This window comes from Streptomyces cupreus (assembly GCF_014257025.1).
Classification (GTDB): domain Bacteria; phylum Actinomycetota; class Actinomycetes; order Streptomycetales; family Streptomycetaceae; genus Streptomyces; species Streptomyces cupreus.
On sequence record NZ_JACMSF010000059.1, the window covers coordinates 1 to 48,542 of the forward strand.

Annotated in this window: 48 protein-coding genes and 1 pseudogene; 28 read left to right on the plus strand and 21 right to left on the minus strand. The window is 69.3% G+C overall.

Annotation, left to right across the window (positions count from 1 at the left end; translation table 11 throughout):
• The 5 genes from H4N64_RS35750 to H4N64_RS35770 form a co-directional block, all read right to left on the minus strand.
• Positions 1-673: GntT/GntP/DsdX family permease (locus tag H4N64_RS35750; protein WP_260860175.1), on the minus strand; the 673-nt coding region annotated here is incomplete at its 3' end.
• Positions 670-1,587, minus strand: a complete 918-nt coding sequence (locus H4N64_RS35755) for an NAD(P)-dependent oxidoreductase (RefSeq protein ID WP_186286726.1) — start codon at positions 1,585-1,587, stop codon at positions 670-672. The genes H4N64_RS35755 and H4N64_RS35750, both read right to left, overlap by 4 nt.
• A gap of 241 nt (positions 1,588-1,828) precedes the next feature.
• A complete protein-coding gene (locus H4N64_RS35760) occupies positions 1,829-2,680 on the minus strand; it encodes a class II fructose-bisphosphate aldolase (RefSeq protein WP_186286727.1) in 852 nt (283 codons plus the stop codon).
• On the minus strand, positions 2,680-4,128 hold the full coding sequence (locus H4N64_RS35765) for a four-carbon acid sugar kinase family protein (RefSeq protein WP_222109795.1): 1,449 nt from the start codon (positions 4,126-4,128) through the stop codon (positions 2,680-2,682). The genes H4N64_RS35760 and H4N64_RS35765 overlap by 1 nt, the downstream gene beginning before the upstream one ends.
• Positions 4,129-4,167: 39 nt before the next feature.
• Entirely contained in the window at positions 4,168-4,866 is a 699-nt protein-coding gene (locus tag H4N64_RS35770) for a FadR/GntR family transcriptional regulator (protein WP_186286729.1), read from the minus strand.
• 601 nt (positions 4,867-5,467) lie between these two features.
• Here H4N64_RS35770 and H4N64_RS35775 point away from each other — a divergent pair.
• Positions 5,468-5,950 carry a hypothetical protein gene (locus H4N64_RS35775; RefSeq protein ID WP_186286731.1) on the plus strand — a complete coding sequence of 161 codons (483 nt, stop codon included), beginning with the start codon at positions 5,468-5,470 and terminating at the stop codon, positions 5,948-5,950.
• Between the two features lie 225 nt (positions 5,951-6,175).
• On the opposite strand, the gene H4N64_RS35780 is transcribed toward H4N64_RS35775, so the two are convergent.
• A complete protein-coding gene (locus tag H4N64_RS35780; RefSeq protein WP_186286733.1) occupies positions 6,176-6,316 on the minus strand; it encodes an erythromycin esterase family protein in 141 nt (46 codons plus the stop codon).
• Between the two features lie 115 nt (positions 6,317-6,431).
• Positions 6,432-7,112: a type III effector protein gene (locus tag H4N64_RS35785; RefSeq protein ID WP_186286734.1), complete on the minus strand. Its 681-nt coding sequence runs from the start codon at positions 7,110-7,112 to the stop codon at positions 6,432-6,434.
• A gap of 131 nt (positions 7,113-7,243) precedes the next feature.
• Here H4N64_RS35785 and H4N64_RS35790 point away from each other — a divergent pair, with 131 nt between their 5' ends.
• The 3 genes from H4N64_RS35790 to H4N64_RS35800 all read left to right on the plus strand — a co-directional run bounded on the left by H4N64_RS35790 (position 7,244) and on the right by H4N64_RS35800 (position 8,692).
• A complete protein-coding gene (locus H4N64_RS35790; RefSeq protein WP_186286736.1) occupies positions 7,244-7,678 on the plus strand; it encodes an Hsp20/alpha crystallin family protein in 435 nt (144 codons plus the stop codon).
• An 80-nt stretch (positions 7,679-7,758) separates the two neighbouring features.
• Complete coding sequence (locus tag H4N64_RS35795) at positions 7,759-8,154, plus strand: DUF2267 domain-containing protein (RefSeq protein WP_186286737.1); 396 nt, start codon at positions 7,759-7,761, stop codon at positions 8,152-8,154.
• 142 nt (positions 8,155-8,296) lie between these two features.
• Entirely contained in the window at positions 8,297-8,692 is a 396-nt protein-coding gene (locus H4N64_RS35800; RefSeq protein ID WP_186286739.1) for a DUF2267 domain-containing protein, read from the plus strand.
• 437 nt (positions 8,693-9,129) lie between these two features.
• Here the strand turns inward: H4N64_RS35800 and H4N64_RS35805 are convergent, their stop codons facing one another.
• The gene (locus H4N64_RS35805; RefSeq protein ID WP_186286741.1) at positions 9,130-9,939 is read right to left on the minus strand and encodes a VOC family protein; all 810 of its coding nucleotides are present in this window, start codon (positions 9,937-9,939) and stop codon (positions 9,130-9,132) included.
• A 392-nt stretch (positions 9,940-10,331) separates the two neighbouring features.
• Here H4N64_RS35805 and H4N64_RS35810 point away from each other — a divergent pair, with 392 nt between their 5' ends.
• From H4N64_RS35810 to H4N64_RS35820, 3 genes are all read left to right on the plus strand, one after another.
• Positions 10,332-10,808, plus strand: coding sequence for an Hsp20/alpha crystallin family protein (locus H4N64_RS35810; protein ID WP_186286743.1), 477 nt, complete (start codon positions 10,332-10,334; stop codon positions 10,806-10,808).
• 115 nt (positions 10,809-10,923) lie between these two features.
• Positions 10,924-11,175, plus strand: a complete 252-nt coding sequence (locus H4N64_RS35815) for a DUF5133 domain-containing protein (protein WP_186286745.1) — start codon at positions 10,924-10,926, stop codon at positions 11,173-11,175.
• 211 nt (positions 11,176-11,386) lie between these two features.
• Complete coding sequence (locus H4N64_RS35820) at positions 11,387-11,599, plus strand: hypothetical protein (protein WP_186286747.1); 213 nt, start codon at positions 11,387-11,389, stop codon at positions 11,597-11,599.
• An 80-nt stretch (positions 11,600-11,679) separates the two neighbouring features.
• Here H4N64_RS35820 and H4N64_RS35825 read toward each other — a convergent pair whose 3' ends face one another.
• The 4 genes from H4N64_RS35825 to H4N64_RS46545 all read right to left on the minus strand — a co-directional run bounded on the left by H4N64_RS35825 (position 11,680) and on the right by H4N64_RS46545 (position 14,135).
• On the minus strand, positions 11,680-12,063 hold the full coding sequence (locus tag H4N64_RS35825; RefSeq protein WP_186286749.1) for a hypothetical protein: 384 nt from the start codon (positions 12,061-12,063) through the stop codon (positions 11,680-11,682).
• 397 nt (positions 12,064-12,460) lie between these two features.
• The gene (locus tag H4N64_RS35830) at positions 12,461-12,739 is read right to left on the minus strand and encodes a hypothetical protein (RefSeq protein ID WP_186286750.1); all 279 of its coding nucleotides are present in this window, start codon (positions 12,737-12,739) and stop codon (positions 12,461-12,463) included.
• Positions 12,740-12,809: 70 nt separating this feature from the next.
• Positions 12,810-13,286 carry a YceI family protein gene (locus H4N64_RS35835; RefSeq protein ID WP_260860176.1) on the minus strand — a complete coding sequence of 159 codons (477 nt, stop codon included), beginning with the start codon at positions 13,284-13,286 and terminating at the stop codon, positions 12,810-12,812.
• Between the two features lie 552 nt (positions 13,287-13,838).
• Positions 13,839-14,135: a DUF418 domain-containing protein gene (locus H4N64_RS46545; RefSeq protein WP_336246894.1), complete on the minus strand. Its 297-nt coding sequence runs from the start codon at positions 14,133-14,135 to the stop codon at positions 13,839-13,841.
• A gap of 86 nt (positions 14,136-14,221) precedes the next feature.
• Here H4N64_RS46545 and H4N64_RS35845 point away from each other — a divergent pair, with 86 nt between their 5' ends.
• From H4N64_RS35845 to H4N64_RS46550, 5 genes are all read left to right on the plus strand, one after another.
• Positions 14,222-15,175: an alpha/beta fold hydrolase gene (locus H4N64_RS35845; protein ID WP_186286752.1), complete on the plus strand. Its 954-nt coding sequence runs from the start codon at positions 14,222-14,224 to the stop codon at positions 15,173-15,175.
• A gap of 96 nt (positions 15,176-15,271) precedes the next feature.
• Entirely contained in the window at positions 15,272-16,828 is a 1,557-nt protein-coding gene (locus tag H4N64_RS35850; RefSeq protein WP_186286754.1) for a GMC family oxidoreductase N-terminal domain-containing protein, read from the plus strand.
• Between the two features lie 288 nt (positions 16,829-17,116).
• Positions 17,117-18,481, plus strand: coding sequence for a cytochrome P450 (locus tag H4N64_RS35855; protein WP_186286756.1), 1,365 nt, complete (start codon positions 17,117-17,119; stop codon positions 18,479-18,481).
• A 436-nt stretch (positions 18,482-18,917) separates the two neighbouring features.
• Complete coding sequence (locus H4N64_RS35860) at positions 18,918-19,145, plus strand: hypothetical protein (RefSeq protein WP_186286758.1); 228 nt, start codon at positions 18,918-18,920, stop codon at positions 19,143-19,145.
• Between the two features lie 1,557 nt (positions 19,146-20,702).
• On the plus strand, positions 20,703-20,891 hold the full coding sequence (locus H4N64_RS46550) for a peptidoglycan-binding domain-containing protein (RefSeq protein ID WP_336246895.1): 189 nt from the start codon (positions 20,703-20,705) through the stop codon (positions 20,889-20,891).
• A gap of 582 nt (positions 20,892-21,473) precedes the next feature.
• Here H4N64_RS46550 and H4N64_RS35870 read toward each other — a convergent pair.
• The 5 genes from H4N64_RS35870 to H4N64_RS35890 all read right to left on the minus strand — a co-directional run bounded on the left by H4N64_RS35870 (position 21,474) and on the right by H4N64_RS35890 (position 27,582).
• Entirely contained in the window at positions 21,474-23,234 is a 1,761-nt protein-coding gene (locus H4N64_RS35870; protein ID WP_186286760.1) for an amylo-alpha-1,6-glucosidase, read from the minus strand.
• Between the two features lie 53 nt (positions 23,235-23,287).
• Positions 23,288-24,112, minus strand: a complete 825-nt coding sequence (locus H4N64_RS35875; protein WP_186286762.1) for a carbohydrate ABC transporter permease — start codon at positions 24,110-24,112, stop codon at positions 23,288-23,290.
• Complete coding sequence (locus H4N64_RS35880; protein WP_186286763.1) at positions 24,109-25,107, minus strand: carbohydrate ABC transporter permease; 999 nt, start codon at positions 25,105-25,107, stop codon at positions 24,109-24,111. The genes H4N64_RS35875 and H4N64_RS35880 overlap by 4 nt, the downstream gene beginning before the upstream one ends.
• A 20-nt stretch (positions 25,108-25,127) precedes the next feature.
• The gene (locus H4N64_RS35885) at positions 25,128-26,375 is read right to left on the minus strand and encodes a sugar ABC transporter substrate-binding protein (RefSeq protein ID WP_186286765.1); all 1,248 of its coding nucleotides are present in this window, start codon (positions 26,373-26,375) and stop codon (positions 25,128-25,130) included.
• A 175-nt stretch (positions 26,376-26,550) separates the two neighbouring features.
• Complete coding sequence (locus tag H4N64_RS35890) at positions 26,551-27,582, minus strand: substrate-binding domain-containing protein (protein WP_186286766.1); 1,032 nt, start codon at positions 27,580-27,582, stop codon at positions 26,551-26,553.
• Positions 27,583-27,907: 325 nt separating this feature from the next.
• Between H4N64_RS35890 and H4N64_RS35895 the strand changes: the two genes are divergently transcribed.
• Positions 27,908-31,561, plus strand: coding sequence for a LamG-like jellyroll fold domain-containing protein (locus tag H4N64_RS35895; protein ID WP_260860177.1), 3,654 nt, complete (start codon positions 27,908-27,910; stop codon positions 31,559-31,561).
• Positions 31,562-31,719: 158 nt separating this feature from the next.
• Here the strand turns inward: H4N64_RS35895 and H4N64_RS45860 are convergent, their stop codons facing one another.
• Complete coding sequence (locus tag H4N64_RS45860) at positions 31,720-31,851, minus strand: hypothetical protein (RefSeq protein ID WP_260860178.1); 132 nt, start codon at positions 31,849-31,851, stop codon at positions 31,720-31,722.
• A gap of 182 nt (positions 31,852-32,033) precedes the next feature.
• The gene (locus tag H4N64_RS35900) at positions 32,034-32,270 is read right to left on the minus strand and encodes a hypothetical protein (protein WP_186286768.1); all 237 of its coding nucleotides are present in this window, start codon (positions 32,268-32,270) and stop codon (positions 32,034-32,036) included.
• A 156-nt stretch (positions 32,271-32,426) separates the two neighbouring features.
• On the opposite strand from H4N64_RS35900, the gene H4N64_RS35905 reads away from it, so the two are divergent.
• From H4N64_RS35905 to H4N64_RS35920, 4 genes are all read left to right on the plus strand, one after another.
• Positions 32,427-32,885 carry a carboxymuconolactone decarboxylase family protein gene (locus H4N64_RS35905; protein ID WP_186286770.1) on the plus strand — a complete coding sequence of 153 codons (459 nt, stop codon included), beginning with the start codon at positions 32,427-32,429 and terminating at the stop codon, positions 32,883-32,885.
• A gap of 199 nt (positions 32,886-33,084) precedes the next feature.
• On the plus strand, positions 33,085-34,092 hold the full coding sequence (locus H4N64_RS35910; protein ID WP_186286772.1) for an NADP-dependent oxidoreductase: 1,008 nt from the start codon (positions 33,085-33,087) through the stop codon (positions 34,090-34,092).
• Between the two features lie 26 nt (positions 34,093-34,118).
• Positions 34,119-35,171: an alcohol dehydrogenase catalytic domain-containing protein gene (locus H4N64_RS35915; protein ID WP_186286774.1), complete on the plus strand. Its 1,053-nt coding sequence runs from the start codon at positions 34,119-34,121 to the stop codon at positions 35,169-35,171.
• 129 nt (positions 35,172-35,300) lie between these two features.
• Entirely contained in the window at positions 35,301-35,633 is a 333-nt protein-coding gene (locus H4N64_RS35920) for a putative quinol monooxygenase (protein ID WP_186286776.1), read from the plus strand.
• A 64-nt stretch (positions 35,634-35,697) separates the two neighbouring features.
• On the opposite strand, the gene H4N64_RS35925 is transcribed toward H4N64_RS35920, so the two are convergent.
• On the minus strand, positions 35,698-36,810 hold the full coding sequence (locus tag H4N64_RS35925; RefSeq protein ID WP_186286778.1) for a catalase family protein: 1,113 nt from the start codon (positions 36,808-36,810) through the stop codon (positions 35,698-35,700).
• Positions 36,811-37,082: 272 nt separating this feature from the next.
• Here H4N64_RS35925 and H4N64_RS35930 point away from each other — a divergent pair, with 272 nt between their 5' ends.
• From H4N64_RS35930 to H4N64_RS35950, 6 genes are all read left to right on the plus strand, one after another.
• Positions 37,083-37,493, plus strand: coding sequence for a DUF4158 domain-containing protein (locus tag H4N64_RS35930; RefSeq protein WP_336246896.1), 411 nt, complete (start codon positions 37,083-37,085; stop codon positions 37,491-37,493).
• Complete coding sequence (locus H4N64_RS46990) at positions 37,390-38,259, plus strand: Tn3 family transposase (RefSeq protein WP_418896322.1); 870 nt, start codon at positions 37,390-37,392, stop codon at positions 38,257-38,259. The genes H4N64_RS35930 and H4N64_RS46990 overlap by 104 nt, the downstream gene beginning before the upstream one ends.
• Positions 38,165-38,860, plus strand: coding sequence for a response regulator transcription factor (locus H4N64_RS35935; protein ID WP_186286779.1), 696 nt, complete (start codon positions 38,165-38,167; stop codon positions 38,858-38,860). The genes H4N64_RS46990 and H4N64_RS35935 overlap by 95 nt, the downstream gene beginning before the upstream one ends.
• 10 nt (positions 38,861-38,870) lie before the next feature.
• On the plus strand, positions 38,871-39,968 hold the full coding sequence (locus H4N64_RS35940; protein ID WP_186286781.1) for an ATP-binding protein: 1,098 nt from the start codon (positions 38,871-38,873) through the stop codon (positions 39,966-39,968).
• A gap of 136 nt (positions 39,969-40,104) precedes the next feature.
• On the plus strand, positions 40,105-41,097 hold the full coding sequence (locus tag H4N64_RS35945) for an endonuclease/exonuclease/phosphatase family protein (RefSeq protein ID WP_186286799.1): 993 nt from the start codon (positions 40,105-40,107) through the stop codon (positions 41,095-41,097).
• Positions 41,098-41,211: 114 nt separating this feature from the next.
• The gene (locus H4N64_RS35950) at positions 41,212-42,402 is read left to right on the plus strand and encodes a lipid II:glycine glycyltransferase FemX (protein ID WP_260860179.1); all 1,191 of its coding nucleotides are present in this window, start codon (positions 41,212-41,214) and stop codon (positions 42,400-42,402) included.
• Positions 42,403-42,425: 23 nt separating this feature from the next.
• Here the strand turns inward: H4N64_RS35950 and H4N64_RS35955 are convergent, their stop codons facing one another.
• The gene (locus tag H4N64_RS35955; RefSeq protein WP_186286783.1) at positions 42,426-43,769 is read right to left on the minus strand and encodes a UDP-N-acetylmuramoyl-tripeptide--D-alanyl-D-alanine ligase; all 1,344 of its coding nucleotides are present in this window, start codon (positions 43,767-43,769) and stop codon (positions 42,426-42,428) included.
• A 106-nt stretch (positions 43,770-43,875) separates the two neighbouring features.
• Between H4N64_RS35955 and vanH the strand changes: the two genes are divergently transcribed.
• From vanH to H4N64_RS35980, 5 genes and pseudogenes are all read left to right on the plus strand, one after another.
• Complete coding sequence (gene vanH / locus H4N64_RS35960) at positions 43,876-44,853, plus strand: D-lactate dehydrogenase VanH (RefSeq protein WP_186286785.1); 978 nt, start codon at positions 43,876-43,878, stop codon at positions 44,851-44,853.
• The gene (gene vanA / locus H4N64_RS35965; protein WP_186286786.1) at positions 44,846-45,898 is read left to right on the plus strand and encodes a D-alanine--(R)-lactate ligase; all 1,053 of its coding nucleotides are present in this window, start codon (positions 44,846-44,848) and stop codon (positions 45,896-45,898) included. Before vanH ends, vanA begins: the two co-directional genes overlap by 8 nt.
• Complete coding sequence (vanX, locus tag H4N64_RS35970; RefSeq protein WP_186286788.1) at positions 45,895-46,512, plus strand: D-Ala-D-Ala dipeptidase VanX; 618 nt, start codon at positions 45,895-45,897, stop codon at positions 46,510-46,512. The genes vanA and vanX overlap by 4 nt, the downstream gene beginning before the upstream one ends.
• Before the next feature lie 599 nt (positions 46,513-47,111).
• Positions 47,112-47,573 (plus strand): recombinase family protein, encoded by a 462-nt coding sequence (locus tag H4N64_RS45870; RefSeq protein WP_336246897.1) that lies wholly within the window; start codon positions 47,112-47,114, stop codon positions 47,571-47,573.
• 358 nt (positions 47,574-47,931) lie between these two features.
• Positions 47,932-48,542: pseudogene (locus tag H4N64_RS35980) on the plus strand (recombinase family protein); the annotation flags it as partial.

Below are 48,542 nucleotides of genomic sequence, written 5' to 3' on the forward strand. Positions count from 1 at the left end.
TGCCCTCCTCGGCGCCCGTTTCCCCGTACACCTCGGCGTACACGGCCGGGTCCATCGGGTACTCGCGGCGGGTGAGGCGACGGGAGAGGAGGTAGCCGAGCAGGACGACGACGGCCGTGACGGGGATACCCATCAGCAGCACCAGGCCCTGGCTGGCGCCGATCGCCTCGACGACCGCGACCGCGCCGGGGTGCGGCGGCAGGAAGGCGTGCACGGTGAGCATCGCGGCGCCCATGGGCAGGGCGTAGATCAGCAGCGGCTTGCGGGCGGCGCGGGCGACCCCGTACGCGATCGGCATCAGGATGATCAGGCCGACCTCGAAGAAGACCGGGATGCCCAGGACGAACCCGGCGACGGTCAGGGCGAGTGGGGTTCGGCGGGAGCCGAACCTCTCGATGAGGTAGTGCGCGAACGCGTGGGCGCCGCCGGAGAGTTCGATGATCCGGCCGATCATCGCGCCCAGCGCGATGATGGTGGCGATGTGGCCCAGGGTGGAGCCCATGCCGTCCTCGATGGTCTTCACCAGGTCGGCGGCGGGTACGCCCGCGGCGAGCGCGACGCCGATGCTGACGACGACAAGGGCGACGAAGGGCTGGACTCTGGCTCTGAGAATGAGCAGGAGCAGGGCCGCGACACCGGCGACCGCGATGACGAGCAGAGTGGTGTGGCTCATCGTCCCTCTCCTTCCGGGGACCGGGGAGAGAGGACGGTGACGACGGAGGAGTCGTCTCGGGCGCCGAGTCCGGCGCGCTCGCCGAGCAGGTAGAGCTGTTCGGCCGCGGCGGCCAGGGGCACCGGGACGTGGGCGTCCTTGGCGATGCCGGTGACGATTCCCATGTCCTTGACGAAGATGTCAAGGCGCGACTTGACCTCGGGCGCGGGTCCGTCGTCGTACGTCTGGACCATGCGCGGCCCGCGGTCGGCGAACATGAAAGATCCCGCGGCGCCGTGCTTGAGGCTGTCCACGACCGTGCCCGGGTCGAGTCCGAGCCCGCGGGCGAGCGCGATCGCCTCGGCCGCGGCCGCGATGTGCACGCCGGCCAGCAGCTGGTTGACGGCCTTCATCGCCTGGCCGTCACCGGGGCGCGGGCCCACGACCGTGAGGGTCGAGGCGAGCAGGTCGAGGACCGGCCGGGCCGTCTTCAGGGCAAGGTCCTCGGCACCGACGACGATCAGCAGATCGCCGTTGCCGGCCCGGACGGGGCCGCCGCTGACGGGCGCGTCCACGGTGAGCACACCGCGCTCGGCGAGCCGCAGGGCGGTCGTGCGGGCCGCCTCCGGGCCGACCGTGCTGGTGAGGATCACGACGGCGCCGGGGCGGAGGACTTCGGCGGCGCCGTTCTCGCCGAACAGCGCGCCTTCGACCTGCGCCTGGTCGCGTACGGCGAGCACGACGACGTCGGCTTCACGGACGGCCTCGGCGGGAGACGCCGCGTCGCGGGCGCCCTCGGCGGCCAGGGCCGAGCGCCGGTCGGGGGCGATGTCGTAGACGGAGACGGGGAGTTCGCCGTTCAGGCAGCGTGCCATGGGCAGACCCATGGCGCCCAGGCCTATGACGGCCGTATGGGGACGGGGGTGCGGAGACATCTTTGTCCTCCTGGGGAGAAAGAGGTGAGCGGGGGTTGGCTGCCGGGTTGGGGAAAGCCCTGGCAGGAGAGGGGATACGGGCCGACGCGGCTCATGCGAGGGGATGGCGCAGAAGCCGGCGACTCTGGGGGCGGCTCGCCGGGGTGGTGCGATGCTGCGGTGGTCGTACGGCGGTCTTGCGCCGTACGGCGGTACTGCGCGGCTTGTGGTCAGCGAGGCTGGGTCGAGACCGCGTGTGTGCTCACGCGGCGCGCGGGGTGAGGCGGCCGATGACATCCAGGGCGGCGTCCCGGACCGCGTCGCGGCCCGCCGCCCACAGGGAGACGACGTCGGAGCCGGGCAGCGCGGCGGGGAGGGTCGCGCGGACGGCTTCCAGGTAGGCGCGGCGCAGCTCGGCGTTGACGTTGACCTTGGCGACGCCACGGGCGAGGGCGCCGTGCAGTTCCTCGACGGGCAGCCCGCTGGCCCCGTGCAGGACGAGCGGTACCGGTACGACGTCGTGGATCGCGGCCAGCCGGTCCAGGTCGAGGCGGATCGGGTCCTTGGTGAAGCCGTGAACGTTGCCGACGGCTACGGCGAGCGCGTCCACGCACGTCGCGGCCACGAACTCGGCCGCCTGCTGCGGGTCGGTCATCGCCGTGGGCTGCGCGACGGCGTCGGTGGAGACGTCCTCGTCGCCGGGGAGGGCGCCGAGTTCGGCCTCCACCCAGGCGCCGTGGTCGCGGGCCCGCCGGACCGCCTCCTTCGTCAGAGCGATGTTCTCGGCGAAGGGCAGGTGGGAGCCGTCGACCATGACGGAGGTGTAGCCCGCCTCCAGGCAGGCCGTGATCTCCTCCAGGTCCCGGCTGTGGTCGAGGTGCACACCGAGCGGGGCGGCGGAGTGGGCGGCGGCGTCCAGTGCCAGCCGCATCAGGGCCTCGCGCCCGGCGTGCTTGAAGGGGCTGGAGCCCGCTTGGATCAGGACGGGCCGGCCTGCCGTCTCGGCGGCGGCCGTGATGCCCTGGACGGTCTCCAGGTTGTAGGCGACGAACCCGGGCAGGGCGTGACCGGCGGCTGCGGCCTCCTTCAGGGCGTCGGTTCCGTGCAGCAGCATCAGGCGCTCCTGAGCAGGTCGAGGGCGTCGGCGAGGGCGTCGGGGCCGCCGACGTTCCCGGCGAAGACGATGTAGGGGATGCCGGAGGCAGGGCCGTCGACCGGCTCCCAGAGGGAGACGATGCCGGGCAGGAGCGTGCCCCGGGCCCAGGCACGGCGGATCTCAAGGCCGTGGGTGGCGGTGTCGCTGGAGGTGATGCCGCCCTTGGCGACGACGAAGGCGGGTCGGCGGATGGCGTTGACCCGGCGCACGGCCTCCACGAGCGCGGCGGAGACCCGGCGGGAGATCGCCAGGCTGTCGTCCGCGTCGGCGCCCGTCACCAGCGTGCGCGAGGTGCGGATCACGGCATCCACGGACGCCAGCGCTCCGGCCGCCGCGGCCGCGACCTCGGCGATGTGGGCGTCACGCCGCTCCTCGTCGAGCAGGAGAGCCACGTCCAGCTCGTACTCGGCGATCCCGCCACGCTCCCGTAGCCGGTCCAACTGCCGTGTCGTGAGCGACACATGGGACCCCACGGCGATCAGCCCGTGCGGCGCGTCCCCGCGCAGCGGACGCAGTTCCGCGGGTGTGAGCGGTGCCCGCCCGGCCTGTCCGGCGCGGGCCCTGACGAAGGACGGCCCGACCCGGTACAGCAGCCGCGTGCCGCTCTCCTCGGCCTGAGCGAGGGCCAGGGCCAGCACCCGCAGATCGTCGTCGCACACCGCGTCGACCACGGCGGTGCGTCCGCCGCGCAGCGAGGACAGCAGCCGCGCCGTGTGCTCCGGACCGCCGCCGCGCAGGTCGTCGAGGGTGATGCGCAGGACCTTCTCGGCGGGCACGCGTCCGTCCGTCTTCTCCTCGACCCATTCGGGCAGCGAGGAGCTGCGGTAGCCGAAGGTGGCATCGCGGGCGAACTCGCTCTCGCCGACCGGCAGCAGCCCGTCGGGCGTTCGCATCCAGTGGCGGGAGCCGACGGTCAGCCGGCCCGCCTCGATGTAGGCGGGGACCAGCACGACGCCGTCCGGAGCGCCGACGCCCAGTTCGGTGAACTCCTCGGCGAGGACGTCGGTCTCCAGCGGGAAGTGGCCGCGCAGGGTCGAGTCGCCGCGGCTGGCCAGGACGTAACCGGTGCCCTCGGCCGCCGAGGCCGCGTGCAGGGCGCGGACGACTTCGCGGTTGCGGGTGGCGGCGTCCTCCGGCGCCAGGCTGCGGGTGTTGGTGAGGACGAAGAAGGCGGCGCTGTCCTGGCGCAGCGCCCAGCGCAGGTCGTCCACCGTCCAGGTGGTCAGGACCGGGACGTCGGTGACGGTCTGGGTGCCGGTCGGGTCGTCGTCGAGGACGACGAGTCGGGGGCCGCCGGATATGCGGGCGGCGACCTCGGTGGCGCTCACCTCGCGGACCGGGGGGAGCCCTTCCAGCACCGCGGCCTCGGGGACAGGCCGCGTCTGGGCATGAAGGGGTAGGGACATGATGAATTCCTGTTGCGTGACGTGGAGTTGAGGGGAGGGTCAGTCGAGGTCGCGTTTGATCACATGGGTGCGCAGGTCGTCGGCGGTCTGGTTCATGTGGCCGTCCATGGCGGCTCGGGCGGCCTCGGGGCTGCCGGACTCCAGCGCGGCGAGCACCCTCTCGTGGTGCGCGATGGCGTTCGTACGGATCTCGGGGACGGCCGAGGTCTCCCGGCGCCCCTCCACCAGCAGCGGGCCGAACGGCTCGAAGAGCAGGGGGACGAACAGGTTGCCCGTCGCCCGCATCACCGTGTCGTGGAAGTCGATGTCGGCCTGCACGAACTGCTCGGTGTCGCCCGCGTCGGCGGCCTCGCGCATGACCGCCAGATGCTGGCGCAGGGCTTCCAGGTCCTCCTCGGTACGGCGGGAGGCGGCGAGTTCGCACGCGCCGTTCTCGATGAGCCGGCGCGCCTCGATCAGCCGCTCCGACAGAGCCCCGGTCGAGGTGCGCGAGGCCGCCCGCACCACGGGCTCCAGGGCGGTCCACCGGTCCGGCGGGTTGACGTAGGTACCCCGGCCGCGCACGACCCGGACGACGTTCTGGGCGCGCAGCTGCTTGACCGCCTCGCGCACTGTCAGGCGGCTGACCCCGCCCTGCTCCGAGAGCTCACCCTCGGGCGGAAGAGCGGAGTCCGGCGGGTACTGGCCGTCGATGATCGCGGTGAGCAACTGCTCGGCGAGGTCGTCGGAGAGCGACATGGCGGGGAACCTCTTCGTCCGGTGATCGACATCAGACATCAGACATCAGATGTCTATGTGCCGGTAACAATGACACCGGCGGCAAGACGCGTCAATACCCCGGCCGACGACCGTCCCGGTGCACCCGGCAACGCGTCCGGTGCCGTTCCGCTCGGCGTCGCGGGCGAGGGGCGGCGGATGCCGGACCAGTTGCACCAAATGGCCGCCGGGCCTGACGGCCGGGCAATGTCAGCGGAACGCAGCCGCCGACGACCCGGGAGGCAGCACCTGTCTGCTGTCTGGCTCACCGTCGCCTCGGTCGAGACCAAGATCCGGGCCATATGCGGGCCAACATTCCGTTCGTCGCGCGCTTGACCCTCGTCTTCACTGGTCACAGCGCCACGCAGGGCGCACCACCAGCAGACCAGGAACCTACTGGGACGCGAACCGCGCCCAATCCCAGCGCCGCACCTGTCCGCGCAGAGACAGAGTCGGACGGACAGCTTGGCGACTCCGATCGAGTCGGCTGCTGCAACTCGGCTCTAAACCGATCCGCCCATGATGTCCGAGTTCCACGGAGCGTAGTCAAACCAAGTCAGCCCGGGAGAGACGAACACGGGTGGTGACGTGGGAATTTGGTCAGCACCAAACCAGCACGGGAGCCAGTACGCCCACGTCAAATCACCCCAACTACGCTTCCCTGAACCGCTCCAACATCCCCAAGCTCGCCGAGTTCACCTTCACCCGCCTCGATCCCGACTACGCCCGGCGCGCCGCCGACCTGGCCAACTTCGGCGTACTGCCCCTGGAGTTCGACCGACCCGCCGACTACGACCGCATCAACCCCGGCGACCGGCTACGGCTGGAGAACCTCCACGCCGCGCTCGCCCCCCGAGCCGAACCCCGTCTGCGGCTGCACAACACCACCAAGGACGAGACCTACCGGGTCCGCCATCACCTCTCTGACGGCCGCCGTCGCACCGTACTCGCCGGAGGCACCATCGCGGCCCTCGCCCGCGAGGAGCAACAACACCCGGAGGCGCCAGGTGCCGACCTCCTTGCCACGTCGGCTGATGCGGGCGACTTCACGCACAACGGCGGCTGACCCGGCCACCACGCGTATCTGCGCTCAGTCCTCGGGGGCCCCTTCGTCCACCCGGTACGTCTTGGACCATGTGGCGCCACAGCGGCAGTGGGACAGCTCGATCAAGTCGCCACCGTCACTGACACTCAGACCGTCCCAAATGCGGACGTGAACGTGTTCACCCATCGCCTCTCCTCCGATGGGCGGCATGGTATTGAGCGAAATGCCGTAATGGACAGGATCTGCTCACATGATGAGATTTACCCTTGGGACGTAGTTGTCCGCACGTTCGATCTGCGGCCGGTAGACCACGCCGATCGCGCGGTGACCGCGCTCCTGGTGGAACCACTCGTCCAGCCCGGTGGACGGCGGCCACTGCAACTGCACGTGCGGGAAGACGAACAGGGCTCGCTCACCGTCCCGGGCAGATCACCCACTCCTCCGCGGAGACCGGATACGCCGTGTGCGCTGCGGGTCGAGCGGGGAGCCCAGGGCTCGGTGATCAGGCTTGGTTCTGGCGTTGGTCGCCGCTGAGCTGTCGGAGTCGGTCGGTGTGGCGGGCGACGTCATCGACGCGTGCCGCGAGGTCGGGGTGGCCGGACGCCAGATACGCGTGCGTCGCCGTCAAGGGGCCGACCAGGGCGGCCGCGTCGTTGTCGGCGAGGGAGGCGGTGAGCTCGGCGAGAGGCGTGCGGGCGGCGGCGGGGAGGTCGGGGAGGGCAGTGATCTGGCCGGCGAGCTGGCGCAGGTCCGCGGCGTTGGCGCGGGCCCAGGCGGTGACGGTGCGGTCGGCGGCGCGGCGGTCGCGGGTCGCGCGTACCCGCTGCTCGCCGGTGGAGCCCGGGTTTCCGGGGCGCACGCGCAGGTAGCGGCGTTCGGCGGCCTGGCGACTGGAGACGCCGAGGGGGTGGGCGAGCTCGGCCCAGCTGGCGCCCGCCTCCCGGGCGGCTTCGATCAGGCCCGGTTCCCATTCGGCGAGCTGATCGCGCGCTTCGCGCAGCAGCAGGAGCGCGGCGCATACCTGCTCCGAGCTGGCCTGGCCAGGCTCGGGGTGCTCTGCGTCCCGCGATGCCCCGGCAGTGCGCAGGGCCTCGTGGATCGCGTCCAGAGCCGCGGCGGCGGCGAGGAAGGACGTGAGGCTGACACCGGGCGCGCGGGGGGTGGACTGATCGTCAGCGGTCATGGAGCCTCCAGCGCTAGTGTCGTCGTAGCGACGACGTTTCGCTTGTCATCGTTTCGATGACATGTTACAACGATGGCAGGTGAACCGCATTGGCAGCGACATGCTTGGCCCGAACACTGGAGGTGTTGACGATGTTGATGCGCACCGACCCGTTCCGTGAGCTTGACCGGCTCACCCAGCAGCTCCTGGGCACGACCGGCACCTGGTCGCGGCCGTCGGCGATGCCGATGGACGCCTACCGCGAGGGCGAGGAGTACGTGATCGCCATCGACCTGCCCGGCGTGGCCACGGACGCGATCGACATCGACGTCGAGCGCAACATGCTGACCGTCAAGGCCGAGCGGCGGCCCGCCGACAAGGCGGACGACGTGCAGATGGAGCTCTCCGAGCGGCCTCTGGGCGTCTTCTCCCGCCAGCTCGTGCTGGCCGACACCCTGGACACCGAGCACATCAGGGCGGACTACGACGCGGGTGTACTGACCCTGCGCATCCCGATCGCCGAGCGCGCCAAGCCCCGGAAGATCGCCATCGGCGGCGGCTCCGCGCGCAAGGAGATCAGCGGCTGAACTCCCCTCCCCGCCGCGCCGGAGTACGGGGGCGGCCGCCCCCGTACTCCGATCGCCACCGCACACGTACGGGAGCAGCGATGACCATGCGACGTGAGGCGTTCCTGGAGCAGGTCAAGGAACGCGGCGCGTACGAGACCACCGAGGAAGCCGAGCGGGCAGCCCGCACCGTGCTGGCGCTGCTGGGCGCGCACCTGGTGGGCGAGATACGGGCGGACCTGGCCGCCCGGCTACCGGAGGATCTCGCGCTCATCCTGCTCAATCCGCTCCAGGCGCGCGAGCCGCTGTCCCCCGAGCGGTTCGTACGGGCCACCGCGGCCTGGATCGAGGGAGCCACCGAACAAACCGCGGCCTGGGATGTGGGCGCCGTGCTCAGCGTGGCCGCGGACGCCGCGGGCGAAGAGCTCACCCGCCGCATCCTGCTCCAGCTCCCAGTCGGTTACGACCTGCTGTTCGGCCATTCCCAGCGCGTATAGCCCACGGGCAGCGACAACCCTCCCCCTGACCCAGCGACATCGGTGGTCGGCGGGCGAGCCCCCGGCCACCGCCTCGCGACCAGCTTCGACGAGAAAGGCAACCGCGTCACCGATGAATCCCCAGCAGTCGTCCACTGTGGGTATGACGTTCGAGCAGATGCTGGAAAGAGTGCGCTACGAAGGCGCCTATGCCACCCGTGCACAGGCCGAGGAGTCCGTGCGCGCCGTGCTGGCCGCCTTCGGGCGCCAGCTCACGGGCGATGAGCGCGTGGAGCTCGCGGCCAGGCTGCCGCACGAGGCCGCCGTCACCTTCACCTCCCAAATCCCCGCCACCGAACCCCTCACCGGCTGGGGCTTCGTCAGGGACCTGGCCTCCCGCACCGGCGGCAGCCCGGCCACCACACGCTGGGACACCGGTACCGTCCTGCGCATCGTGGCCCAGCTCGCCGGAGAGGAACTCCTCGGCCGCATCCTCACCCAACTCCCCTCCGGGTACGCCCTGCTGTTCGGCCGCGCCGAGCTCACCCAGGCGGCCTGAGGTTGCCTGGCTCCGTGCGGGCCGAAGCGGGCGCGGAGGGCTGGTTGTCTGGGACGGTAGAGGTGGCCGCCGCTTTGGGTCGGCGATGACGGTTGCCGCCGGCGTGAGGATTTGCGGTCATCCCCCGCTGCGGATACTCGCGCTGATGGTCCTCGCGGCCGTGGAGCGTGCGGGAGTTCACCTCATCGCGAACCGGCCGTGAGGACGGGCCGGGGCCTGCTGGCAGTTCCCTCCCGGGTAAGCGGACCACGGCCCTTTCATACGTGCCGGCCATGTCCGCGTGCCCCGGAACCTGCACCCTCGGTTCGGATCCGGCTGACGTCGAGAACGAAGTCGTCCGTCATTGCCCCGGACTCCCTTCCTGATTCATCGCGCTGTCGCACAGCAGAAGACGGCGGCGGACGGACGCGCAGACCGCTGTACCGATCCGCGGAACGTCAGCATTGCCGGCGTGAGGTGACCGTGAACTGGGCGCCGTCGGGGTCACGCAGCACGGCCTCCTGCTCGCCCACCTCCAGGACGCTGCCACCATGCTTCTCCGCGGCCCGGACGCACGGTCCCACATCACCCACGGCGAAGTGGACCTGCCACTGCGACCGGACCGAGGGGTCAGGCGGCGTCTCCACCGAGCCCGACTCGATGCGAGCCACGATGTCGCCCCGGCTGCGCAGCAGCACCTCGTCGCCCGCGTACTCGACCTCACAGCAGCCGGGCAGGCCCGAGGCCCAGCCGAGGACCTCGCCATAGAAGATGGCCGCGTCGAAGGCGTCACGGGTGTGAAGGGTGATGAACGTCGATGCCGCCTGCCGCCACGCCTCCCACTCGGTGACGACTTTGCCCTGCCAGATCCCGAAGGCGGCCCCGTCGCGGTCGGCGACGAGCGCCGCTCGTCCGGGCGGGAAGGAGAGCGGCCCCACCGCCACGGTCCCGCTGCGCTCGCGGACGCGGTCCACGGCCTCGTCCGCGTTCTTCACAGCGAAGTACGGCGTCCAGGCCACGGTCATCTGCCACACGGTGGCCACCTCGGCGATCCCCGCGACGGGTACCCCGTCCGCCAACGCGGTCCGGAAACGGTCGCCCAGTCTGGCGTTGCGCCACTGCCAGCCCAGCACGGCCCCGTAGAAGTCCTGCATGGCGTCGAGATCGCGGCTGGTCAGGCTCACCCAGCACGGCGCGCCGAACACGGAACGCGTGAAGACTTCGTCCGCCGCACCGGAGGGGTCTGTCGGGCTGTGATTCGTGGCCATTGCACCCTGGCTCTCGTACGCCGACAATCACTGCTCTTCACTTCAGTGTCCGGCCCAAGTTCCGGTCCTGCACATCCCCGGGCGCCACAGGAGGGGCTGTGGCGAGCCGCGCGACTGCCACTCGCCCGGCGCACACTGCTCGTCCTGAGCACGTCGTTGGTACTGCTGTGGCAGAACAGCGAGACGGCTCAGGCGCGCAGTACACGAAGTGGCGGGTACAACTGCAGCATGTCCTGGCGCGCAGCGAGCCGGCGTTTATGGTGCGCCTGGGCGTTTCCGCCGATGAGGGCGGTGTGGACGGGCCAAGCATCCACGGCCCGGTCGCCCCGTGCGGCGGGGACGCGCACCATGGAAGGTGACCGAATGGCCCACTCTCGCGGAGGTGAACCGCGATGACGCTGCCTGTACGGCATCGGTCCGGCAGCCTGCTGGAGAGGTCGTTCCCCGGCTTCGGATGGGGTGAACCCATCGCCACCGAGTTCGAGGAGCTGTTCGAGCGCATGAACCGGCTGCTGCAAGGCGCCGCCGCGGCTCCCGCCGCACTGGCCTGGTCACCCGCGGCGGACATGCGAGAGACCGACTACGCCTATGTGATCGAGGCGGAACTGCCAGGGATCAAGCGGGACGACATCGACATCGAGATGAGCGAGCGGGACCTGCACATCACCGGGGAGTTCAAGGAGCGGGAGCGTGAAGGTGTCCTGCGTCGCAGCACCCGCCGCACCGGCCGCTTCGAGTACCGGGCCCTCCTGCCTGCCGATGTCAAGTCGGAGGAGGTCAGCGCCACCCTGCACGACGGTGTACTGACCGTCAGCGTGCCCAAGTCGCAGGCCACCAAGCCGCGGCACATCGAGATAACCGAGTCCTGACCCGGCCCGGTACGTGCCGCGAAGCCGTCGCACGGCAGGCCCGCTGCTCACGGCGCGGCTCTCCCACGTGACCGTGTGACGGCAGTTCCCCGCCATAGGGAGGCGTCGCAAACAGATGCTGATGCCCCACGCCAGGACCGTCGCCGCAGCACTTCACGCCTACCGGTCCGCATGGGCCGGTCTGCTGGACGACCCGGCGAGCCCGTACAGCCACCGTCGGCTCGACGACGCCGCCTACACACTCTGCGTCCTCATGGGACAACGCAACGCCGCCGACGCCGAGGCACAGGCAGAAAGCCTTCTCGCCCGCGCCTCGGCCGAGAAGGACAGGCACCTGGCTGAACAGGCGCACCCCGTCATCCGCTGACGTCGATGCCGAGCCCAGGGCCGACGGCTGGGTCCACCAGTTCACCAGTACGCAGGCGTTCGGCCCCGAGGACACGCCGTCGCCTCGGGGACTGAGGTCGCCGCGTGCGGCAGACGGTGGCTTTACGCTGGATGCTGGTCATGAAGGACTCTGTGGGGCGGTAAGCACCGCTTCATCGGAGGTGCTGTCCCCGCCCGTCTGCGGGTGCGCCATGCGAGTCGAACTGATCCAACGGGCCGCCAACGTGCTCCTCGATGTGCCGGACGAGATGCACGAAGAGATCATGACGCTCATCGACGCCATCACCGAGGACACGGAGACCCAGGCCCCGGACCTGGCCGGGGCATTCGGCGAGTGGTGCTGGCTCGTCTACACGGTCCACGGCGACGTGATCGAAGTGCTGGATGTCGGCTGCGCACGGTGAGCCCAGACTCGGTCGGCCAGCTCCGATCGACGGGCTTGCCGAAGGCGATTCGCCCAAGGCCGGCTGCCTCCCCTGGCCGATCACCCGTACTCGGGGCATGCCACCCGTTTCACTCCGGCGTTATAGCTGCTGCCGCCCGTCAGGGTGATGAGGCCGACCTCGGCGAGTGCGCGGCTCAGCCGGGGGCTGGCAGAGCCGCGTTCCAGGTTGTCGGTGAAGCCGTCGTCCAGGAGCCCCACCTGGAGCGCGTAGTGGACGGCGGGGGCCGCGACGTCCGGGCCGAACACCGGCACTGCGTCCGGTCGGCGCCGCTCGGCAGAGAACGCCTTGTCGCCTACCGCGAGTTCGGCCGTCGGCATCGTCCGGCGGGCAGGGCAGGTGTCCCGCTCGTACATCTCCGCCAGCGTCACGTCGTGGTTGAGCAGCGCGGCGTTGATCTCGTACGAGCAGCCCACGTCCAGCACCGCCGGCCTTCGGGGGTGGCCGTCGGCAGGCCGCGGCCCGTTCGGCCGCGGCCTGCCGGAAGACCGGCTGGGCGTGGTGCGGGATCTCGTACTCCAGCGGGTCCGGCCGCCGGAAGTACGCGCGAGGGTCCGGCCGGTCGTAGATGTCGTCGAACCGCGACTTGCCGCCCGCCACGCCCTCGGTACCGCCAGAGCCGGACCCGGCCATGCCGTACTCCTCCTCGAACGCATCCGCGGCTCCATCGTGTCTCGCCTCCTGCGTCCCGGGATGTCCGCCACACACAGGGGCATGCACAGCTGCACTCGGTCGCTCCGCACCGCCGGCTGCAAGGGCCGACTACGGAAGGTCTCGCTGCAGTAACCTCGGCCGGACCGCGGAGGACGCTGGGCAGCACCATCAGGTCTCGATCACGGCGTCGCAGTCTGGGCAGACCACGGACACGTACTGCGCGGGGTACCAGGGCGTCCCGCCATCCTCGGTGGTCAAGGGGCCTGTTTTCATGGCGAAGGTGTCCTTCCCACACAGAGTCCGCGGCCCCGTGGCGGCGGGCTTCCCGGGGGCGGTGGGCGCCGCGTGCACCTTGCGGACGTGCTGTTCCTCGGTGCCCGGCATCCCCGGGGAGGGGTGCGCGGGCACCGGCTTGTCGAGTTCGTACACGACGACGATGGTGCTCATGTACCCACCGTAGGAGCAGGAAGGGCGAATTCCCCTGCAGCCTTGAGGCTGTGATCGGCGGGCGCCGCTCTCACGTCCGACCCGTGCGCGGCGGCGATCCGGGGCCGTCCGCCGGCTCGAGCCTGGCCATCTCGAATTCCACCCGAACGTCGTCAGCCAGTCGCAGCGCCCCCAGGAACGCGGTGTAGGGCTTGATGCCCCAGGTGGACTGCGTCACGGTTGCCGAGCCGCGCAATGGCCCGGCGTTGTTTGCCTTGCCGTGCACCGTCGCGGGGTGGATGCGTCCCTTGATCGTGAGCTCACCGGTGATCTCGAAGGAGTGCGGGGTTCCCGTGATACGGGTGGAACGGAAATGATCGTGGGGTGCTCCGCGGTGTGCAGCAGGGCCTTGTCCTCCAGTGTCCGTTTGATCTCGGCCCGGTCGGCGTCGGTGAGTGCTTTCAGCCCGCCGGTTCCTTCCCGGACTGCCAGCGAGCTCGTCTCGACCGTCACATTCGCCGAGGACCTGCCAGGGGCACCGACATCCACTACGGCCTCGCCGGACCATCGGGTGGCTTCGATCGTGAGGTCGTGGCCCGCGCGGCGTCCCATTCCGGCGCGGCCGGGCTTGATCAAGAGGCGGCCGGTCGACGGCCCGAGTCGGTACGTTCCGTCGGTCAGCGTCACAGCGCCGAGGCTACGGGCGGATCCGGAGTAAGTTCCCGGACCTGAACATCGACGCCGCTCTGACGGAAACGAGCCGTGGGGCGGCACTCTCAGGATGGATCGTCTTCACCTGAACCTGACTGCTGGGTAGGGAAACGCATTGGCTTCAGCAGTCAGGAACGTCCGAGCTGGGGGAGCACTGGCTTGGTGCAGAGAAGATCGAGGACGGACAGCCCATCATTCCGGGTCGCCTCGTCCGACAGAGCGATGTGCCCGTACGCGGTGTCCAACCGCACCCGCTGCATCGGGGGAGTCGACCGTGCCGGTGGTACGCGCGATATCGATGTAAGTACAGGGCCTGCTTCAGATCGCCGGCGCCACGGTGAGCCAGGGCCAGCGGCCAGGGCTGCCGCTGTCAGCAGTCAGGGCTTCCCAGCGGCCGCCCGTCGGCTGCTCATCGGACGAGCTTCGAGACCTCGGTGGCCTTGCCGAGCAGCCACTCCAGCGGTCCCCGTCGGAAGAAGCGGGACCAGAGCGTCGCGAACACGATGGCCACGATGAAGCCGAGCAGGACGTGCAGCGACGCGTAGAGCAGTTCCTCGCCCAGGAGTTGGACGGCGAGAATGTGGAAGATGCCGTTCCGCTGTCGGCGCCGGGACAGGCCGCAAACCCACGGCCGAGGCGACCGTTGACCGGATCCCGGAGCAGCAAAAGGCGAGTCCCAGCCGAATCCTGGGGGCCCGGTGTCCACACCTGCACGGCGATACACAATGAGCGCCGTCAGTGCGCATCGGCCGGGGGGCGGCCGAACACGAGAGGCAAACTCAGGAGATTTCGATGAAATCGAAGCTGGTCTGGGGTGCTGCCGGGGTCGCCGTCGCCGCCGTTGCGGCGCGCGCGGTGGCCGCCGGGATAGAACGTCAGCCCGATCCCGTGCCCCGCGAGGTGCTGCGTCGTGAGCCCGAGGGCGAGGAGGTGTTCCTGTCCCGGCCCGACGGGACGGTGTTGCGGGCCGTCGTCGCGGGTGATGGGCCCCCCGTGGTGTTGGCCCACGGTTATGGTGTCTCGCTCCTGGAGTGGAACCTGGTGCAGGCCACCCTGGTGGCGGGCGGTCACCGTGTCATCGTCTTCGACCAGCGCGGCCACGGGGGCTCGACGTGCGGTGCGGACGGTATCGGCTCCGGCCCGATGGCGCAGGACTACCTGGCGGTCCTGGAGCATTTCGACGTGGGGGACGCAGTGCTGGTCGGGCATTCCATGGGCGGGTTCGTCGCGCTTCGTGCTGTGCTCGACCATCCCGGCGTCGCCCGGCGGCTGCGCGGCCTGGTGCTGTTCGCGACCTGGGCGGGCCGCATCTACGACGGAGCGCCGCACAACCGGCTGCAGATCCCACTGCTGGAGAGGGGCGTCCTCCAGCAGCTGGCACGCACCCGGACCGGCGGAATCCTCTTCGGAGCCGCCCAGTGCGGCAAGCGCCCCTCTCCGGCCATGATCGATGTCTTCCTCGACGTCTTCCTCCGCCAGGACCATGCCTTGCTACTGCCGATCGTCCGGGCCTTCGCGCGCGAGGACCGGTATCCGCGCCTGCCCGAGATCACGGTTCCCACCGTCGTCATGGTCGGCTCGGCCGACCGCAGCACACCGCCGAGCCACGCCCGGCGCCTCACCGCGGGGATACCGGGCGCCCGGCTGGTCACCGTGCCGGACGCCGGACACATGCTCAACTGGGAGGACCCCCAGGCGCTGGTGGAAGCCGTCGTCTCCCTGCACGAGGCCGACCGAGCCGACTGACGCCCCTCGACAATGGCCGAGAGCACAGTGTGATTCCCCCGCCATTACCGCTTGGGTGAAGGGATCGAGCAACCGGGTGGGGCGAAGGGGGCACGGGTGTACGACTACATCATCGTGGGCGCCGGATCGGCCGGGTGCGTGCTGGCGGACCGGCTCACTGAGGACGAGAGCGCGCGCGTTGTGCTGATCGAGGCAGGCCCTGTGGACGATGCCGCGGAAATCCACGTTCCGGCGGCGTTCAGCAAGCTCTTCCAGACGAAGTACGACTGGAGTTACCTCAGCGAGTGTGAACCGGGGCTGGAGGGCCGCCGCCGCTATCTGCCCCGGGGCCGCATGCTCGGCGGCTGCTCCTCGATGAACGCGATGATCTACATACGCGGCAATCGCCGCGACTACGACGCCTGGGCAGCCGGCGGCGCCGACGGTTGGAGCTGGCCGGACGTTCTGCCGTACTTCCTTCGCGCCGAGGACTTCACGGGCGCCACATCACCGTGGCATTCCACCGGCGGGCCGCTCACCGTCAGCGAAGGCCGCTCCCGACATCCGTTGATGGACGCCTATGTGGCGGCGGCACAGGAAGCCGGCCACGCCTACACCAGCGATTTCAACGGCCCCGAACAGGACGGCGTCGGCTACTTCCACCTCACTCAGCGCGATGGTCTGCGCTGCAGCACGGCCGACGCATATCTGCGGCCGGCCCTGTCCCGGCCGAACCTCGAGGTGCTGACCGGCGCCCAGTGCACCCGCGTGCTGCTCGACGGCGACCGTGCGACCGGCGTCGAGGTGGACCGGGACGGCGAACTGCTGTGCCTGCGCGCCGAACGGGAGATCGTGCTGTCGGCCGGTGCCTACAACTCTCCGCAGTTGCTCATGCTCTCCGGCATCGGCCCGGGCGGCGAACTGGCGGCCCGTGGCATCACGCCCCGCGTCGACCTCCCCGTTGGTGAGAACCTGCAGGATCATCCGCATGTCGGTCTGTGCTATCTCACCGACATCGAGTCGCTGTTCACCGCCGAAACGCCGGACAACCTGCGCCTGCTGGAGACCGAGGGCCGCGGTCCGCTCACCTCGAACGTCGGTGAGGCCGGCGGGTTTCACCGTACCCGTGAGGGACTGGACGCCCCCGACATCCAGGTGCACGCCACACCGGTGATGTTCCATGAAGAGGGGATCAGCCCCGTGACCGACCACGCCTTCATGTTCGGTGCGGTCCTGCTCACCCCCACGAGCCGGGGCAAGGTCTCCCTGCGCTCGGCGCTCCCCAGCGCCAAGCCGCACATCCTGCACAACTACCTGACCACCGAAGAGGATCGAGCCACGATGATCCGGGCACTGCGGATGCTGCTCGACATCGCGGACCAGCCCAGCCTGGCCAAGCACCGCCGGGCCGACTGCCACGTACCGCGCTTCACGGACGACGCCGGCCTGCTCGACTTCGCCCGGCGTGAGATGCAGACCCTCTACCATCCGGCGGGCACGTGCTCGATCGGCCCCGTCGTGGATTCCCGGCTCAGGGTGCACGGCGTGAGCGGCCTGCGGGTGGTGGACGCCTCGGTGATGCCCACCGTGGTGCGGGGCAACACCAACGCCCCCACGATCATGATTGCGGAAAAGGCCGCAGACATGATCCGCGGTCTCCCGGCTCCGGCGTGAGGTCGGATGCACCGGCTGTGACGTTTCCATGAGTGTCGTGGTTCTGGCTGCTGGGTGAGCTGCTCTGTGGACGTATTGGGTGAGGAGCATCGAAGGCCGAGCTACATCGTGCTCGCGCGGCGCTGGTCGTATGGGGGGCGATCGGCGTCATCGCCGCCGGGATCCAGCTCTTCCTTCGACGAGCAGGTGGAACCGTTCGTTGTCGCGGCCCAAGCGCCCAAATCCTTCATCCGGATGAAGAGCGCCGACGAGACACCGCGCTCCGACTCGGATCACTAACATCGGATAATGCGCACATCCTCATCGCTGCTGCGGGCCTTTCGTCCCCAAGTCCAAGAGCGTCTCTACGACTTCTACGACGAGCTGCGGAACGCCGACGACCTCTTCTGGGACCGCCACCTGGACGCCTGGATCGCGACCGGATACGCGGTGGTCAGCAGCGCCGCAGGTAACCCGGGGCTGTCCTCGGTGCGCTATCCCGACATCGAGGCCGTCTCCGAGGAACTGCGGCCGCTGGCCCGAGTTCTGAGCCGGCAGATGCTCTACAGCGACGCCCCCGACCACCCCCGGCAGCGGGCCCTGATCAGCAGGGCCTTCACCCCGCGGGCATTAGCGGCACTCCGCGCCCGGATCGTCGAAGCCGTCGACCAGATCATCACCCACGCCGCGCCGACCGGTCGGATGGACATCGTCGCGGACCTCGCCCGCCCCCTGCCCCTCACCATCATCTGCGACCTGCTCGACGTACCGCAGCAGGACCGCCCCGCCCTCGCCGCCTGGTCCGAGCCGATCGCCGAAGCCATCGGCAACTCCCGGCTCGACGCCGACGGCAACCGCGCGGCCTCGCAGAGCATGGCGGACATGCTCGCCTACCTCCGTGAACTCCTCACCCGCCACGACGCCCCGCCGACCCCCCACACCCTGCGCGCCCTGGTGACCGCACAGGCAGAGAAGTCCGACCAGGACTTCGACGAGCTCCTCGCCAACTGCGCTTTGCTCCTGATCGCCGGCCACGAGACGACCACCCACTTCATCGGCAACGCCACACTCGCCCTGCTCCGCCACCCGCACGCGGCCGACCAACTGCGCCGCCGGCCAGATCTGATGCCCGCCGCGGTCGAGGAGCTCCTGCGCTACGACGCCCCAGTACAGCTGATGCTCCGACGGGCGCGGCAGGACCTGGACCTGGCGGGCCGCACCATCGCCGAAGGGCAGACAGTGCTGCTCGTGTGCGGTGCCGCCAACCGGGATCCGGCCGTGTTTCCCGAGCCCCATGTACTGGACTTCGGGAGGGCCGGCGGACGGCACATGTCGTTCGGGAACGGTCCGCACTTCTGCCTCGGCGCGGCGCTGGCCCGGCTGGAGGGCGCGATCGCCCTGGAGGCACTCCTCACCCGGCTCCCCGGCCTGCGCCTCGACGGCCCCACGCCGCAGTGGCAGCGCAGCCTCAACTTCCGCGGGCTGACCCGTCTGGACGTCGCCTTCACCCCGCTCGCGGACGATCACGACAGAGCGACCCAGGACCTGCCCACCGACGGTTCCCCACGCGGCCTCAACCGGGCGACGCATGCCGACGGGTGCCCCGCCCGGCCGACGCCCGACAGGGTCGCGGGCGCTTCACCGCGGCCCGGGGAGGAGTCGACAGCAGTCTGACGGCAACCGGTTGGTCCCAGCCTCACGGTGGCTTGACCGGCCGGGCTCTCTGCCCGGATGCCGAACGGCGCGCCGGCGGTGTTCCTGGCCATGCAACCGTATTCCGTCCGCCCGGGCTCCAACACAGCGATCCGCTCCTGCGAGGGTGTGTTCTGGTGAACCCGTTCGGGCCGGTCGGTGAGTTCCGTCTTGTGGTTCCGGGATGAGCAACTCCGCTGAGGCTGCTGTCCTCACAATCGCCGACCTGCCTGAAGCGATACATGCGGTGCGTACCCTGGGCATGGCAGACATCAGTCAGGGAGGGGGTCGACTTCGAGCGGTGATCAGGTCGCCGGATGCCCTGGCGCCCTGACGGGGCGGCAGCAGCTACATCACCGACCGAACGTTCACGGCACTGCTGGACGGCGCCCGCGGACCGGTATGGGTCAGCGCCTTCGTGCTGCGAACAGTGTCGTACCACCCGGTCGTCCGGGCACTGGCCGCGCACGGTCTGCACACCACCGTCGATGTCTCCCGCACCTATCCGCAGCGCCGCTTCACCGACGAGCGGGATCGGCAGTATGCGATCGCGGCGGTGCGGGCGCTGTTCGGCGACCCTGCCGGGCGCGAGGAGAACGGTCGCTTCCACTGCCTGCACTACGAGTCCCGACCCGAATCACGGTGACGGCCGGGAATGGGATGGGACGGGAAGACAGGGCCGGTCAAGTGCCGCCGGAGTAGAACACCACAGGTCCGGCGGCGGGCTCGAGGCCGCCGACCGAATCTGGCCTCACCGCGCGCAGCCGACGTCCAGCACTTCGCTCACGTCGCCAGCCGCAGGTGGTGCTCGACCGTGCGGTTCGGCAGGTTCAGCCGGGCCGCGATGTCCATGCCATGGCGAGCTCCCAGCAGGCGGAGTTGGCGTCGCCTGGGTCGGCGGAAGGAACGATCAGCACGGGCAGACAGGAGTTGCCGCCTGGATGCCTGGATATCCGTGCCGCTCGGCCGCCGCTGCCACGCGTGCGGCCGGCAACGCGGAACAGTGCGAAGGGGCCGGCAGCCGCCCGTATGTCCTATCGGCGAGCGTACTCCGAGCGGAGAGATGCGGCTGTCAGCCGCGGGGATTGAGACAACGTCATACGGACTGCGTATCGCTTCACAAGGAGCCGTGAGCCCCCTGGCGGCCCGGCTCCCCAACACGCGACAACGACCCAACACTCCTGGCATACGGGCCGGTTCACAGATCGCTGGTGTGATCGGCCCGGAATCCTCGGAGGTTGGTCGAGGAGGACTGCCGATGGGATTCAACGACGCCGAACCGCTCCGAGCCCGCACGTCGGGGCGTGACCCCGCGCAAGAAGTCCAGGACTCCTTTCAGACGATTCTGGACACGCTGGATGCCGCACGCGCCGACCTGAACGCGATGGAGGAGGAGTATCGGCGGACCTCACACCCGCCAAGCCGGCCGCCGTCCTTCGATCGCCACAGCGAAGCAGGCGGGAACGGCGGCTCCGCTCATCCCACCCCGCCGCCGTACCGACGGACACAGGGCGTGGGGCCTCGACCTGAGCTGGTTCCGGCCCCTCCGCAAGGCCTCTTACCGTCCGTCGCGGACCCGCCGCACCGCGGTCGCGTGCACCGGGCCCCGCAGGATGCCGCGGTCGGGCCGCTGTGGTCACGCGGTATGCGACGGGAGGCAGTCCCGCCACCAGAGGCGGCAAAGCCTCCCGTCACGAGCGACGCAGGCCCGACGTGTCCCGAGCCGTCGGCCGCCTTCCCGCCCTCGGCCACTTCCCCGGACGGCGCGCGCTGCACGACCGACCCACCTGCGGGCACCCCCCGCTCGGCCGACCACCAAGGCTCGGCTTCGTCAGCGGATCGCCTCGTCGCCCCGCCCTCCCTGGCGCCACAGCACCCCAAATCCGTTCGCACGGATGAGCCGAAGGGAAGCCGAGGACATCGGCGCGTCACCGACCGGCGACAAACCCGTGTGGCCGGAGTCTTCGGACTGGGTGTCGTGAGCGGATTGATCGTTGCCTCTTCGCTGCTCGGCAACGGGAATTCCGCACCGGCGGTGCCACCCGCCTCACTGGGACAGCCGGACCTGCCACTGCCTGAGACGCCCGCACCCGCAGTCCCGGCCCCGCCTTCCGGGCAACCGGGCCGGCCGACGCCCGGCAATACCTCTCTCCCCGAGATCCCGGGCACCGGGGTACTGCGCCACGGCGACAGTGGCCATGGGGTGTACGAGTTGCAGGTACGTCTGCTCCAGATTCCGCACGCCTACCCGGGCGGAGCCATCAACGGCCGCTTCGACACCAAGGTGCAACAGGCCGTCGCCCGATTCCAGGAGCGGTACGGCATTCGCGGGGACGAGACCGGCGTCTACGGCGACAACACCCGCCACGCCCTCATGCTGCGCACGAAGTAGTCGCCAACAGCCCTGCGTCGAAAGCCAGGCAAGTCCTGGGCGGACCCGCTGCGCGACTGTGCCCGCCGTGGGATGCGTGCCCCGGTCCGCCGGCGGCTGGCGCAGCACTCGGGTGTCCACCCGGCGTTTACGCTCCTCCTCGTAGGAGCGGCCTACCTGGTCGCAGACCCGTCCAGGTAGGCCGAGGTGAGGTGGACGGGGGCGATGCTCAACGCCCAGGCCACAGTCGGGGTTCGCCGCCCCGCCCAGTGCATGATGCCGGAAGCCCGGCCGGGGGTTCTTGAACCGGAGCAGCCCGGCCTCGGGCAGCGGGTTGACCGCGATGACGCGGGCGCCCCGCCGCTTGGCCTTCACATGTTGGAACAGTCCGGCGGGTTGTTGGTGCCCAGGCCGCGGACGAAGAGCTGGTAGAGGAACGCGGGCTCGTTGCCGATGCTCCGGCTCGGGCCAGGCACAGCCGGGGCAGTCGAAGCCCTCTCACCGCAGCGAGACGCGGCGTACTCCTTCGGGGCTCGATCCTCATAGGGGCGTCGCCGGGGTCCTCAACAGGTATGCACAACAGCAGCGCGATACGCAACGCATCTAAGAAAGTCCGGCCGACGACCTCCTGTCAAGGGAACGGCCCACGTGCGCTTCGGCGAGGAGGAGGTAGCTGCCGGCGGTCCAGGTGTAGGCGCGGTCGCGCAGGCCCTTCCCCGTCAGGGCGTCGAAGTTCTCGGCGAAGCCGTGGGTCTCGCACAAGGTGCGGAAACGGGCGCTGATCTCGTCCGCGAGCCGGACATGTCCACTGCGGCGCAGTCCGTCCTCGATGAGGACCGTGGCGGGAGCCCAGATGGGGCCGCGCCAGTAGCCGTCGGCGAGGTAGTGCGGCGAGGTCGGCAGCTCGGTGGCCAGGCCGTACGAGGTCAGATGGGCCTCGATGCGGTCGGCCAGCACGCCGCTGATCTCGTCCGGCAGGTGCTCGCCCAGCACTATGGGCATCAGGTCGAGGAGGCTGGACGTGTGCCAGGTGTCGCCGCTTTCCACTCCCCGGGCGATGAACCGGTCACCTGTCCAGAGCTGGTCGAGCATCGCCGCCTGGGTCGCCTCGGCGGCACGCGTCCACCGATCCGCGTCGTCCGGTCTGTTCAAGTGACGTGCCAGGTCGGCGAGTTCGCGAAGCTGGAGGGTGAGGAAGGCAGCCAGGTCGGCGGTGACGACCACACGTTCGGGGTCGAAGGTGGTGGCGTTGTCCCAGCCGCTGTCGTTGCCGTGCTCGTAGTGGGGCAGATCGGCGCCGGGTGCGCGCCGGGGCGTGAGCCAGAAGTCGGTCCAGCGTTCCAGCCTGTCGTACGTCTCGGCCAGTTCCGCCGGACCCGGAGGCGTGGTCAGCCTGCGGCGCAGATGACCGAACGCCCAGCCATGGATAGGGGGTTTGACGAAGTTCCGCAGGACCTCGGAGTGGGTGACCGAGTCGGGCAGGGCCCCGGTCTCGTCCTGGTGGTCGAAGGGCAGGTGGTACTGGTCCCAGGCCAGTTCGGGGCAACCGGGGGCCAGGGCGAGGGCGTTGAAGCAGTGGTCCCAGCTCCAGACCTTGTCCATCCAGTGCTTGGACATCAACACGGCGGGCCGGGTGACCAGCCCCGCCGGGCGAACGGTCGCGGACCACAGGACGTGGGCGGCGAGTTCGGCCGCGGGGGTAGCGGACGAGCGCCAGGGGGCCACAGTGTCGACGAAGTCCGCGAAGGCGTTCTGCGCGGCCTCGACGATCTTGCCGAAGACGGCCGTCGGCGCGTACGGCGGACGGGCGGTGTCGATCTCCTCGACCGCGATCTCCCAGGAACCGTCCCTGTCGGCGGCGAGGGCGAGACCGCGGTCGGCGCCGCCAAGAGCCTGGCTGCCGCACACGTCCGTCACCGTGCCGGAGAGCACTGTGACGCGGTAGCGGTGTCCGGTCTCGTACGAGGTGAACACATAGGCGTCGGCGGCCGCGTCGTGGAAGAAGTAGGTGCCGCTGAACGGGGTCAGCTCCGGGGCCGCCGCGCGGACCCGCAGCGACAGCCCCGCACCACGCAGCCGTACCGTGTCCGGCGACTCGTAGGCGAGGTCGACTTGGCCGGTCGCGCCGATCCAGCTGAGCAGGCTCGGTGTCGCCTCCACGCGGGTCTCAGCCCGCTCGCCCGTCGTGGTGTCGAGCGGCACGAGGCGGAGGACGGCGTGCATGCCGTTCCGGTGCGAGACGAGGTGGAGATCCTCGGCGTATGTCTTCTCCGCCACCACGGGCGAGATGTCGAACCAGGATCCGTGCGTGCTGAACGGGATGTCGTTGACGGAGAAGGCCGGGCCGGGAAGGGCGGCGGTCATGAAAGGACGACTCGTTTCTCCGAGCACGGGGACTCGGACAGGGGGAAGGGAACTCAGTCCTTGACGGCACCGGCGGTCACACCGGCGGCGACGTAGCGCTGGGCGAGGACGAGGATGAGCGCGGCGGGCAGCGAGGCCACGACGGCGGTGGCCATGATGGCGTTCCATTCCTGGTTGTTGTTGCCGATGTAGTGGTAGATGCCGAGCGTGATCGGCTCGTGGGCGCCGCCGCCCGCGAGCGTGCTGGCGAAGACGAAGTCGGACCAGGACCAGAGGAACGCGAACAGGGACACCGTGACGACGGCGTTGCGGCTCATCGGCAGGACGATCGACCAGAAGGTGCGCAGCGGCCCGGCGCCGTCCGTCTTCGCGGCCTGGAGCAGTTCGCCGGGGATGCCGGACATGAACGCGGTGAAGATGAGGACGGCGAAGGGGACGGCCAGGGTGGAGTCGGCGACGATCAGGCCGGGGACGGTCTGGAGGAGGCCGAGTTGGAGGTAGATGGCGTAGAAGCCCATCGCCATGATGATGCCGGGGATCATCTGGGCGGCCAGGAGGACGAAGCCGAGGGCGCCGCCGCCCCGCGGGCGCAGTTTGGCCAGCGCGTAGCCGGCGGGGGCGGACAGGGCCACGGTCAGGACGACGGTGCCCAGTCCGATGACGAGGCTGGTGCCGAGGTAGGGCAACTGCTCGTCGAGGACCGTGCGATAGCCGGCCAGGGTGCCGTTCAGGGGGAGCAGGTCGGGTGGGCTCTTGCGCATGTCCTGGTCGCGGGTGAAGGACACGTTCAGCATCCAGTAGACCGGGAAGAGCATGATCCCGGTCAGCAGCAGGCCGATGGCCGTCTTTCCCCAGGTGCGCTTGCCGTTTCGGTTCATGACAGTGCCTGCTTTCGCTGGACCCGGACGTAGATCAGGCCGAAGACCAGGGCGGCGATCACGAGCAGGTTGCCGACGGCCGCGCCCGGGCCGAAAGCGGGCAGGAGGTTGCCGAAGCCGAGCTGGTAGGACCAGGTGGCGAAGGTCGTGGACGAGTCGGCCGGGCCGCCCCTGGTCATGATCCAGATGATGTCGAAGACCTTGAGCGTGTAGACCAGCCCCAGGAGCAGGGTGATCGCGGACACCGGGCGCAGCAGCGGGAAGGTGATGCGCCAGAAGCGCTGCCAGGCGTTCGCACCGTCGAGGGCGGCGGCCTCGTACAGGCCCGCCGGGACGGACTGCAGGCCGCTGTAGAGCACGACCAGGTTGAACGGTACGCCGATCCAGATGTTGGCGATGATCACCGAGGTCAGCGACCAGGACGGCGAGGTCAGCCAGTTCACCGGGTCGATGCCGACGGCGCCCAACAGGGCGTTGACGATGCCCGATTCACTGTTGAGCATCCATGACCAGGTGGAGGCCGACACGATCAGCGGCAGCAGCCAGGGCACCAGGAACAGGGCCCGCAGGGTGGCGGAGAGCCGGAAGTGCTGGTTGAAGAAGACCGCGAGGGCCAGGCCGATGGCGTACTGGAAGGCCAGGCACACGGCGGTGAACACCACGGTGTGGAGCAGGGCGGGGGCGAAGGTCGGATCGTCGAAGACGGTGCGGTAGTTCTCCAGGCCCGTGAAGGGCGCGTCGCCCTGGACGAAGGAACGGACGGTGTAGTTGCGCAGGCTCAGGTCGATGTTGCGGTAGAGCGGATAGGCGTAGAAGAGGGCGAGGTAGAGGGTGACCGGGGCGAGGAAGGCCCAGGCGGCCCTCCCCCAGGCTTCGCCCGGGGGGACCCCCAGCTGGGAGCTGGGGCGGCGGCGTGCCCGGGGCGGTGCGGCGGGGGCCGCACCACCGTGGCCCGGCACGGGTCGGCGGTGCGGCGCTTGTGTCGTGTGGCTCATCAACGGGCCCCGGGGTGCGCTCACTTGACGGCGGACTGGGCGGCGGTCAGGGCGTCCTGCGGCGACTGGGAGCCGCTGAGGGCGGACTGGACGGCCTTCCACATCTGCTCGGAGATCCTCGGGTACTTGGTGCCCAGGTCGTCGCTGGTGCGGCCCCTGGCCGCCTTGACCGCGTCGACCCAGGGCTTCAACTCGGCGTCGGCGGCCACCTGCTTGTCCTGGACCTCGGTGGTGGGGGCCACGTAGGACAGCGTGGTGTCGGTGTCGTAGAGGTTCTCGGTGCTGGTCAGGCAGGACACCAGCTTCTGGGTGATGGCGTAGCGGCCGGTGTCGCCCTGGACCGGGACGGTGACGAACTCGCCGCCGGTCGGGGCCGCGGCGTTGGCTCCGTCGGCGCCGGGTATGGGCAGGACGCCGTAGTCGAAGCCGGCCTTCTCGGCGTTCGCGAGCTGCCAGGTGCCGTTCTCGGCGAAGGCGTAGTCGCCGCTCGCGAACTCCTGCCAACTGGTGGTCTGGGTGTTGTTGATGACCGAGTTGGGGGCGTACCCCTGGTCCAGCCAGTCCTTCCACAGGGACAGCGCGGAGACGGCCTGCGTCGAGTCGAGTTCGGTCAGCTTCGCGCCCGCGCCCCAGAACCACGGCAGGAACTGGAAGCTGCCCTCCTCGGTGCCGATCGCGGAGAAGGTGATGCCCTTCTTGCCGGCCTTCTTCACCTTCTCCAGCGCCGCCGTCAGCGACGTCCAGTCCTTGATCGAGGCTATGTCCACGCCGGCTTCCTTCAGCACCGCCTTGTTGTAGTAGAGGGCGAGGGTGTTGGCGCCGATCGGCGTGCCGTAGGTCTTCCCGCCCGACTGGCCGGCCGCGAGCAGGTTGGGCTCCGCCTTCGAGGTGTCCAGCTTGTTGTCGTCCGTCGTGGTGAGCACGCCCGCCTCGGCGAGGGTCGACACCACCGGGTTGTCGACGATGAGGACGTCCGCGGAGTTGTCCTGCTGCGCCGCCAGCAACGCCTTGTTGGACAGGTCGCTGGTGTCGAACGCGGTCCGCTTGATCTTCACGCCGGCCTCGGTGCCGCACTGGTCCAGCAGCTTCGCCCAGGCCGAGCTCTTGTCGAACTGCGGGTACGGGTCCCAGATGGTGTACGTCCCGCTGTCCGCCGCGTTCGACCCGGCGCCGTCCGAGCCGGAGCCGCAGGCGGTGGCGGTGGTGGTGACGGCCAGGGCGGTCAGGGCTGCGGCGGTCAGACGGCGCCGCCTGGAGGAGCTGTTCATCGCGGTTCCTTCGGTTTTGGGCATGCGGGTGCCGAGGCTGTGGGTGCCGAGGCTGTGGGTGCCGAGGCTGTGGGTGCCGAGGCTGTGGGTGCCGAGGAGAAGCGGGCACGGCTGACGGCGCCGTCGAGCGGTTCGAGCGTGCGGCGGCGCGAGGAGGAGGCTTGTGTGGGAGTGGTCAGGCAGTCGTATCGGCCCGCGTGGCTCCTGCGGGACCGGTACTGGCCCGCAGGGAGATGGGCGGCGTGAGCAGGTGGTGGCGAGGTGGCGTGTCAGGGTGGTCAAGCCGCTCCACCAGCAGCTCGACGGCGAGCCGGCCCATGTCGGCCGCCGGCACGTCCGCCGCGGTGAGCTGCGGGGTCACCGTCTCCGCCCAGCGGCTCGCCACCACTCCGGTGACGGAGAAGTCGCGCGGTACATGGCGGCCCGCCTTGGCGAGCCCCCGGTAAATGCCGCCCAGGGCGGCCTCGTTCAGGGTGACCAGGGCCGTGGTGGCCGGGTCGTCGTGCAGGATCCGTTCCACACAGGTCTGGCCCGAGGCGGCGTCGTCCCCGCAGCAGTACGTCCGGACCGTAAGCCCGCGCTCGGCCGCGGCCTTCGTGAAGCCGTCCAGGCCGCGCTGCGCGGACTCGTAGCCGGACCGCAGCAGTTGCTCGGGCCGGTTGACGAAGGCGACCCGGCGGTGGCCGAGGTCCGCGAGGTGGTGGACACACGCCGCCGCCAGAGCGGTGTGGTCCAGGCCGACCCACCAGGCGCCCTCCGGACGGGCGGTGCGGCCGATGGCGACGGAGGGGAAGTCCAGGGCGGCCAGGTGGTCGGCCCGGTCGTCCTCCAGCCTGATCTCCATCAGGATCGCGCCGTCGACCCGCCGCTCCCCGAGCAGGCGCTGGAAGGAACGGTCGCTGTCCATGCCGCTGGGGGACAGCAGCACGTCGTAGTCGTAGGCCGCGGCGGCCTCCACCACGCTGCCGATGAAGTCCAGTTGCATGCCCGTGTAGTGGTTCCCGGCCGGTGGGAACACCAGGCCGATCGTGCTGGTGCGTCCGTTGGCCAGGGCGCGGGCGCTGGCGCTGGGCCGGTAGCCCAGTTCGTCGACGACCTGCTGGATCTTCCGGCGTGTGTCGTCCGAGACCGGGCGCTTGCCGCTCAGCGCGTAGGACACGGTGCTCCGCGAGACACCGGCCCGCCGGGCGATCTCACCGATGTTCACGGCGACTCCTTGCTCGTTGCTCGAACCGGTTCGACGGCTGGATGTGCTGACCGGCTATCGAACCGGTTCGCGTGAAGTGACGGTAGGAACCGCCCGAACGCCTGTCAACACCCCTGACCACACTCGCGCAATCCCGTTGTGGGCCCGGAAGTTGCGCGGGTCGGAGGGATTGATGGCCGGGTTGCCCGATGCTAGCTTCACCGAACCGGTTCGATGAGGTGATCCTTCCGGCGACCGTGAGCCCGATCCGCACATCCCCCGAAGCCGGGCTCAGGAGATCGAACCGGTTCGAGTTGCTGTTACTCAAGGATTGAGGACGCAATCCATGTCATCCCCTGACAGATCATCCCGGCGCCGCGCCCCGGCCGCCCTGGCCCTGGCACTCGGCGCGGGCCTGCTGGCCGCACCCGCCGCCCCCGCACAGGCGGCCGAGGCGCCCCGGCCTGCCGCCCGCTACACCTTCGACCAGGACGACCTCGCCTCCGGCCGGATCGCCGACAGTTCCGGCAACGGCCTGACGGCGACGCTGGTGAACGGCTCCACCGCCCAGTCCGTCGCCGGCCCGGACGGAGGCAAGGCGCTGGCCCTGCCCGGCGGGATGCCCACCTCCGACGGCGCGTACGTGCGCCTGCCCCGCGAAGTCGTCGGCGACGCAACCGACTTGACGGTCTCCACCCGCGTGAAGTGGAGCGGCGACAAGTCGCCCTGGCAGCGGATCTTCGATCTGGGCACAAACACCACCAAGTACCTGTTCAGCACCCCGTACAGTGGGGGCGGCCTGTTCCAGACCTCCGTGACCACCGGCGGAGGCGGCGCGGAGGCCCAGGTCCGCGGCTACGCGATGCTTCCCGCGGACGAGTGGCGGACGGTCACTGTCACCCTCGACACCACCGCAGGCCGGCTCACCACCTACCTCGACGGCGTGGCGGTCTCCTCCGCCGCGACCGGCATCAAGGCCAAGGAGCTGCTGGACGGTTCGGCCACGGCGGCCGGCTACATCGGCAAGTCCTTCTGGCCGGACCCGCTGCTCAAGGGCGCGATCGACGACTTCACCGTGTGGCACGCGGCGCTGAGCGCCGAGCAAGTGGCCGGTACGGTCGGCACCGTGCCGACAGTTCAGGATCTCTCGAAGACGACCTTCGCGGTGCGTACGACGACCGGGACCGCCCCGTCCCTCCCGGCCGCCGTCCGCTCCTCCTTCTCCGACGGCTACGACCGCGACACACCGATCACCTGGGACGCCGTACCGTCCGAGAAGTACGCCCGGCCGGGCACCTTCACGGTGGCGGGCACGGCGGCCGGGCGCGCGGTGCAGGCGACCGTCACCGTGGTCCGCGAGGGGCAGCTCACCGTCGATCTCGGCTCGAACACCGGCGCGTTCCACGGCGGCGCCTCCGGCACCCTCTACGGCGTGTACGGACCGGACGTCCCCACCAACAACCTCATCGAGGGCATGGGCCTGCGCACGGTCTCCACCAAGGCGCAGGACGGTCCGCAGCACCCCGGTGCCGACGCGCTGGAGGTGGTGAAGCCGCTGGCCGACTCCGCCAACGGCGACGTCTACATCTACATGACCGACATCCACCGCGGCTTCCCGTACCAGTGGCCGGGCGACAGCCCCGAGGAGAAGCTCAAGCTCTACAAGGAGAAGATCGCGGCTCAGGTCGACCAGGTCCTGAAGCTGCCCGAGGAGTACCAGGACAACATCGTCTTCGTGCCGTTCAACGAGCCCGAGGGCAACATGTTCGGCACCGGCGAATGGAGCTACGACAAGGTCAGCTGGCTGAGCGACCCGGACGACTACTTCGCCGCCTGGGACGACGCCTACCAGCTCATCAAGGGCAAGATGCCCGACGCCCGCATCGCCGGCCCCAACACCAGCGTCCTGTACGACCAGGTGAAGGGCTTCCTCACCCACGCCCTGGCCGCCGGCACCCTCCCGGACGTCATCACCTGGCACGAGCTGAGCCACCCGGAGGCGGTGCGCGAGAGCGTCGCCAAGTACCGAGCTTGGGAGAAGGACCTCTTCAAGGACACCGACCGTGCGGGCACCCAACTCCCCATCAACATCAACGAGTACGCCTTCAACTACCACACCTCGGTCCCCGGCCAGATGATCCAGTGGGTGTCCGCGATCGAGGAGTCCAAGGTGGACGCCGACATCGCGTACTGGAACATCGACGGCAACCTCTCCGACTCCGCGGTGCAGTCGAACCGCGGCAACGGCCAGTGGTGGCTCCTGAACGCGTACGCCTCGATGAGCGGTCACACGGTCAAGGTGGCTCCGCCGTTCCCCGGCGAGAACTACACCATGCAGGGCGTGGCCACGCTGGACGAGAAGAAGAAGCAGGCCCGGCTGATCTTCGGCGGGTCCACCGGCAAGGGCCACATCACCTTCGACAACGTCCCGAAGAAGCTCTTCGGGGACCGCGCGCACGCCTGGGTGCGGGAGATCGAGTGGAGCGGGCAGGTCGGCGACAACTCCGGCCCGAAGCTGCTCACGGAGACGAACCTCAAGGTCGATGACGACGGCACGGTGGTCGTCGACTTCGGCGACGGCGAGCTGCCGACGCTCAAGGAGTCCTCGGCGTACGAGATCGTCCTCAGCCCGGCCGGGAAGGCGAAGGGCACGCAAGCCCCGCCGGTGCGCTGGCAGGGTTCGTACCAGGCGGAGGACGCCGCCCACACCGGCTCCGGCTACACGAAGAACGGTCCGGAGGGCTCGCCGCGCGACGTGTCGAAGTTCTACACCTCCGGCGGATACAACGTCGGCGGTCTGCGCACCGGTTCGGACCTCACGCTCGACTTCACCGTGGACGTGCCCGAGGACGGCACCTACGACCTGAGCGTCTTCGCCAACTCCCTGAACACCTACGACCGGGTGAAGGAGCAGGGCCCGACCAACGTCTTCCTGCGCGTGGACGGCAAGGCGGACAGCGAGCAGGAACTGCACCTGCCGCTCGCCTACAAATGGGTGGTGTGGGACCACACCGACACCAAGGTCCAGCTCACCAAGGGCAAGCACACCCTGACGCTCGCCGCGAAGAGCCTCGACGGCAAGCGCGCCACCACCGGAGACGCGATCGTCGACCGCCTCACTCTGTCCCTGCCGGAGGCTTCGGCCGACACCCAGGTGTACGAGGGTGAGCTGGCCTGGCCGGCCGGCGGGGCGCAGCCCGTCTACGAGCTGCCGAAGCAGCCGGCCACGGGATCGGGCGCGGTCCAGCTCAGGAAGGGCCAGACAGCGACGTTCTGGGTCTACTCCCCCGCCGACCGCGAGGCCACCCTCAAGGTCGACACCCTCGACGGCACGGGTGCCCGGCTCTCCGTCAACGGGCACGACGTCCTGCGCCTGTCGCAGGGCAAGCGCAGCGTGGCGGTCTCCCTCTCCGGCGGCGTCAACAAGGTGACGCTGACCGGAGGTTCGTCCACGACGCTCGTCGACCGCCTCACGGTCACGCCCGCTCAGGGCGCACTCCCGACGCGTACATACGAGGCACAGGACGCGAAGCTCGCGGGCTCGGCCACGCTCACCCCGCTGTCCCTCGCCACCGACGGCACAGCGATCACCGGCATCGGCGGCGACCCCGGGAACGGCAACACCGCGACCTTCACCGTCTCCGCGGACGGGGCCGGCCTGTACGCGCTGCGCATCCGCTACTCCAACCCCGAACAGTCGGAGGCCACCCACTACAACCCGGACCCACTCGCCCGCCACGCCGACATCAGCGTCAACGGCGGCGAGATGCGGCGCGTCAGCTTCCCGCACAGCTTCCACCAGAACAACTTCTGGGAACTGACCGTGCCGGTCCACCTCAAGAAGGGACAGAACACCATCGCCTTCCGCTCCGAGGAACTGCCGAACTTCGACGGCACGACCTACGTCTCGGACACCTTCCCCGGCGTACTGTTGCGCTCCCGCCACGCACCGCTGATCGACCGGATCACCGTCGCGCCCTACGCGCGCGAGGTGCGCTGACCCGGGCGCTGATTGCTCGACGCAAGCAGATGCGGCGAAACACGACGGCGGCGCCACGAAGGGTGTGGCGCCGCCGGACGGTGGAGGACGGTTCGCGGTGCGTCAGCGCGCGCAGATCACGTAGATCGTGCCGCTGCCCGCCCCGCCGCTCGGCGTCCTCAGGTCGGCCTTCCAGCCGAGGCAGGGCCCCCGCCGCCGTCGGCCTGGGTCGAGGTGACCACGATCAGCGCGAGGAGGGCGGAAACAGCGGCCGCGAGGGCATAGGCGGTCCGTCGGACAGTTGCGTTCATGTGGAGCTTCCCTTCGACGTGTTGTCCCTCCGGTGGTCGAGCCGTCCGGAAGGATGTCGGTGCCTTCACTCTCCCGAAGCGGCCGCCCTCACCACATCAGTGCCAGTACGGCAGTCGCTCTCCGTGCGGGCACGGATAGCCAGCGGCTCACGACAGCCGTGGGCGGCTCGTCCCCGCCGTGGTCACCCGTCGCCGCACGGCACCGGTGGGTCCGCTGCGGGAACCGACTCCTTGAGTGCGCGGATGCGCTGTGCCTTGAGCGCTTCGAGGCGCGGCACGGTGTCGTCGACGTGGCCACCTGACGTCGTACAACCCATACCGTCGTTGGCGAGGTCGTACGAGATCTCTCCGGGCCGCAAATTGCCGCGGTGGGCGTCGGTGATGGTCCGGCGGACCGCCAGGTCCGGTCGCTTGACCATCGAGGTGAGGATGACCTCCCGCACTCCGGCGCCGCGGTGCGGAGCCGGTCACGGTGGGACTCGAAGGCATCGACCACGATCGGGTCCGCGGGACCCGTCATAGGGATGACGCGCGCAGGCGCGGCAGGGTAACCCGATGAGGGAGAGCACTCCCCCATGGAAAACCGGCTCAAGGACAAGAACACGAACAACCCCGATGTGTGGACCGCGATCCGGCACCTCCAGAAGGCGATCGCCGCCGGGGGCGTCGACCCGACGCTGCTCGCGCTGGTCCACCTGCGCGCCGGCCAGATCAACAGCTGCTCGGCGTGTGTCCACGCCAGTGTCGCCGGTGGGAAGAAGGCCGGTGACACCGACGAGCGGCTGCACAACGTCGCGGCGTGGCGCGAGGCGCCGTTCTACACCGGCGCGGAACGCGCGGCACTGGCGCTGGCCGAGGCCGCCACCCGGTTGCAGGACGGTGCGCCGGGCGTCACGGACGAGATCTGGGCAGAGGTCAACGCCCACTTCACAGAGGCGCAGATCGGCGCGATCAACCTGGAGATCGCGCTGACCAACTTCTTCAACCGGATCAACCGCACCATCAAGGAACCGGCCGGCAGGACCTGGGGCTGAGCCCAGGGCGGCACTCCACCGAGGCTTCCCCGACCGTCACGTGATCGGCATCCCTTGCCTCCCACTCCTCGGCACCGTAGGCTCGCGAGCCATACCGACCGGCTGGTATGTTGCATATCCATCTCAGTTCACGACGACGGACGATCTGCCGATCGTGACGCGCCGCCAGTCGAACGCGACCTCCGAGGAGCCGCCGAAGATGAGCACAACCAACCGCCAGGTGCGCTTGGCCGCACGTCCTGTGGGAGAGCCGCGGCCCACCGACTGGGAGCACGTGGAGGAGCCGGTCGGGGAGCCGGGCGACGGGGAGTTCCTGGTGCAGGTGCTCTGTCTGTCGATCGATCCGGCGATGCGCGGCTGGATGAACGCGGGCAGGTCCTACATCCGCCCGGTGGAGATCGGTGAGGTCATGCGCGCCGGTGCGGTGGGACGTGTGATCGCCTCACGGCACCCCGGTTTCGCGGTCGGGGACCATGTGTCGGGGTCGTTCGGCGTGCAGGAGTACTGCGTGTCGGACGGGCTCGGCGTGACCAAGGTCGATCCGGCGGCGGCCCCCTTGCCGACGTATCTCGGCACTCTCGGCATGTCGGGCCTGACAGCCTACTTCGGCCTGATCGACATCGGACGTCCCGAGCCGGGCCAGACGGTCGTCGTCTCCGGTGCGGCAGGGGCGGTCGGCAGCGTCGTCGGTCAGATCGCCAAGATCCTGGGCTGCCGGGTCATCGGCATCGCCGGCGGCGAGGCCAAGTGCCGGATGGTGGTCGACGAGTTCGGGTTCGACGCCGCGATCGACTACCGGAGCGAGGACATCCGCAAGGCGCTGCGCGAGCACGCCCCCGACGGCGTCGACGTGTACTTCGACAACGTCGGCGGCGACGTCCTGGACGCCGTGCTGCTGCGGCTGGCCCGCGGCGCCCGCGTCATCGTCTGCGGCGCGATCTCCCAGTACAACAGCACCGAGCCGCAGGGCCCCGCCAACTACCTGTCGCTGCTGGTCAACCGGGCCACCATGACGGGCATGGTGGTCTTCGACTACGCCGACCGCTACGCCGAGGGCATCGCACAGATGGCCGCGTGGCGGGAGGAGGGCCGACTGAAGTCCCTTGAGGACGTGGTGTCCGGTGGAGTGGCGGACTTCCCCGACACCCTGATGCGCCTGTTCCGTGGTGAGAACCACGGCAAGCTCGTGCTGAAGATCGCGGACTGACCGGGCAGAGGGGAGGGAGCGATCCGATGAAGGCACTGACCTACCACGGCCGTCACGACATCCGCTACGGCGATGTCCCCGACCCGGCCGTGACCAGCCCCACCGACGCGGTCGTCCAGGTGACCACAGCCGGCATCTGCGGCAGCGACCTGCACATCTACCACGGCAACCCGTTCAGCCCGGAGCTGGGCTACACACCGGGACACGAGTGTGTCGGCGTGGTCGTCGACACCGGCGACCAGGTCACCCGCTTCAAGCCCGGCGACCGGGTCCTGGTGCCCGCCTCGGCCGGCTGCACCCGGTGCCGGACCTGCGCGGCCGGGTTCACCGCCCGGTGCGAGCGCGCCAAGTCCAGTACGGAACTCTGCTACGGCGTGAGCCCACAGCTCCCCGGCAGCCAGGCCCAGGCCCTCGCGGTGCCGTATGCCGACATCAACCTGGTGCACCTGCCCGAGGGCATCTCCGACGAGGCCGCCGTCATCCTGACGGACAACGCCCCGACGGCCTGGTACGGCTGCCGCCGCGCCCGCATCCAGCCCGGCGAGACCGTGCTGGTCATCGGCCTCGGCCCCGTCGGCCTCATGGCCGCCCAGTCCGCCTTCGCGATGGGCGCCGCACGCGTGCTCGGTGCGGACCTGGTCGCGGAGCGCCGCGCCTTCGCCACCGCCCTGGGGGTCGAGCCGGTCGAGGGCGAGGACACGAAGGCCGCCGTACGGGAGATGACCGGCGGACGCGGACCGGATGCGGTGGTGGAGGCCGTGGGCTCGGACGCCACCATCGAGCTGGCCCTCAAGGCCGTCCGGCAGGCCGGCCGGGTCAGCGTCATCGGGGTCAGCCAGAACAAGGCATTCCCCTTCCACATGGGACTGGCGCAGATCAAGGAACTCGAGTTCGCCATCGGGCTCTGCTCGATCCACTACGAACTCCCCGCCCTGATCGCCCTCGCCCAGGCCGGCAGGATCAAGCCGGAGGTCGTGGTATCGCACCGCTTCCCCCTCTCCCAGGGCCCTGCGGCCTACGAACTGTTCGCCGACCGCTCCGACGGAGTCCGCAAGATCCTCCTCGACCCCACCGCCTGACCCTGTTCATGAGAGGGAAGGCATGGCTTCCCTCTCATACAGGGCACTTCCTGGCGCGGGTGAACTGCCCCTGCGCGGCTGACGTCGTACGGTCGTGTCACCACGCCTCACGAGGAGACAGGAAGGCTGATGATCTTCATCACCGCCAAGTTCCGAGTCCGTCCCGAACATGCCGACCGGTGGCCGGAGATCACCGCCGACTTCACCGAAGCCACGCGCCGGGAGCCCGGCTGCCTCTGGTTCGACTGGTCGCGAAGCGTGACGGATCCCACGGAGTACGTCCTGGTCGAGGCCTTCCGCGACGACGAAGCAGGCGCTGCTCACGTGCAGTCGGCGCACTTCAGGGCCGCGCAGCAGACATTGCCGCCCCACCTGATCGAGACACCCCGCATCGTGAACGCGACCATTCCGCAGGACGACTGGTCACTGCTGGGCGAGATGGCCGTACCCGAGCAGGGGTAGGACGGACGGGCTCCGCCGGATTGCCCGGCGGACAGCGCAGGCGGCGGGACAGGGCTTGGCCGGGTCAGTCGAGCAGGTGTGCGCTGCTGACCGGTTCGCGCCGCTGTTGTCCGTTGATGCGGTGCCGCTCGATGGACGAGCGCCGGTACACCTCCTGCCGCACCCGCTGGATCTCGCCGATGGGCCGGTGCTCCTCGCGTGAGCGCCACGGTGTGATCGACGTGGCGTCGGCGGCCGCCACGTTGTCGTCCCCGCCGATGTCCTGACGCGGGAGGTCCACCCGGGCGACGGTCACCCAGGGGGACAACTCCTCGGGCCACTTCACGGAGGTGTTGTCCACCGGCATGCGGGACAGATCGGTGTTGAGCTGCACCTGGAGCTCGAAGGAGTGGTCGCGCTCCGCGGCCTCGGCGACCAGAGTGCGGCGGAACGCCTCGTTGTCCGCGCGCACGTCCACGATCTGGTGCGTGAGGGAGGCCAGCGACTCGGCCGTCGGCACGGTGCGGATCTTGGCGATGTGATCGCCGTACCGGAAGGCGCCCATGCTGTTGTAGATGTACGACAGCAGGTTCCTGCGCGGGACGGTGGTGAACGAGAGCATGGCGAACAGTTCGTCCCACAGCCACCGGTCGGGGTCGGTGAGCGTGCCCCGGCGGGTCAGGAACTCCGCCATCCAGGTCTTGCGGCGGGCGGGGTTCGCCAGGCCCTCGGGCAGCTCCGCGAACAACTCCTCGATGACCATGTAGTCGTAGGCGGTGTTCGCGAAGAAGACCTCGTTGTTGATCAGGTTGAGGTCGAAGGTGCCGGTGTCCGGTTCGTCGTCCAGCAGTGAGGTGCCGGGCACCCCGAAAAGCTTGATGCCCATCCCGCACGCCGCGCCCAGCTGGTGGTCGGGACGCTGGTGGCCCAGACCGTTGGAGTAGCGGACGACGGCGTCGTACACGGTGGGCCGGGCGAAGATGCCCTGCCTGTGGGAGCCCGGGTTGTCACCGACCGTGACAGTGGCCTTGAGGAGGCCGTAGGTCTTTCCATGGGCGGTGCGGACGGCGCGCCCGACGGTCTCGCGCTCCACCGACGCGCGGGTGCGCTGGGCCACCTGTGCGACCACTGCGTCCAACTCCCCCTGGTAGGTCGGACGTTCGGCGGGGCGGTAATCCTCGTAGCGGACGGGATCCATGATGTTGCCTCCCTGTGCGGCGGTGTCGACCCCAAACGCTAGCCACCAATTAAATTGTGCACAACGTAACTGACTGTGATGAATCACACGTAGCCCAGGGCAACCATGTCGTGGGTGAGGTAACCCCGGGGGGGCCGTTTGAGGGTGTGACCCAGATACGCCAGAAACCCGCCACGGGATGATCTTGGAGCGTTGAGCACCTCTGCCCGTCACCCGTTCGGCCCAGTGTCGTTGGTGGTGACGTTGGGTTTCGTCTTGGGGCGGAGTGGGTTGTGACCTCGATCGAGAGGACCGCGTATCCGCGGTTCAAGCGGCTGATCACCGCGCATGAGCTTCATCTGTTCTTCGCGCCGAGCCGTGACGAGGTCGAGTGGGCCTCCGGCCTGACCGATGGCGATGAGCATCTGCTGGCCCTTCTGCTGGCGCTGAAGTCGTACCAGCGCATGGGGTGTTTCCCAAAGCTGGACGAGATCCCGGACACGGTCGTCGACTTCGTGCGCCGTGCGGTCGACCTGCCGGAGGGCACTGTGCCAAAGGCGGCGAACCAAGGTCGAGGCGTTCAACGGGTTCTCCCAGTGGATCGGCTTCGGCAGCGGCGGCGTCATCACCGACAACGACCCCGTCGAGCAGGAGAAGACCGCGAAGTTCAACGCCTTGTTGACCAATGCGGTGATCTTCCATAACGCCCTGGACATCGCGGCGATCGTCTGCCAGCTCCAGGAAGAGGGCCGCATCATCGACCCCGAGGACCTGGCCCACATCTGGCCGTACCTGACCGAGCACATCCGCCGCTTCGGCGAGTACTCCACCCACGACTCGGCCTGCAGCCCGAAGCGTGCGACCCACACCTGGACGTCGACTTCAGCCCGCTACGCGGCGACGGACCACCAGGCGTGGACGGCTACGGACAGGCGGCCTGACTACCCATGCCAGGAGAGCCACGATGAACGACTCCCCACCCGACGACCGGGCCCGTCGGGGACGGCGCCGTCCGCCTCGCCGAGTGGACCATGCCCCCGGCGGGAGGAAGCTTCGCCCGGCAATGCGGGCGCGGCAGGCGGCGCGCCCGAGGAGGATGTCGCGCTCGGCGAGGAGGAGGATGTCGCGCTTGATGAGGGCGACGTGGCCGAGGACATCGAGGATTCCGGTGGCTGGCAGCCGAGAACGCCGACCAGCGTCGTGCCGGCGATCGCAAGGGCCCCGAGGAGGGTCGATCGGTTACGGCGGTCCGCGGCTCGGGGCTTTCCGCTGAAGGTCCTGAGGGTCATGCCTGCAGTCAAGGCCGCGGCATGTTGCTGTCCCGTATGCGGTTTTCGATACGACGACGATATGTCCGGGCTCGTAGCCTCGGAGTATGCGTGTGTTGATCGTCGAGGACGAGCCCTATATGGCAGAGGCCATCTGCGATGGCCTGCGCCTGGAAGCCATCGCGGCGGACATCGCAGGTGACGGCGACACCGCGCTGGAGCTGCTGAGCATCAATACGTACGACATCGCCGTCCTCGACCGGGACATTCCCGGGCCCAGCGGTGACGAGGTCGCCAAGAGCATCGTCGCCTCCGGCAGCGGCATGCCGATCCTCATGCTCACCGCCGCCGACCGCCTCGACGACAAGGCCACCGGGTTCGAGCTCGGCGCCGATGACTACCTCACGAAGCCGTTCGAACTGCAAGAGCTCGTCCTCAGGCTCAGGGCACTCGACCGCAGGCGTGCGCACAGCAGGCCTCCCGTGCGGGAGATCGCGGGTCTGCGGCTTGATCCGTTCCGCCGGGAGGTCCACCGCGACGGCCGCTATGTCGCGCTGACCAGGAAGCAGTTCGCCGCACTCGAAGTCCTCGTCGCCGCCGAAGGCGGTGTCGTCAGCGCCGAGGAGCTGCTGGAGCGGGCCTGGGACGAGAACGCCGACCCGTTCACCAACGCCGTGCGGATCACCGTCTCGGCTCTGCGCAAGCGTCTCGGCGAACCCTGGATCATCGCCACCGTGCCGGGCGTCGGCTACCGCATCGACACGGCACCCGGCACCGAACGCGAGGGGCAGAGCCGTGGATAGGCATCGTGGTGTGAGCGTTCGCGTCAAGCTCACCCTCAGCTACGCCGGATTCCTCATGCTGGCCGGCGCCCTGCTGATGGCGGCGGTGTGGGTGTTCCTCCTGGCTTACGTCCCCGAACAGGCGATGCTCAACAACGCCGAGGACAAAGACAAGCTCGGCGGTGTTTTCCCCGTCCGGTCCGCCCTTCTGGACGTATTCGCTCCAAGGGCGGCCGCGGTACTGGCGTTCCTGCTGGTGTTCGGCCTCGTGGGAGGGTGGATCCTCGCCGGCCGCATGCTCGCTCCGCTGACCCGCATCACGGACGCCACCCGCATGGCCACCAGCGGATCGCTCTCCCACCGCATCCAGCTGCCGGGCCGCGGGGACGAGTTCCGTGAACTCGCCGATGCCTTCGACACCATGCTGGAGCGGCTCGAAGCGCACGTCGCCGAGCAGCAGAGGTTCGCCGCCAACGCCTCGCACGAACTGCGCACACCGCTGGCGACCACGCAGGCCCTTCTCGACGTGGCCCGCAGCGATCCGCACCGCGACATCGACGAGCTCGTCGAGCGCCTCCGCATCGTCAACACCCGGGCGATCGACCTCACCGAGGCGCTGCTCGTGCTCAGCCGCGCCGACAAGCAGGCCTTCACCCGGGAGCCCGTCGACCTGTCCCTGCTCATGGAAGAGGCCGCCGAGACGCTGCTCCCGCTCGCCGAGAAGCGCGGGGTCACCATCGACACCTCCGGTGACATCGCCACGGCTTCCGGGTCGCCGGCGCTGCTGCTGCAGATGACGACGAACCTCGTGCACAACGCCATCGTTCACAACCTGCCCGAACTCGGTTCCGTGTGGGTCCGCACCGGCGTCCGCTCCGGGAGCGCGGTACTCACTGTCGAGAACAGCGGCGAGAAGCTCTCTCCGCTGTTGGTCTCGACCCTCACCGAACCGTTCCAGCGCGGCACCGAACGCATCCACAACGACCACGCCGGGGTCGGCCTCGGCCTGGCCATCGTCCAGCGGATCATCCACGTACACGACGGATCCCTCACCCTCACCCCGCGCGCCGACGGCGGCCTACGCATCGCCGTTCAACTGCCTGCCCCAGCGCCGCATTCAGCCAAGTAGTTCAGGAACTTGATCAGTGAGTGAAGTAAGAGAAGACGTCGCGAGCGCGCGGCAGCAGGTCGAAGCGGAGGGGCGCGCCGAGACCGCCGCAACCACCGAACCCGTCGAGAGCACCGAGAAGCGCTCGGTCATCCAGCTGGCGATCGGCAGCCTGTCCCAGCCGGGGCCGTGGAAGCGCGGCCGGGTGCTCACGGCGCTGGCGCTGCTGCTCGGCCTGCTCCTGCTGCTGCACGCGCAGATCCCGAACCGGGTCGGGAACATCGGCAGCCTGGTGGAGACCTTCCTGCCATGGTTCGGCGTGTTCATACCGGTGCTCCTCGCCGGGGCGCTGTGGCGCCGGTCCGCCTCCTCGGTGGTCGCGCTGCTGCTGTCGGTCGTGACGTGGGTGAGCCTCTTCGGCGGGCTGCTCACCGACAAGTCACACCCGGGCGGCGACCTCACCGTGGTCAGCCACAACGTCGACGCCGACAACCCCGACCCCGCCGGCACCGCTCGCGCCCTGGCCGGCTCCGGTGCAGACCTGCTGGCCCTGGAGGAGCTCTCCGCGCAGGCGAAGCCGGTGTACGAGAAGGAGCTGGCGAAGGCGTACCCGTACCACTCGGTGCAGGGCACCGTCGGGCTGTGGAGCAAGCTGCCGCTGTCGGACATCCGGCCGGTCGACACCGAGCAGGACGTCGGCCCGCTGGGCGACTCCAAGCCGGCGGCCCTCAAGCTGGTCGACAACCGGGCGCTGCGTGCCACGGTGGCCACCGACCACGGGCCGCTGGCCGTGTATGTGGCCCATCTGGGATCCGTACGCGTGAATCCCAGGGGAGGCTTCGGGACGGAGACCCGGAACAGGAACGCCGAGGCGCTCGCCAAGGCCGTCGCCGCCGAGCAGAACAAGCGGATGGTGCTGCTCGGCGACATGAACGGCACCACGGACGACCGTGCGCTCGACGGCATCACCTCGCAGCTGCACTCGGCCCAGGACAAGGCCGGGAACGGCTTCGGCTTCAGCTGGCAAGCGAAGTTCCCGATGGTACGGATCGACCAGATCCTCACCCGGGGCGTGGAGCCGCAGAGCTCATGGGTGCTGCCGTCCACGGGGAGCGACCACCGGCCGGTGGCGGCCCACGTCAGCTGGTAACCACATCGGTGACCACATCCTGGTGAGGCGCCGTACCGGAAAATCCGGAACATATCGCCGACGTATCGAAAACCGCATACGCGCCTGCAACACCGCATTGCCTTGACTGGCGGCATGTCCTACAGCGAACCAGTACAAGCAGCAGCCGAGCCCCGGAGGTACTCGGGGGCAAGCACCTCGGGCGGGCCTCTGACCGTCTGGCCGATCAGCACCACCGAGCACTTGGCGTTCGTACGGTCCCAGCGGTCGGCCAGCTTCCTGCAGACGCCGGCCTGGGGCAGCGTGAAGACCGAGTGGCGCAGCGAGTCCCTCGGCTGGTTCGACGGCGGGCAACTGGTCGGCGCCGGGCTCGTTCTGCACCGCCCGGTGCAGAAGCTCGAACGGTTCACGCTGGCCTATCTGCCCGAGGGCCCGGTCATCGACTGGACCGGCGATCTCGGCGTGTGGCTCGACCCGCTGGCGGCCCATCTCAAGGCGCACGGCGCGTTCGCGATCCGGCTCGGCCCGCCGGTGCGCACGGACGCCTGGAACGCCGCTCAGGTCAAGGGGGGTGTCGCCGACCCGGGTCGCAAGCGGCTCACCGACGTGCCCGGCCAGTGGTCGGACCCGGTCGGCGCCCAGGTGGCCGGCCGGCTCAGAGGTGCGGGCTGGCTGCCGCAGAGCCCTCAGGACGGCTTCGGGGTCGGGCATCCGCAGTTCAAGTACGAGCTTCCGCTGGCCGGCAGGACCGAGGACCAGCTGCTCAAGGGCATGAACCAGCAATGGCGCCGCAACATCAAGAAGGCCGCCAAGGAGGGCGTCGAGGTCACGGTCGATGCGGGCGGCGCGGACCTGAGGGCGTTTCACGACCTCTACGTCCACACCGCCGAGCGGGACCGCTTCACGCCCCGGCCGCTGGGCTACTTCGAGACCATGTTCGCCGCGCTGAGCGCGGAGGATCCCGAGCGGATCAAGCTCTATCTGGCCCGCCATCAGGGCGACTTGGTCGCCGCCACGATCCTGGTCCGCGTGGGTGCCCACGCGGTGTTCTCCTACGGTGCCTCCTCCACCGAGAAGCGCGAGGTGCGCGGTTCCAACGCCTGCCAGTGGGCGATGATCCGCGACTCGCTCGCGGCCGACTGCGACGTCTACGACCTGCGCGGCATCACCCCCACCCTCGACGCCGACGACCCGCACGTCGGGCTGATCCGGTTCAAGGTCGGCACCGGCGGTCAGGCGGTGAGGTACGTGGGCGAATGGGACCTGCCCCTGCGGCCGATGGTCTACCGGGCCTTCGACCTCTACATGAGGCGCCGCGGGCGGTAGGCCCTACGTACAGGTAGGTCCAACTACATGAGCTGGGCGGCCACTTCGTCGAGGCACGCCCCGCGGGAGGCCTTGACGAGCACCACGTCGTCGGCGGCGAGGTGGCCGCGTAGCCAGGTGACGGCCGCACTGTTGCCGTCGAGCAGCACCGCCCGCTCCCTCGCTCCGTCGGCGATCGACCGGGCGGCCTCGCCGACCACGGCCACCACGTCGGCCCGCGTGGCGGCGTACTCCCCGATGGCGCGGTGCTCGGCCGCGCTGTCGTCGCCGAGTTCGAGCATCTCGCCGAGTACGGCGATTCGGCGCCCGCCCTCGATCGCCGCCAGTGCGTCCAGGGCGGCGCGGGTCGAGTCGGGGTTGGCGTTGTAGGAGTCGTTGAGCAGAGTCGCGCCGCCGGCGAGAACGCGCAGCTCCATCCGCCACTGAGACAGGGAAGCGGTGGCCAGCGTCGCCTCGGCCAGGTCGAGGGGTACTCCGGCCGCCAGCCCCGCGGCAGCGGCGGCCGACGCGTTGAGCGCCTGGTGGGCGCCCACGTGCGGCAGCGCGACGGATGCGCAGGCGTCGGCGGTCCGCAGCGTGAAGGACGGACGGCCGAGCCCGTCGAGATCCAGGCCGAGCATCGTCACGTCGGCGTGCTCCGCCCGGCCGAAGGTCAGCACGGGGCCGTCGGTGAGCGCACGCATCGCGTCCCCGCGGGGATCGTCGGCGTTGAGGACGGCGGTGCCGCCGGGCGCGAGCCCTCGCACCAGCTCGCCCTTGGTTTCGGCGATGGCTGCGCGCGACCCGAACTCGCCGAGGTGCGCCTGGCCGACATTGAGGACGACGCCGATGTCGGGCGCGACCAGGCCGGTGAGCTCGGCGATGTCGCCGATGTGGCGGGCTCCCATCTCGAGTACGAGGAACCGGGTGGCCGCGTCCGCGCGCAGCATGGTGAGCGGCACACCGAGCTCGTTGTTGAGCGAGCCGATCGTGGCGACCGTCGGCCCCGCGCTCGAAAGCACGGCCGCCAGCAGGTCCTTGGTGCTGGTCTTGCCCTGCGAACCGGTCACCCCGACCACGGTAAGGCCGTCGCGCAGCCGGGCCACGACGTGCGCGGCGAGCGTCTGCAGCGCGGCTTGGGCGTCCTTGACGACGACGGTGGGCAGCGGCGTGGGCCGGGAGCCGAGCACGGCCACCGCGCCGGCCCGGCCGGCCTGGCCGACGTATGCGTGGCCGTCGACGTGCTCGCCGACGAAGGCGACGAAGAGGCCGCCCGGCTCGGCCTGCCGGCCGTCGAGCACGGCCGGTGCGGTCACCGTCACGGCCGCGTCGCCCTCGACCGTCCCGCCGACGATTGCGGCGATCTCGCCGAGGCTGAGGGGGATCACGCTGATTCCTTGTAAGTCATGCCACCAGTCAATGCACCACGGTGTATCGCCGGCATATCGAAATCCGTATACGTTCCGGCAACACCACACAGCCTTGCCTGTACGTATGACCTACAGCGAACCGCCCCGCATCACCGTCTATGGGTGCGGCCCCGATGAGGCCGTATTGTTCCGGGAGCTGGCCCCTCGCTTCGGTGTGACGCCGACCATTACGGACGCGCCGCTATCCGTAGCGAATATCGAACTGGCAGCCGGAAGTCGGTCCATCAGTGTCGGCCACAAGACTCCCATCGCCAACGCCGCTCTTCTTGCGCTTGGCCAAGCCGGCGTAACATATGTCTCCACGCGGAGCATCGGGTGCAACCACATCGATGTGGAATACGCGGCCAGCATCGGCATCACGGTGGAAAACGTCAGCTACTCGCCGGACAGCGTGGCCGACTTCACGCTGATGCTGATGCTGATGGCGGTGCGCGACGCGAAATCCATCATCCGGCGCGCGGATGTCCACGATTACCGGCTGAACGAAGTGCGCGGCAAGGAACTGCGCGATCTGACCGTCGGCGTGATCGGCACAGGACGCATCGGCGCTACGGTCATGGACAGGCTGCGCGGTTTCGGTTGCCGCGTACTCGCCCACGACAATCGCCCCAAAACCCCCGCCGAATACGTTCCTCTCGACGATTTGCTACAGCAGAGCGACCTGGTCACGCTCCACGCACCGCTCAACCCGGATACGCATCATCTGCTGAACCGGCAGCGTATCGAGCAAATGAAACAAGGCGCGCTGATCGTCAATACCGGACGAGGGGCGCTCATCGACACCGATGCCCTTGTATCGGCACTGGAAAGCGGCAGGCTCGGCGGCGCGGCATTAGATGTCGTCGAGGGCGAGGAAGGCATCTTCTACGCCGACTGCCGAACCAGGCCCGTGAAAAGCAAGTCGCTGCTGCGGCTGCAAGAGCTGCCGAATGTGCTCATCAGCCCGCACACCGCCTACTACACGGACCACGCCCTGCGTGACACGGTCGAGAACTCCCTCACCAACTGCCTGAAATTCGAAAGCGGGAACCAGCATGGATAAGCTGAAGGTCGGCATCATATTCGGTGGACGTTCCGAAGAGCACCCCATCTCCATCAAGTCCGCGCAAGAGGTCACCCGGAACCTCGACGCCGAGAAGTACGAACCGTTCTATATCGGCATCACGAAGGACGGCGCCTGGAAGCTCTGCGACGGCCCCGACACGGATTGGGAGAACGGAAACTGCCGTCCGGCCGCACTGTCGCCGGACAGCACCGTGCACGGACTGCTTGTCCAGGAAGAGGGGCAGGAGCAGGGGCGGTACGAGACGATCCCCCTGGACGTCGTCCTGCCCGTGCTGCACGGCAAGCGCGGCGAGGACGGTGCGATGCAGGGGCTGCTTGAGCTCTCCGGCATCCCCTATGTGGGCTGCGATGTGCAGAGTTCCGCACTGTGCATGGACAAATCCCTTGCCTACACCGTCGCCGCAAGCGCGGGAATCGCCACGCCGAACTTCTGGACCGTCGCGGCAGACCAGAACATCGATCCCGGCCTGCTCACCTATCCGGTCTTCGTGAAGCCGGCGCGTTCGGGCTCGTCTTTCGGCGTCACCAAGGTGTCCCGGGCAGAAGAACTGCAGAGCGCGGTGGAGACCGCACGGCAGTATGACGCGAAGGTGCTGATCGAAGAGGCCGTCGTCGGCAGCGAGATCGGCTGCGCCATCCTGGGGAACGAACTCGATCTCATCGCGGGCGAGGTGGACCGGATCGCTCTCACCCACGGCTTCTTCCGGATCCATCAGGAGGATGCGCCGGAAACCGGTTCCGACAACTCGACGGCGATCGTTCCCGCCGACATTCCCGCGGAGTCACGCCTGCTCGTCCAGGAGACCGCCATGGCCGTATACCGCGCCTTGGGGTGCAGCGGTCTCGCACGGGTGGACCTGTTCCTCAAGGAGGACGGAGCAGTGGTCCTCAACGAGGTGAACACATTCCCCGGCATGACCTCGTACAGCCGCTATCCGCGCATGATGGCGGCCGCAGGGGTACCGCTCGGTGAAGTGATCGACCGCATCCTGTCCCTGGCATTGACGGGGAAGAGCCGATGAAGGACGACTTCGTCTTCGTGGACGAGCTCGTGTCCGGAACGGCCGGAATGCGCTGGGACGCAAAGTACGCCACCTGGGACAACTTCACCGGCAAGCCCGTGGACGGGTATCTGGCCAATCGGATCGTCGGCACGAGGGCGCTGTGCGAAGGACTGGAACGAGCGCGCGAGAAGGCCGAATCCCTGGGCTTCGGCCTGCTCCTCTGGGACGGTTATCGCCCGCAGCGCGCCGTCGACAGCTTCGTACGCTGGTCACAGCAGCCGGAGGACGGCCGCACGAAGGCGCGGCACTATCCGAACATCGACCGAGCCGAGATGTTCGAGCAGGGATATGTGGCCACCAAGTCGGGTCACAGCCGGGGCAGCACCATTGACCTCACGCTCTACGACCTGGCTTCCCATGAGATCCTCCCCATGGGCGGCGCCCATGACTTGATGGATTCCATCTCGCATCATGGAGCACAAGGAATCACGCAAGCCGAAGCGAGAAACCGTCAGCACCTCCGTACCCTCATGGAGGCCTGCGGTTTCAGTGCGTACGACTGCGAGTGGTGGCATTACACGCTCACAGACGAACCGTATCCGGACACCCATTTCGACTTTCCCATCACGTAAGTGAGCGCCCCCGGGGGCGCGTGAGCTGCATGAGGCAGCCCAGGGGGTTACTTCGGGTCGTGGTTGAACACCGACTTCGACCAGAAGTAGCCGAGGACTGCCAGGCCCAGGCACCAGACGAGGGAGATCCACCAGTTGTTGCCGATCTCGGCGCCAACTCCTCACCCGCTGCCGGGTGCTCGACGGCGCCTCCGGCAGGAGGGCAGCCGGAATACGCCGAGAACGTTGCCGTAGGCCCGGCGTAGCGGTGAGTTGCACGACGCTACCGGTCTGAACCGTCGATGGTCTACGACGGCGGCCAGCACCTGCGCTACCCGCAGCTGCACGGCCTCCCTCTCCCCAGGCCTGACGCGGGGGCCGTACGCTGCGAATGCCCCGGGCGGGGGAAGAAGCGACGGCCCGCCCGGGGCATTCGGCGTTCTGGGCAGCGTTCCTCAGTGTCGGCAAACGATCGAATGACGACAGGCGCGGCGAGCGTCCAATGAACCCGGACTCTTCAGGGCCTGACGACGACTCAGATCCAATGAGATCCGATGGCGGCTGACGACAGGGTTTGATGACAGATCGGGTCCGTTGTGCCGACAGAAACGAGGAAGAGCGTGGCCAATCTGGTCTACAAGCGGGTGTCAACCGACCAGCAGTCGACCGACCGTCAGAACCTCGTCCTCGCCGAGGCCGGTATCGAGGACCCGACCCCGTTCGAGGAGGACGCGGGCACCTCCAGCCGCCTCCACCCGCTTGAGAGACCGAAGTTCGGCGAGCTCCTCACGTACGCGCGGCCGGGCGACACCGTGCACATCTCCGAGATGTTCCGCCTCGTGCGCGGCACCGGGCACATCCTCGACGTGCTCGACGTCCTACGCAGTGCTGTGTGCGGTGAAGCCGTTCGGCCAGTGCCGGCGATGCCGGGGCACTGGCGAGATCGAGCGCTTCCGGAAGGTACGGACGTGCCCACGCTGCCGCGGCCGGAAGCTCCGACTACGCGTCGCCCCGCTCGTTTCTCGGGCGGCCTACGTCATGCCGTGCGCCGCTCCCCGCATGGCACAGGCGCCTGCCAGTGACTCACGCCTGCTCCCTGTGACACCGGACCAGTTATCCAGGCTCCCGCACCCACGCAACGGCCGCCGTGCGATCTCCCGCCCGTCTTCTGCACCCCAGGCTCATGGCGGGCGGGGCGCCGCCTTCCCGAAAACCCCGTACAGGCCCACAACGGGCCCGGCAGGATGCTCCCCGAACTCGCACAGCCAAGGGGGACCATGCGCTTCCGTACCGCTGTCGCCGCCACGCTCACGGCCTGCACGACGACCAGCAACGACGACAGCCTGGCCGGCGGAGAGCAGCACACCGGCCGACGACCCGCGCGACGACTGCCTCGCCGACCTTGTGCGGGCGTATCCGACCCTCGACTCTGACTCGCCGATGCTGGACCAGGTCGGCACCTGCACTCACCGCGACTGTCTCGCCCTGCGCATCCACGACGGCGCGTTCTCCGCGATGGACCTCACCGCACGCCACCCGTGCACCGGGGAACTGCTGTCCACCGTGAAGTTCATGGTGCAGACCCTCGCCGCCGCCGGCGAACTCCAGCGCGAGCTGACCTACGACGGGCTGCGGACCGCCGAGGCGAAGGGCAACAAGGGCGGGCGCCGCCCGGCCGTCCCAGCCGACAAGACCGGCGACGTGCGTACGGCGTACCTGGGCGGCCAGTCCATCGCCAGCCTCGCCCGCGAACACGACGTCAGCCGAGGGGCCATCCGTACCGCCATCGCCGACCTCCTGCCCGAGTACACGGCCGCCGACCTGGACGCCCCGGCTCCGGAACTGCCGGTCGTCCTCGACATGCCGGGCAAGGTCGCCGACTTCCTTCGCGCCACCGAACTGGAGCCCGCCGAGCGCGTCGCGCTCGGCCAGGGCGTGGCCGTGCGACGCGGCCAGGGCCACACCCGTCGGGTCAGCACCACGCCGGATGTCCACCGCCGACTCCTCGACCGCTGCCAGCCGCTCGACAACGCCACCGCGATCCCGGCACA

Bases quoted from the DNA above. Each gene is read 5' to 3' on its own strand.
- H4N64_RS35920 (WP_186286776.1), top strand. From the start codon at position 35,301: ATGATCTTCATCACCGCCAAGTTCCGAGTCCGTCCCGAACATGCCGAC.
- H4N64_RS35795 (WP_186286737.1), top strand. From the start codon at position 7,759: ATGACCATGCGACGTGAGGCGTTCCTGGAGCAGGTCAAGGAACGCGGC.
- H4N64_RS35925 (WP_186286778.1), bottom strand. From the start codon at position 36,810: ATGGATCCCGTCCGCTACGAGGATTACCGCCCCGCCGAACGTCCGACC.
- H4N64_RS35900 (WP_186286768.1), bottom strand. From the start codon at position 32,270: ATGGTCAAGCGACCGGACCTGGCGGTCCGCCGGACCATCACCGACGCC.
- H4N64_RS35870 (WP_186286760.1), bottom strand. From the start codon at position 23,234: ATGACCGCCGCCCTTCCCGGCCCGGCCTTCTCCGTCAACGACATCCCG.
- vanH (WP_186286785.1), top strand. From the start codon at position 43,876: ATGACCTACAGCGAACCGCCCCGCATCACCGTCTATGGGTGCGGCCCC.
- H4N64_RS35950 (WP_260860179.1), top strand. From the start codon at position 41,212: ATGTCCTACAGCGAACCAGTACAAGCAGCAGCCGAGCCCCGGAGGTAC.
- H4N64_RS35880 (WP_186286763.1), bottom strand. From the start codon at position 25,107: ATGAGCCACACGACACAAGCGCCGCACCGCCGACCCGTGCCGGGCCAC.
- H4N64_RS35835 (WP_260860176.1), bottom strand. From the start codon at position 13,286: ATGGTCCGGCGAGGCCGTAGTGGATGTCGGTGCCCCTGGCAGGTCCTC.
- H4N64_RS35805 (WP_186286741.1), bottom strand. From the start codon at position 9,939: ATGGCCACGAATCACAGCCCGACAGACCCCTCCGGTGCGGCGGACGAA.
- H4N64_RS35935 (WP_186286779.1), top strand. From the start codon at position 38,165: ATGCGTGTGTTGATCGTCGAGGACGAGCCCTATATGGCAGAGGCCATC.
- H4N64_RS35905 (WP_186286770.1), top strand. From the start codon at position 32,427: ATGGAAAACCGGCTCAAGGACAAGAACACGAACAACCCCGATGTGTGG.
- H4N64_RS35895 (WP_260860177.1), top strand. From the start codon at position 27,908: ATGTCATCCCCTGACAGATCATCCCGGCGCCGCGCCCCGGCCGCCCTG.
- H4N64_RS35785 (WP_186286734.1), bottom strand. From the start codon at position 7,112: ATGACCGCTGACGATCAGTCCACCCCCCGCGCGCCCGGTGTCAGCCTC.
- H4N64_RS35770 (WP_186286729.1), bottom strand. From the start codon at position 4,866: ATGTCGCTCTCCGACGACCTCGCCGAGCAGTTGCTCACCGCGATCATC.
- H4N64_RS35790 (WP_186286736.1), top strand. From the start codon at position 7,244: ATGTTGATGCGCACCGACCCGTTCCGTGAGCTTGACCGGCTCACCCAG.
- H4N64_RS35885 (WP_186286765.1), bottom strand. From the start codon at position 26,375: ATGAACAGCTCCTCCAGGCGGCGCCGTCTGACCGCCGCAGCCCTGACC.
- H4N64_RS35830 (WP_186286750.1), bottom strand. From the start codon at position 12,739: ATGAGCACCATCGTCGTCGTGTACGAACTCGACAAGCCGGTGCCCGCG.
- H4N64_RS35875 (WP_186286762.1), bottom strand. From the start codon at position 24,112: ATGAACCGAAACGGCAAGCGCACCTGGGGAAAGACGGCCATCGGCCTG.
- H4N64_RS35810 (WP_186286743.1), top strand. From the start codon at position 10,332: ATGACGCTGCCTGTACGGCATCGGTCCGGCAGCCTGCTGGAGAGGTCG.
- H4N64_RS35910 (WP_186286772.1), top strand. From the start codon at position 33,085: ATGAGCACAACCAACCGCCAGGTGCGCTTGGCCGCACGTCCTGTGGGA.
- H4N64_RS35755 (WP_186286726.1), bottom strand. From the start codon at position 1,587: ATGTCTCCGCACCCCCGTCCCCATACGGCCGTCATAGGCCTGGGCGCC.
- vanA (WP_186286786.1), top strand. From the start codon at position 44,846: ATGGATAAGCTGAAGGTCGGCATCATATTCGGTGGACGTTCCGAAGAG.
- H4N64_RS35915 (WP_186286774.1), top strand. From the start codon at position 34,119: ATGAAGGCACTGACCTACCACGGCCGTCACGACATCCGCTACGGCGAT.
- H4N64_RS35815 (WP_186286745.1), top strand. From the start codon at position 10,924: ATGCTGATGCCCCACGCCAGGACCGTCGCCGCAGCACTTCACGCCTAC.
- H4N64_RS35800 (WP_186286739.1), top strand. From the start codon at position 8,297: ATGACGTTCGAGCAGATGCTGGAAAGAGTGCGCTACGAAGGCGCCTAT.
- H4N64_RS35765 (WP_222109795.1), bottom strand. From the start codon at position 4,128: ATGTCCCTACCCCTTCATGCCCAGACGCGGCCTGTCCCCGAGGCCGCG.
- H4N64_RS35855 (WP_186286756.1), top strand. From the start codon at position 17,117: ATGCGCACATCCTCATCGCTGCTGCGGGCCTTTCGTCCCCAAGTCCAA.
- H4N64_RS35820 (WP_186286747.1), top strand. From the start codon at position 11,387: ATGCGAGTCGAACTGATCCAACGGGCCGCCAACGTGCTCCTCGATGTG.
- H4N64_RS35845 (WP_186286752.1), top strand. From the start codon at position 14,222: ATGAAATCGAAGCTGGTCTGGGGTGCTGCCGGGGTCGCCGTCGCCGCC.
- H4N64_RS35760 (WP_186286727.1), bottom strand. From the start codon at position 2,680: ATGCTGCTGCACGGAACCGACGCCCTGAAGGAGGCCGCAGCCGCCGGT.
- H4N64_RS45860 (WP_260860178.1), bottom strand. From the start codon at position 31,851: ATGAACGCAACTGTCCGACGGACCGCCTATGCCCTCGCGGCCGCTGTT.
- vanX (WP_186286788.1), top strand. From the start codon at position 45,895: ATGAAGGACGACTTCGTCTTCGTGGACGAGCTCGTGTCCGGAACGGCC.